A 57,671-nucleotide genomic window follows, 5' to 3' on the forward strand; every position below is an offset into this window, starting at 1 on the left:
CGACACCGGAGGCGCTCTCTCGAGGGGTGGTGCGGACCCTGCTGCGCGTAGGGGCACCGGTCTCGGCGGCACGCGTGGCTTCTGGCTGCGGTTCGCTCGCGGCCTCTTGCGCGCGATCACGCCGCTCCGGCGCGCGTCCGGCGCGTGACGTCTCCTCCGCGCTGCTGGGCGAGCTCGATGACGGGGCCATAGTCTTGACAGGTGGGCAAGAGAAGAGTACTGCGTGAATTGCCTCGTTACGAGGTGTCCCCCCACTACCTGTGCAGACCGCGCACGCGGACGGGGCTTGTCTTTGCGTCCCCCGTCCGCCGTCGTGTGCGCCAATCGCACATCTCTCCCGTACGCCCTCCCGTGGCCGCCCCATTTCGGCCACCATGCAGGCGTCTCTCCTCCTCTCCCCCCGCCAGTGGTCCTCCCGACACTCATCCGCGAAATCGAGAAGCGTGGCCGCGCACAGGGTTTGTCGATCTCCCAGATCGCGGCCACGCTCGGCGTGGACCGGACTCGCTTCGTCCACATCCGTAACGGCACGGGCCGTCTCAGCCTCGACTCCGTCCACGAGGTCGCGGCCCGCTACCTGACGGACCCGGAGATGAGCCGCCTCCTCCTCGGATACCTTGCATTCGATATCCCGAACCGAGGTCCTTCCGTACCGAAGGCGACCCTCGACGACGCCGACCGGAACATGGTCTCCGCCCTCGTGCAGCGCCTCCCGTCGCTCCTCGTGTCGGGCGGCGGCTTCCTCCTCCAGGACGGCGACGCGGCTCGGCTCGCCCGCGTAGCGGCGGCCATCGAGGACGCTGTCCGCTCACACGGCGTCGGTGTGCTGCGCGAACGGGCGAGCGCCGGCCTCAGCCTCGACCGCCGCCACGCCCTGCTTGCCGCGCCACTGCTGATCGTCGACCTCTCCTCGCCGCTGCGAGAACCGGTCCGCGACGTCCTGACCCGGCGCGCGGAGACCGCTCGCTTCACGATCGCTATCTGGCGCCCCCAAGGCAGCGACCCGCCGAGTCCGCCGCTCGACCGCTTCCGCCCGCTCCTTCTCAACTCGCCCTCACTTGCGAATCACTGACCGCCTCACGCTCGTCCTCCCGACGCGCGAGCCCCCACTCGGGCTCTCACTTCTCGGAGTCGATCTGGGGGCGTTCTTCGTTTCGGCCCGGGAAATCGGTCCCGACCCTGCCCTCGCGCTGCTCGCGGCGCGAGCGCTCACGCTCCGGCATCGGGGCGCCGTGTCGTTTCACGACCTCGGCTGGGTGCTCGGCATGCGCCAGCGCGGTGTTCTCCACGCACTTCGACGGCTCTCTGCTGCCGGTGCCATCGTCTGGCACGAAGAGGCCGGCCGTGGCGTCGTGGCCGTCGAGGTCGTCGGTGAAATCCCCGGCGTCCGCCCCCTCTTCGGCCCCGAGGACACCCCCTCCGTTCTCGACCCATGCACTCCCCACCCACTGGTTCGTGCAAGTGCTCCCGCTCGTCGGCAGACGAGCGTTCCTCGCCTACCTCTACCTCCGGAGCCGCGAGCGGCGAGACGGCCTCACACCGCCCCTCCTCGTCTCCGCCCTCGTGCGTGCCTGCCGGCTGCGCTGGCAGTGGCAAGGACACCGCGTTCTCCGGCACCTCAAACGTCAGCATCTCGTCATTCCCGTCGCAGGCCAGCGATATGCCGTCCTCGACCCCCGACCGCCGACCTCGCTCCAGCGTCGATTCCTGAGGCTTCTCGAGGTCGGGGCGCTTCCGCCGACCCGGGCCGAGAGAGCCGCCCTTCTCGCCGCCGCCATCGTCCTCCCGCTCCTCCTCGCCTCTACCCTCGCCCTGCTGTGAGTACCGAGATGCCGCTCACGCTGACGTTCCGGACCCGCCAGAGCCGTTACTGGACCGCGATGGCCGACTTCTACCGTGCCAAGGACAGGTTTCTTCACGAGATGTTGCGTCGGGAAGGCGAGGGACGGCGATTCGGGGAGTACATCGCCGCGGACGGGTCGCGGATTGCGTGCCGACTCACGGGGACCGACCTCCGCCAGCACGCCCTCGCCCTCGGGGCTACGGGAAGCGGCAAGTCGTCTCTCCTCGAAGCCATGGCGAGAGCCCTCCTCTCCCGCGCGAACGCCTTCGCCGTCATCGACCCGCACGGGGATCTCGCGGACCGCGTCGAGCGCTGGGCGCGGATCTCCGGTCAGCTTCGCGTCGTCTCCCTCGACTTCACCCGGCCGGAGAGCCTGCCGTCGTGGAACCCGCTCCTCCCGATGGCCGGCGTAGACCCCGGACGCCAGGTGGACCTCCTCGTGTCGGTGCTGCGGCGCCTCTACAGCGCCGAGCGCGCCTCGTCCTGGGCGTGGGGCGTGAAGGTCGAGGAGATCGTCCGCATGGCGCTTCGCGGGTCCATCGAGAGCGAAGTTCCGGTGACGCTCGCCGACCTGGAGCGCTTCCTGCTCGACCCGCGCTACCGAAAGGAGGCCCTCGCGACGGCTGGCCCGGAGGCCACGAACTACTTCCTGCACCGGTTCGGCCCCCAGGAGCAGATGTACGTCTCGGCGGTCGTTAACAAGCTCTCCCCGTTCCTCGGTTCGGCCGCCGTGCGGCGATTCCTCGGGGGCGGGGGCGAGCCCGTGGACCTCCTCGACCTTCCGGACCGGCCCGTGGCCCTGATCGTGAACCTCGCCCGCGGAGCCCTCGGCGCCGCCGCCGACGTCCTCGGCCGACTCCTCCTGAACACGCTGCTCCTCTCAGCCCTCCGGCGCACCGGCTCGGTCCCCGAGACCCGGCGGCACTTCGCGCTCCTCGTCGACGAGGCGCATGCCTTCGCAGGGACCGAAGGCGGCCTCGAGGACCTCCTCGTGACCGGGCGGAAGTTCCACTTCGCGCTGACTCTCGCCTCTCAGGGCCTTTCGCTCTTCCCTGCGCACCTTCGACCGCTGCTCCTCGGGAATACGGCCCGGCAGTTCTACTTCCGGCTCCCCTACGCAGAGGCGCGCCTCCTCGGACCGGACATCCTCGAGCCGCTCGGGAACGTCGGGCGGGAAGCGGTCCGCCCGTACGACGACCTCTCGGACCCCCTACTCGATCCCCGTGAAGAGCTCACGGCTCGAATGCGTGAGCTCACGGACCTCCCGCGGGGGGCGTGCTACTGGGCGCTGCGCGGCCGGCGGTTCAAGGCCCGACGGATCCGGGTGGACCGGCCGGAGACTCCGCCGGCCCGGTTGACCGAAGAGGCGGAGGTCCGAATGGCTCTCGGTGAGATCGAGTACGGCCAGAACGCACACCTGTCGTGATGCCAGATGTCACCCCGCCAAGTCCGACCGGTCCCGACCGAACCCTCGATGCCAACCGCGCCGCTCTTGCCCAGCTGATGCAGAGTGCCGGCGGAGCGATTCCTATCCCGCGACACGTCAGAGACGCGTTTCCGCTCTGGAACTCGAAGGCCCTTCTAGAGTTGCTCTCGGGGGCGAAGCCGCTCTGGTTCCCGTCTCGTGAGCACTTCCTCGAGCGGGTGAAGCTGGCTCTTGAGGAAAGCAAAGGGGTCCTCGGGCAGTCCGCGAAGACCCAGTCCTGGCTCCGCTGCACCTTCAACTCCCTCGAGACCTTCCTGACTCGGGAGGACCGATGGGATGCCTTCCTGCGAGGAGACCTCCCCGCCCAAGTCGCGTGCCTCGAAGGCTGGGTCGCGGCGCTGCGCCTACGGGGCCTCTCACACACGACCGTCCACACATACTGGAGGGCGCTCGCGTCTGGCTTGAACCGAATGGCCGACCGCGACGGGACTCTCAGCCCAGCGCGGTTCGCCGAGCGGCCAGCGCCCGGCCTCGTCCGCCCGAGGGCGCTTCCCCGCGTGGCGATCGAGCAGATATTCCAGTTCCTGCGAAACCAACAGTGGCACTCTGCCTTCGGCCGCGCCCGGAACCTCGCGCTCGTGGGATTGATGGCGTTGGCAGGGCTGCGACGCGGCGAGGTGCTCTCCCTCGGTGTCGGCGACGTAAATCTCGAATCGTCGTCGCTTCGGATCCGCCGCGGCAAGGGGAGACACGGGGGCCGCGACCGCACGGCATACATGACGCCACAGCTCGTCCGGCTCCTGGCTGACTACCTGGAGGAACGCAAGCGCTCCCATCGGGCCCACCCAGAGCTATTCAGCTCCCTCGTGGGTGACCGCCGCATCGGCGAGGTGACGGTCCGTCGGCTTTTCCGACAGATCGAACGCGGGACGAAGATCCACGTGACTCCCCACATGCTGCGTCACTCGTACGCCACGATGCTCCGCCAATCAGGTGTGAGCGATCGAATCGCGATGGACCTCCTCGGCCACCGTTCACTCGCGGTCCTCCAGCGCTACTCAGCGGTCTTCGACGGGGAGTGCGCCGCGGAGGCGGCGCGCCTCACCCTCGACGTCCCACTCGGCTGAGCGCGTCGAGCGACAGGCGCTCCACACCGCGACGCTTGTCCTCATCCCAGACCCGGAAGTAGACCTCAGTCGTCCGGATGCTCGCGTGGCCCGCGAGGTTCTGGACCACGTGGATCGGCACGCCCGCTTTCAGCAGCAGCGTCACGAACGAGTGGCGGAGGCGATGGAGCCCGAAGGCGATTCCGGACGCGCGACGGACCCGCTTCACGATCCGCATGAGCGCCGCTTCCGACATGGCGCTCCCGCCGCGGGGCGAGGCCCAGAAGCCCGGCGCCGTGACCCGCGCGATCGCCCGCTCCCGGACGAAGCGCTCGAGGACATCCCGCAGTTCGGGTGCCACGAAAACCAGCCGGTCCTTCCCGTCGCCGCGGCCCTTGCCGCCCCGGACCTGAATCGTCCCCTGATCGAGGTCCACGTCCGTGTACAGGAGGCGCAGCAGCTCGCCCTTTCGAAGACCCCCGTACATCGCTGTCGCCAAGACCGCGACCGCTCGCCGCCGCTCGAACGGCGAGTCCCACGGGAAGTTGTCGGCCGCGATCAGTATCCGTCGACACTCCTCCGGGCTCAGGGCCTTCGGCGTCGTCTCGCCCGTGACTGGCTGGCGCATCCCCCGAAACGGATTCATGACGCCGTCCCGCCGTTCGAGGTCGACGAAGAAGGGCCGGAGCGCTCGCCAGTAGTGATTCGTCGTCATCGCTGAAACACCGCGGCGGTTGTTCCATGCGACGAACCCCTCGATGTCGAAGAACTTGATGCTGACCGCCGGCGGCAGCTGCCGTCTCCCCTCGGCGAGGAAGCGGCGGAACATGACGAACGCGCCGCGGTAGCCGCGCAGCGTGTCGCGGCTCTTGCGCTCGACATGACGGCTGTAGTCGAGGAAGTCCTCGAAGCGCCGATCGAGCTCACGGAACGACCAGCTGGGCGGATCGCAAGCAGAAGCCATCTCTTCGGGATTCTGGTTCGGCGTCCCGACCCGCTGCGTGCGGGCGGAAGGTCGCGCGGAGAAGGAGGAGACGGACGGTCGGAGGGGTCGAGAGGAAAACATGGGATGGGGAGGGAGCTTCTGGCCTCCCGGAGCCATCGGTACGACCCGCTGCCTTGACCTTCTGCGACGTGCCAGGCGGAAGGTCACAGCGGCGTTTCAGCCTCTCCCTTGAGAGAGGCCGATTACCGCTTCCAGAAGCCGACTGGCGGGGATGGCGGGGTTCGAACCCGTGACCTTCCGCGTGACAGTCGGCGCGACCTCGCCGAACTGTCGATTCCCGCGTCCAGACGCGGAGATTCGGCTCTGGACGCGGCGCTGTGACCTGCTGTCGCGAGACGGGCAGAAGGTCAGGCAGGAGCGTCCGATGTTCCGAAAGAACAGTGCGCCTCCAGTCAAGCACGGAGGGGCGCTCACCTCAAGGGCCTGTCGCACCGCTCAGCGCCCGGGGCCCCGATGAGCGAGTGACACCGCGGCCTCCTGCCGTCTTCGGTTGTCTGCCTGCCAGCTCGCCGCCCGAGTCCGAGTGGACCGCCCAGACGCGCCAATCTTGGAGACGGTGAACCAACAGCCCGTGACCATGCCGTCTCGTCGCTCAGCGACGGCAGCACTTCAGCTACTACCGTCGGCCGCGGAACTGGTCAGCGATCCACTCCGTCGTGAGGGTCGTAGAGCGGAAGAACATCGTCGCGAGATCGAGGAGGGCCGAGAGCGGAACGCCCTCAACCCGCAGCAGGTGAGTGCGGAACGACGCGTTCTCGACCGTTCCATTTCGCAGGTGCATCGCCATCCGGGCGGTGCGCGCGTCCCCCTCGTAGACGTTCATCGCGAGATCGAGGTGGTTCACTGCGGCACCGTCGAAGTCGGTCCCCGGGAGCGCATCCGTGTCGAGGTGGATGCATCGCCCGAGGAGATGATCCGCCGTCTCGGTCAGCTCCTCCACCATCATGGAGAGGTTGCTCCGCTTTGTAGCGCTCGACTCCAGCCGCCGGACACCGCGCACTCGATACTCCCAGAACCTCGTGATGTCGCCCGGGAGAGCATCCTCGAGTTCGTAGACTCCACCGTCCGTTTCGCCCGCGTAGAGCCCGAGCGTGCGCCACCACTTCGGATTCGCCGGGATGACGACCTGCTCCCAGAGTCGCTGGGATGGGCGGGACTCGAACCATGCGTGCGGATCGAGACGGATAAAGATGGGGGCTGCCGGGAATGTGGCACAGACCCAGGCGAGGATGTCCGGTGAGAGGAAGGCGTCAAGACGGGCGTACCCCTTCCCACAGGCGATCACCTCTGAACCGTCGACTTGCCGCAATGGCGGTCGAAGCGCGATGAGTTCGGAATCCTCGTCGCCCGCCACCCGTTTCCGCCGAGCGTCCCAGGCTCCCGACTCCCTGACGAATACAGCCTGGGCGCGCTCGTAGCGCGCGAATCGGCTCCGCAGTTCCTTCTGGGTGATCAGGCCTTCGAGCTCAAGGCAGGCGGTGATGCCGGCGAGCCGCCGCGGATCTGGCAGATCCCTTAGGAACCCCGTCGGGAGATACGGAGACGCCCTCTGCTCATCCGCAATCGTCATCAGAGCGGCACGGAGGTCCACGAGACGGCCGAAGCGGGTCGCTTCTTTCGAGGCGAGCGCTTCGAGGGCATCGATCGCGCTGGCGCCATCCCGGGCGCACGACTCCGCCACGCGCTCGAGTTCACTGAAGAACTCGTCACTGTCGTCCACTCTCACCCCTCCAGCGAAGTCGACGGACTGCACCCTGACTGCCCCGCGCTCATCCTTGGTCGAGTCCGGTCGCGAGGATCTCCGACCGCCCCAGCCAGTAGCACGCGAGCGGGGCCGGGATCTTTACCGCCATCGCCTCGACGTTCTTGGTCGGAAGGCGCACGAGCCCGAAGTCGTCGGAATCGCGCGTGATGACGTACCCCTCCGTGACCTTGCGCTCGTCACAGAAGGCGGTGAGTCCCGCGAGCTTTCGCAGAGTGACGTCGGCGCGGTGCTTCACCTCGAACGGGACGAGCCGGCCGTTCACGTCGGCGATGATGTCGACCTCCTGCCCCTTCGGACCTCCCCGCCAGTACGAGAAACCGATGCTCTGGGCGTAGTACCGCGTGTAGACGTGTTTGAAGAACGCCGTCTCGACCGCGAGGCCGAGAGCAGCCGCGTCTTCGAGGAGCGCCTTGCCGCGCAGGAGAACGCTTGGAGCGATCGCCGGATCGGCGAGGTAGATCTTCTGCTTCCCGCGGAGGATCTCCTTGCCGTAGCCGAACGGCCGCAAGCGATAGATGAGATGGGTGTGCTCGAGGAGCTCGATGAAGTTGTTCGCGGTCGGCTTCTTGACCTCGAGGCTCCGGCAGAGTTCCTGGACGTCGAGGAGCCCCCCGTCGTGGAGGCAGAGGTAGAGAAACGTCTGCTCCAGCTCGAGGATGCGGCGCACGCCGTAGAGGGCCGTCATGTCGCGCTTGAGCACCTTGTCGACGATGTCCTCGCGGAGGAGCTTCTGCGCGAGCGAGATGCTTTCGATCTGCGCGATCTGCGGGAATCCTCCCCGAATCAGGTAGTCCTGGAAGGGTCCGACGAGATCTACGGCGAGCGCACCGACCCGCGTGAACTGCGCGGGGGTCCAGGAGAAGAGCTCACGCAGCGAGGGCACATCCGGCAGCTTCGGAGTCGGGAGCCTCTTGATCTGGAGGAACTCGTAGAACGAAAGGGGCGCGAGCCGGACGGTGTGCCACCGTCCGGGACCGGATTCCTGCCCTTCCACGATGAGCGGAGTCGCCGAGCCGGTCACGGCGATGCGGCGCTTCGGTTCGAACTTCACCTGGTGCTTGATCCACGTCTGCCAGTCCTTGGCGTACTGGATCTCGTCGAGGAGGACGTACTCGACGTCGCGCGCCGAGGGCTCGTACTCCTTCCATAGCCGCATGAGCCCGTCGAGCCCGATCAGCTTCAGGAGCGGGTGGTCGAACGTCGCGTAGAGGATGCTGGTGGCCGGGACCCCCTTCGCGAGCAGTTCTTCTATCGCCTGGAGAAGGATCGTGGTCTTGCCGACCTGGCGGGCGCCGCTCAGGAGGAGCGCCCTCGGAGCGGGAGGCGCCGAAAGCCACGTCTCCACTTCGCGGAAGGCGGCGCGCCGCCAGCGAGGCAGCTCCGGCACGCGGTTGCCGTCCCACCACGGGTTGAACTGCCGGAGGACGGCGATGAGCTCGGCGCGAGGGGCGATCATTCTCGAAATCTACCAAGAGTGTCATCGTTAAGTCAAGTATACTTACCTTATCGGCTACATATAAGCCGGTTCCACGAAATCACAAGCGGTTCCAGAACCCCGGTTCTTCAGTGGCTGAACTCGGCCTCTTCGAGGGATCTGGTCTAATCCGGGCGTTTTGCGGCGGAGGCAGCTCGAACAACCATGGGCGACGGCCCGGTCGCCCCACAGCAGCGTGTGACTGAACTGCTCCGGCGGTGGAGCACCGGTGACGAGACCGCCTTCGAGGAGGCGGTCTCGCTGGTCTACGAGGATCTCTACCGCATCGCCCGACGAAAGATGGCCAACGAGCGCCCCGGGCACACCCTCCAGCCGACCGCCCTCGTGAACGAAGCCATCGCCGGGATCATGAGCTGGAACGGCTACACCTACGCCGACCGCGCCCACTTGATCCGGGCGGCTTGTTTCGCGATGCGGAGAGTTCTCATCGACTACGCCAGGAAGCGGGCCCAGGCGGTGCAGGCGGAGGTCTCTCTCGCCGAGGGCGATGTCGAGATCCCCGGGGAGACCGGAGCCTCCGTCGTATCCGCCATCGCTCTGAGCCAGGCGCTCGACCGCCTCGCCGCCGAGGACGCGAAGACCGCAGAGGTCGCGACCCTCCGCCTCTTCGCTGACCTCACTCTCCAGCAGGTCGCCGAGGTGACCGGGACCACGGTCCCGACCGTCCACAGGAAATGGGTGTACGCCAAGGCGTTCCTTCGAAAGGAGCTCTCCTCGTGACCGACGCTCGCCTCGTGAGGAAGCAGGAGCTACTGGCTTCGCTGGCCCTCGCGCCGACCGAGGACCGACCCCGACTCCTTGCCGAGAACTGCGGTGACGATCCGGGTCTTCGGGCCGAAGTAGAGGCCCTTCTCCCCTACCTCGGAGCCCCGACGCCATCCCCGGCAGGAGACCTCGAGGCTGCCCTCGAGGAGAAACTCGCCGAGAGGTTCGTGGGAAAGGCCTTCGGGCCCTACACCGTCCAGCGGCTCCTCGGCAGAGGCGGGTTCTCCCGCGTGTTCCTGGCGACCCGGTCGTTCGAGGGGCAGGAGCGGACGTACGCGATAAAGGTGCCTCTCGGGGGCTCCTTCGCCGAGGAGGTAGCGCGCTACCGCCTCGAGATCGCCGTCCTGAGCCAGCTCCGTCACCCGAACATCGCGGGCCTGGTCGACGTGGTTCCTGGCCCGGACGACCGGCCGCTCCTCGTCATGGACTACGTGGACGGGGCCCGGCCGATCACGCTCGCCGCCGCCGAGACGAGCCTTCCGGTCCGACAAAGGATCGAGCTCTTCCTGAAGGTCCTCTCGGCGCTCAGCGCCGCGCACGAGCGCGGCGTCATCCACTGCGACCTCTCGGCTGGGAACGTCGTGCTGAGGGCGGACGGCGAGCCGGTCATCATCGACTTCGGCATCGCGAAGGTCTCGTGGGAGCGCTCCGGCACCGTCACGGTCGGCCCCCGGCCGCTCACGTACGAGTACGCGAGCCCCGAGCAGTACCGCGGAGAGCCCCTCACCGTCCGCACCGACATCTACTCCGCAGGCGTCCTTCTCTACGAACTCCTCGCTGGTGCCCTGCCCTACGACGTCGATCGGAAGGACACCGAGGCGTGCCGGCGGGCGGTCTGTGACGCGCCGGCCGAACGTGCGAGCCAGCGAGCGCTTCGGACTTCGGGACCCGCCCCCAGGGCCGGCCCGGTCCGTCGCGAAACAACTCCGCGGGGACCTCGACGCGATTCTGGGCAAGGCGCTCGAGAAAGACCCCGCCCGTCGATACGAGTCCGCGAATTCCTTTGCAGAAGACCTCCGGGCCCATCTGGAGCTCCGCCCCGTCGTGGCGAAGGCGCCGGGCGGCTTCGAGCGGTCCTGGCGCTGGGCGAGGCGCCACCCGGCGATCTCGGCGACGGCGGCTCTCGCGGTCATCCTCTCCGTCGGCTTCGGCACCTTCCACGTCGTCCGCCTCGAACGGGAGCAGGCGCGCGCACGGAAGATCGCGGCGGCGTTCCGCGACGTCCTGCGGGGATTCGACCCGGCGGCCGTCGCGAAGAACCCGGTGACCGTGCGAGACCTGCTGGACCAGGCCGCCGCGAAGGCGGAAGACCAGCTGAAGGACGAACCGCTCGTCCGCGGGGCGGTCCTCGAGACGCTCGGGACGACGTACTCGTCGCTCGGGGACCTCGATCGAGCCGAGAAGCTCCTCCGGGAAGCGGTCAAACTTCGGAAGGGCGGGTCGCTCGCCGAGCGGGCGGAGAGCCTCATCGCACTGGGTGCGACCCTCCAGCGGCGTGGGCAGCTCAAGGAAGCGGAGCCGGTTCTCCGGGAGGCTCTGACGCTGCGGATCAAGGACCGAGGGGAGTTCGACAAGGCGGTGGCCGAGTGCATGACGACGCTCGCCATCGTCCTGAAGGACCAGGGGAACGCGGGGAGGCGATCTCGCTCATCGAGCGCTCGCTCGCGATCGAAGATAAGGTCGCCCCGGGGAGCGACGCGGTGCTCGAGTCACGTAACGAGCTCGCGAACATCCTCATCGAATCGACGAGCGACTACCAGAAGGCCATCGCTCTCCACGCCCAGAACCTCGTCGACCTGAGGAAGTACTACGGAGAGAGCCATCCGTACGTCGCGCTGGCTCTGAACAACATCGCCCGGGCCGAAACGGACTCTGGCCGCTACGCGGACGCGGACCGACACTTCCAGGAGGCGCTCGCGCTCCAGCGGAAGATCTACGGCGGACCGCACCCCGAGACGGCGCTCACGCTGCACAACTACGGCTTCCTCCGCCTGGACGAGGGAAGACTCGAGGAGGCCGAGGCGCTGACGCGCGAGGCGCTCGAGATGCGCCGGAGCGTCCTGCCGAAAGGGCACTCGGACCTCGCGGTGAGCCTCAACAATCTCGGCCTCATCGTGAAGCGCCGCGGGCACCTCGACGAGGCCGAAGCGTGCTATCGCGAGTCGCTCGAGATCACACGGGCGGCGGACGGCGAGGACAGCCTGGAGATTCCCGTCACTCTCATGAACCTCGGCGGGATCTACCGCGACAAAGGCGAGTTCGCGAAGGCGGAACCTCTCCTCGAGGACGCCCTCGCCCGGGACAGGAAGTTCTTCCTCTCCCCGAACGTGGCCCTCGTGCGCGACATGACCTCACTGGCCCAGACGAAGACAGGGCTCAAGAAGTACTCCGAGGCGGAGGCGCTCCTGAAGGAGGCGACCGCCGCCCTCGGGAAGACCGGCGTCCCGCCAGACCACCGGGCGTACGCGGACGTGCAGGACGTCTACGCCGCGGTGCTTCTCAAGACCGGTCGCGTGGACGAAGCCCGGTCGGTCATCGAGACGGCGCTCCGGACCTTCGCGGCCACGCCCGCCATCCGCGCCGGGTTCGAGAAGCTCCATGCCTCCCTCCCGAGCCAATAGCGAGTATTTCGTCCGTCTCGCGAGAAAAACGACTCCATTTCCGCGCTCTACGGGGTAGCGGGCTGCGGACGTCCCGAGACATCCGCAGACGCGAGAAGGAGAGCGCCATGGAACTGACCACTGCGGCCGGACAGTCCGGCTCCCGCCCCACGCGTCTGCTGACCGCCACCTGCGAGGATGCATGGTTCCGCTGCCCGTCGTGCCGAACGGACCTCCTGCGCCTGCCGTGGGTCCTGGACCTGCCCGGGACGACGGAGACCGTCACGATCGACGTCTGGCCGGCCGGCGTCCGCGCCCCCTACGAGCTGCCGGTCGTGCCCCGGCTCGGGGTCCGGCAGATCGCGGCGATCCTCGGGCGGACGATCCGTTCCACGTACGCCCTCACCCAGGACTTCGACGACGCCGGACTCCGCCTCCCGGGCCGGGACCTCTTCGTCCGGACGGTCCCCTTCTTCGAGTGGCTTCACAGCCACCCGCGGCTGCGGTCCCGGGCGGAGACGCTGGCCGACCGAGACCAGAGGCGAGAGGCCAACGGCGGGATCCTGCGCCCCGGACCGCGTTCGAATCGGCGCCAGCTCACCGGGGATCGAGGAGTCGCACTCGCTCACTGACGCCACCGGTAAGCCGGACCCGTAGAAACCACCCACCGAGCGTCGGCCTCGTCGCGGCTGCTGGACTGCCGGCAGACCGCGACGACGTCGCCGAGTCGTTCATAAGGCTGACCCCGGCATTCTGTTCAGCGTCATCTACGCCACGGGGAAGTAGTCGAGATCAACGATCCGCCACCATCGCGATCGATATGAGCCTCATCGCCCAAGACCAGTTCCCCGGTTCCGCGAACGCCTCGACGAGGCGCGCGACACCGCCATCGGCATCCTCGGCCGGACGGCGGACGACGTGAAGCCCATCGAGACGAGCGGGTCCACGATCGGCCGCGTGACCCGGATCGACGCGATCCAGATGCAGGGGATGGCGCAGATGAGCCGGGCGCAGCGCCACCCAGGCCCCGAGGCCCGTCGCCCCGGCGGCCACGACGAGCCCGCCCGAGCCGGCACCGATCACGACGATGTTGTACTTCTCCACTTCCCGCTCCTCCGCCCACTTGGATGCCAGTCCGGTCGTCGTCGTTTCGTCCGGCCGTGGTCTCGGACAAGCCGAGGGTCCTGACTTCAGGGCCGAAGCCCCTCGCCGGCCTCCTCCTGGGTCCGCCCGTCGCGGATGTGGTAGATGCGCTCGAAGGTCGGGATGATCTTCTCGTCGTGGGTGACGACGATGATCGCGGTCTGGTACTGCCCGGCCATCTTCTCGAGGATCCGGATGACGGCGAGCGCCCGCTCGCTGTCGAGCGGGGCCGTCGGCTCGTCGGCCAGGATCACCGGCGGCCGGTTCACGAGGGCCCGGGCGATGGAGACGCGCTGCTGCTCGCCGCCGGAGAGCTGCGCCGGCATCGCGCGCGAACGGTGGTCGACGTCGAGCGCCGCGAGGACCTCGTGGGCCCGCTCGCGCGCCTCGCGGTCCGGGACGCCGGCGAGCATCGGGAGGAGCGCGACGTTGTCGGTCGCGTCGAGGAACGGGATGAGGTAAGGCGCCTGGAAAACAAAGCCGATCTTGTCGCGCCGGAGGGCGCGCAGGTCCCGGATCTTCCAGCCGTCGTCGTAGATGACCTCGTCGCCGAGCGTCATGCGGCCGCCCGAGGGCTCGATCACCGCACCGAGGCACTTGAGCAGGGTGCTCTTGCCGGAGCCCGAGGGGCCGATGAGGCCCACGACCTCGCCGGGGGCGACCTGGAGGTCGACGCCCCTGAGGGCGTCGACGGCCGTCTCCCCCGCGCCGTAGCGCTTGCGCAGCCCCTCGATGCGGATGCCCGTCGCCCGCGCGTCAGCCACCGATCGCCTCCGCCGGGTCGACCCGGAGCGCGGCGCGGATCGCGAGGGCGCTCGAGAGGACGCAGATCACGACGACCGCGACGAAGCCTCGCGCCGCGTCGCCCGGCACGAGCAGGACGTACTTCGGGAACGCCGGGGCCCAGAACGTGGCTGCGATCTTTCCGACCACGAAGCCGAGTACCCCGAGCGCGAGCGCCTGCTGGAGGATCATGCCGGCGATCGTCCGGTTCCGCGTCCCGAGGAGCTTGAGGACCGCGATCTCGCGGATCTTCCCGAGCGTCAGGGTGTAGATGATGAAAGCGACGATGGCCGCGCTGACGATTGCGAGGATGACGAGGAACATCCCGATCTGCCGGGCGGACGTGGCGATGAGCTTGCCGATCAGGATCTCCTCCATCTCGGCCCGGGTGTAGACCTCCAGCCGCTTCCAGCGCCGGATCGCGGCGGCGACCTCCTCGGGGCTCTCGCCCGGGCGGACCTGCACGAGGACGGCGTTCACCGAGGAGTTCGTGTTCTGCGACGCGATGACCGCTTCGAGGAGGCCGGGGACCGAGGGCCGGTTGAAGGCCGGGTTCGCGGCCGTGCGCCGGCGCTGCTGCACGATGGCGTCGTTGTCCTTGAGGAACTGCGCCTCCTGGGCGTCCTTGAGCGGGATGAAGACCATCGGGTCGCCGCCCGAGGAGACCATCCGCCGCGTCAGCCCGACGACGAGGTAGTCATTGCGGCGGATCCGGATCCGGTCGCCGAGCGCAAGCCCCGAGGCGGCGTCGGCGACGGCCTCGTAGTGGCTGCGCGTGATCTGCCGCCCGGCGATCAGGTAGCCCGGCTGGCCCGGCTCGCCCGGACCTCCCGGCACGATGCCGACGACCATGGCGCGGACGTCGCGGTCGCCGTGGCCCACCTGCATCGTCAGGTAGGTGACGTTCGCCGCGCGGGCGACGCCGGGCATGCCGAGGATCCCGCGGTAGAGGTCGTCGGGCAGGCTCGAGGGCTCGGCGTAGGGGCCGAGCGTGTCCTGCTGGACGACCCAGAGGTCGGCGCGGCTGTTGTCGAGGAGCACCTTGGCGTCGTCCACCATCCCGCGGTAGACGCCGGCCATCGTCAGCGTCACGCCGATGAGCAGCCCGAGCCCGACGCCCGTGAAGACGAACTTGCCCCAGGCGTGCCGGATGTCGCGCCCGGCGAGGCTGATCACCGCGCCGCTCCGGGAGCCGGTCGACGACCTTGATGCGGGTCCCCGCGTCGATCGCCCGGCGGCTGTGGACGACGACCCGGGCGCCCGCCTCGAGCCCTTCGAGGACCTGCACCCGCCCGTCGAGGTCGGTCGCGCCCAGCTTCACCGGCGCGAAACGGAGGTCCCCTCCCTCGACGACCCACACCCCGGCCTTGTCGCCGACGCGCTGGATGCTGGCGTTCGGCACCACCGGGGTCGCGGGGAGGGGCGGGAGCGCGACGGTGACCTCGGCCAGCTCTCCGACGGAGGGGGGCGGATCGGGGAGGGAGTCGAAGACGACTTTCACGAGCGTCTCCTCGGTCACGGCGTCGGCGACCGGCTCGAGACGCAGGACCGTCCCGGTCTGCTCCTGGGCGCTCCTCGAGCGCAGGACGATCCGGGCCGGCAGCCCGGCGCGCAGGCCGGAGGCGAGGAGATGCTCGACGCGGGCGTTGATCCAGAGACTGCCGGGTTCGATGACCTCCACGACCGCCTGGCCCGCGACGACCGTCGTCCCCGGGTCGACGCCCCGCGCCACGACGAGGCCGGCGACCGGGGCGACGAGCCGCAGCTGGGAGCGCTGCCTCTTCAGTCCGTCGCGCTCGGCCCGCGCGCGGGTCAGCTCCTCGCGTGTGGCTTCGAGGTGCGCGGCGGCCGCCGCGCTGCCGGCGGCGGACATCCGGCTGTCCTGGCGCCTCGCCTCGGTCGCCTCCCGGCTGACGACGAGCTCCGTCGCCAGCTGCTCGTAGCGCCGCTCCTGGGCCTCGGCGAAGGCGCGGTGCGCGGCGGCTTCCCTCACCTGCGCCTCGGCGACCCGGGCCTCGGCCTCGGCGCGCCGGATCGCCGCGTCCTGCGCCGCGAGGCGCTGGTCGAGGTCGACGGGATCCATCTCGCCGAGCACCTGGCCGGCCGCGACCCGGTCGCCCACCTCCACGTCGACGCGAAGGACGCGCCCCGGGACGGTCGGGCCGATCCGGTAGGTGTAGCGGGCCTCGACCGTTCCGATCCCGAAGAGCGCCGGCGCGATGGCCCGGCTCTCGACCTCGGTGACGGTGACCGGGACCGGCGCGAGGGGGCCGGACCGGAGCGCGACCCAGACGAAGAGGACGAGGAGCGTCCCCAGGACGGCGACGAGGGCCGCCGTGCGGCGGCTGAAGGGAAGCGGGCTCATCGTGACCTCCGGATTCCGCGGCGATAGAGGGCGAAGGCGGCCGGGGCCCCGGAGCGGATTCGCCCCGGGTCTCCCGCGAGGAGCGACTGGATGACGAGGCCCTGGATCGTGCCGACGAGCTGGGTGACCGCGGCGGCCGTGTCCACCTCCGCAGCGATCTCTCCCCGGGCCTTGCCGGCCTCGACCAGGGCGGTCAGCCGTTCGCCGTATTGCGCCATCAGGGCCCTGGCCTTCCGCTTGGCGGCCGTGTCCTCGCCACGCTGCAGCTCGCCGAACAGCATCCGCGGCACGCCGGGGTGGAGGACGACGAACTCGACGTGCGCCGCGAACGCGGCCTCGAGGGCGGCGAGCGGCGAGGCGACGCCTCGCGTCGCCTCGTCGACGCGCGCCAGGAGCTGCTCGGCGACCCACCCGATGACGTCCTCCCAGATCTCGTCCTTGGTCCTGTAGTGGCGGAACAGCGCTCCCTGCGTGAGATTCATCCGGCTCGCGATCGCCGCCGTCGTCAGCTCGCTCGGGTTCTGCTCTGCGGCGAGCTCGACGACCGCCCGGACGGTGACGGCCCGGCGCTGGTCGGCAGGAAGGTGTCGGGTCGTGGGGGTTCTTGTCTTCTTCATAAAGCTAGTAATCAATTACTAGCATGACCCCACGGGAGCCCTCTGTCAAGGACTCTCTCCCGGAGGTGTCGCCCCCCGGTCGACCGGTCTCCGCCTATGACACCCGTCATATCCCTCTCCCGAACGCGGACGTAGCGTCCGAGCGGAGACCATTCGAAAACGGAGAGGAGAGAACGCCATGAAATCGTTCCGGGCCGTCGCCCTCTGCTTCGCTGCCGCCCTCCTGGCAGCAGCCACCGGGGTCTCGGCCGCCGAGACGAAGCCGCCCAGCGACTGCGTCACCTGCCACGTGAAGACGGGAATCACCGGGAGCGCCCTGCGCGACTTCTCCATGTCGAAGCACGCCGCGCAGGGGATGTCGTGCGACGACTGCCACCTGAAGGGCGACGTCACGAAGAAGACGAGCGCCTGCGAGAAGCCCGGCGTCGTCACGTCCGTCTCGGCGAGGGTCTGCGCCGAGTGCCACGGCGAGCAGGTCGCCCAGTTCGAGAAGGGCAAGCACGCGAAGGCCTGGCTCGCCCTCACGGCCATGCCGACGACGAAGGACCAGCCGAAGGCGATGATGGACGGGATGAAGGGGTGCGGCGGCTGCCACCGCATCGGCTCCGACGGCGGCAAGTGCGATTCCTGCCACACCCGCCACACCTTCTCCGCCGCCGAGGCGCGCCGCCCCGAGGCCTGCGCCACCTGCCACATGGGCTTCGACCACCCGCAGTGGGAGATGTACTCGACCTCCAAGCACGGCATCCTCGTCACGCAGAACGCCTCGAAGTGGGACTGGGAGAAGGGGCTCGGCGACTGGTTCAAGGACCCTGCGAAGGCCGATGCCACGACGCCTCGCGCGCCGACCTGCGCCTTCTGCCACATGCCTTCCGGCGACCACGGCGTGAGGACCGCGTGGGGCTTCCTCGCGCTGCGCCTCCCGGAGGACGACAAGGAGTGGATGGCCGACCGCGTCGAGATCCTCAAGGCGCTCGGCGTCCTCGACAAGGACGGCAAGCCGACGGCGCGCCTCGACGTCGTGAAGGCCGGCGACCTCGCCCGCCTCTCGAAGGAGGACTGGGACAAGGAGCGGGGCCGGATGGAGGCGCAGTGCACGAAGTGCCACGCCCCCGCCACGGTCAAGGCCGAGCTCGGGAAGGCCGACGAGATCGTCCGCGCCGGCGACCGGCTGATGGCCGAGGCGATCCGCGAGGTCTCCGGCCTCTATCGCGACGGCATCCTCGCCGAGCCGAAGGACCGCCCCTTCCACGTCGACCTCCTCCGCTTCTACGAGGTCGAGCACCCCATCGAGCAGAAGCTCTACGTCATGCTCATGGAGCACCGGATGCGGAACTTCCAGGGGGCGTTCCACATGAATCCCGACTACCAGCACTGGTACGGCTGGGCCGAGATGAAGCGCGACCTCGCCGAGATCAAGGCCGAGGCGAAGGCCCTCCGCGCCGAGCACGGAAAGAAGGCGGCGGCCGGCCCGAAGCCGGCTCCCGCCACGGCGAAGAAGGCGGGCTGACCTGCCGGGCCGCGGGACCGCGCTTCCCCACCGAACCCCTCGAGGGGCCGCCCGCCGGGCGGCCCCTTTTTTGCGGGCCGGCCGCGCCCGTCATGACGCGTACCGGTGCAGAGCGCCTCAGCAGCGCGTCGGCGACCCCTCCCGCTGGTAGAACCAGCCGTTGACGGCGAGGGCGCCCAGGGCGACGACGGCCATCGCCGTGTAGGCCCAGGCGGGGCTCCCGAACCGCTCGATGCACCAGCCGAGGAAGAGGGGCGGGAAGAAGCCGCCGAAGGCGCCGACGCACGAGACGATCCCGATGACGGCCCCCGCCTCGCGCGGGTTGACGGTCGGGATGATCTTGAAGACCGAGCCGTTCCCGAAGCCGGAGGCGGCGCAGATGACGAGGATCGTCGCGAAGAAGCCGTCGAACGACTCGGGACGCAGGAACCGCGTCAGGCTGAAGCCGCCGACCGCCATGACGCCGATCGCGATCGCCGTCATCCTCCCCGCGCCGAAGCGGTCCGCGGCCCACCCGCCGGCGGGGCGCATCAGCGTCGCGATGAGCGGGGCGAAGGGGGCGTAGAGGAGCGGGTTCGGGGCGCCGCCGGGGGCGTCGGCGAAGACCGACTGGATGATGAGGGGGAGCGAGGCGCCCATCGCCACGAAGCAGCCGAAGGTGAGGAAGTAGAGCGCCGAGATCGTCCAGGTGTGGAGGTCGCGCGCGACGCCGAGCTGGGAGGCGATCGTCTTCGGCTTCATCGGGAAGTCGCGGGTCCCGAACCAGACCGCCGCCGTGCAGAGGAGGATGACCGGGATCCAGACGAAGGCGGCGTTCTGGAGCCAGACGTCCTGCGTCCCGCCCGCCTTCAGCCTCAGGGAAAGCGACCCGCCGCCGAGGGCGCCGAAGAGGCCGGCGGCGATCACGACCGGGACGAGGAACTGCGCGACGGTGACGCCGAGGTTCCCGAGGCCGTTGATCCCGAGGGCCGAACCCTGCTTCGACTTCGGGAACCAGAGCGTGACGACGGCCATGGAGGTCGCGAAGTTCGCCCCGGCGATGCCGGTGACGGCCGACCAGAAGAGGAGGACGCCGAACGGCGTCGACGGGTCCTGCACGGCGATCCCCGTGCCGATGCAGGGGACGAGGAGGAGGAGCGTCACGGCCGCGAGCGTCCGCCGGCTCCCGAAACGGGAGACGAAGACACCGTAGGGGATCCGGAGGATGGAGCCGAGGATGACGGGCGTGGCAGTGAGCCAGAAGCGCTGCCCCGGCGAGATCCGGAAGCCGGCGTCGGGGAGCTTGATGGCGATCGCCGACCACATGAACCAGACGGCGAAGGCCAGCGTGAGGGAGACCGCGCTGATCGCGAGCGTCCGCCAGGCGAGCGCCGCGTCGGGGAAACTCTCCGCCGCGGGGCGCACCGCGACCGCGCGGATCGGCCGCGGCAGGTAGCGGAGGGACGCGGCCCCGGCGAGGAAGAGGACGAGCGAAGCCATGAAGGCGGGCCAGACGATCGAGCGGTCCCCACCGAGCGCGGTGTTGAGGCCGGCGGTCAGGAGCCAGACCTGCAGCGAGACGATGAGGACGAGGAGGAGGATGACCCCGAGGAGGACGGTGTTCGTCTTCGTCGGGTGCGACTGCTCCTGGGCGCGGCGGAAGTCGGTCATGCGCCCTCCGTCTCCCGGCGCGACCGGCGGGACGAGCCACACCTCGTCGCCGCGGACCTCCACGGGGAAGGAGCGGAGGGGCCTCGGCGGGGGCCCCTGGAGGACGGCCCCGCTCAGCGGGTCGAACGCCCCGTTGTGGCAGGGGCACTCGATCTTCCTCGAGCCGGGGTCGAAGAAGACAGCGCAGGAGAGGTGGGTGCACTTCTGCTCGAACGCGCGGAAGAGCCCTTCCTCGAGGCGGATCAGGATCCCCGGCTGGTTCAGCCCCGGGATCGTGAACGACGTCATCCCGCCGACGGGGATCTCGGAGAGGGCCGCGAGGCGGACCGGCCCGGGGATCGCCGCGGGGGGAAAGAGGGCGTCCTTGGCCGCGACCCAGCCGCTCCCCACGGCGAGGCCGCCGGAGGCCAGGACGAGGAACTTTGCGAACTCGCGCCGCGAGACGTGCTGAGCCTCGACGCGCTCGAGGGGGAAGTCGACCTCCCACGCCGGGCGGGCGGGAAGGTTCTCGGGGCGGTCGGTCATCGCGCGTCCCCTCCGTCGACGACGAGCTCGGTCGAGCCCTTCGGCATCATCACGTTCACGCGCGTCCTCACGCGCTGCAGGCCGAAGCGGAACTCGTTCACGGGCGAGCTGTTCGGCCGCATCCCGGCCATCCGCTCGCGCGTCCCGTAGAAGAGGGCGCCGCTCGGGCAGACCGTCGCGCACATGGGCCTTCGCCCCGCGCTCGTCCGGTCGTAGCAGAGGTTGCACTTCATCATCAGCTTCATCGCCTCGACCTTCTTCGGGACGCCGAAGGGGCAGGCGAGGACGCAGTTGCTGCAGGCGATGCAGCGGGCGGCGTTCGCCGAGTGGACGACGCCGAGCTCGTCCCTCGCGATCGCGTCGGCGGGGCAGACGCGCGCGCAGGTCGGCTCCTCGCAGTGCATGCAGACCTGGACGGCGGTCTGCGGGCTCTCGGCCCGGTCGACGTAGTCGACGTGGATCATCGCGAGCTGTCCGTTCGTCTCGCACTCGGCACAGGCCATCTCGCAGGCGTGGCACCCGATGCAGCGCTGCGGGTCGAGGAAGAACTCCTCGTGGCCCCGGTAGGCGGTCGTCGTCATCGCGCCTCCCGCCTCAGACGCTCGCGAACGCCTTCGCCTCGGCGGCGGAGGGCGCCTTGCGGCCCGTCGGCACGAGCCGGCAGGCGCTCACCTTGAACTCGGGGATCTTCGAGACGGGGTCGAGGTTCCCCGAGGTGAGGAGGTTCGCCGACTTCCGGCCGGGCCAGTGGTACGGAACGAAGACGGTGTCCTCGCGGATCGTCGTGACGAGCTGGGCCGGGAACTCGGCGGCGCCGCGCCGCGTCTCGACCCTCACGAGGTCGCGGTCGGTGATCCCGAGAGTCTTCGCGAGCGACGGGTGGATCTCGAGGAGCGGCTCGGGGTACTGCTCGACGAGCTTGCCGATGCGACGGGTCTGCGTCCCCGAGAGGTACTGCGAGACGACCCGGCCCGTCGTCAGGATGACGGGGTAGTCGGAGTCGGTCACCTCGCCCGGGTCGCGGTAGCGGACGGCGTTGAAGTGCGCCCTTGCCGTCCGGCGTCGCGAACTTGCGGTCCTCCCAGAGGCGGGGCGTCCCGGGGTGGTCGATGGACGGGCAGGGCCAGAAGACGCCGAGGTTCGCCTCGATCTTCTCGTAGGTGATGCCGAAGTAGTCGGCCGTCCCCCCCTTCGAGGCGGCGCGCAGCTCGTCGAAGATCCGCTGCGCCGTGAAGAGCGACCCCTCGCGCGTCCCGGCGAGGGGCGCCGGGGCGGCGAAGTCGAAGAGCTCGCCCTTCCCGAGGCGGCGGGCGAGGTCGAGGAAGATGTCCGTGTCGCGCCAGGCGCCGTCCGGCGGGTCGATCGCGGCCCGGATGCGCGTGACGCGCCCCTCGGCGGTCGTGACCGTCCCCTCCTCCTCCTCGTGGAGCGACCCGGCGAGGACGACGTCGGCGTGGCGGGCCGTCTCGGAGAGGAAGAAGTCGATCACGGCGAAGTACTCGAGCTTCTCGAGGGCCTCGCGGACGAAGTTCGCGTTCGGGAGCGACACGAGCGGGTTGAAGCAGATCGAGAGGAGCCCCTTGATCTCGCCCCGGTGGATCGCCTCGACGATCTCGTAGGCCGAGAGCCCCTTCCCCGGGATCTCCGGCTCCGGCACGCCCCAGACGCCGGCGATCCACTCCCGGTGCTTCGGGTTCTCGATGTCGCGGTTGCCGGGGAGCTGGTCGCACTTGTGGCCGTGCTCGCGCCCCCCCTGGCCGTTCCCCTGCCCGGTGATCGTCCCGTAGCCGCAGAAGGGCTTGCCGATCCGCCCCGTCGCCAGGACGAGGTTGATCGCCGAGACGACGTTCTCGACCCCCTTCGTGTGGTGCTCGATGCCGCGGGCGTGGAGGAGGAAGCTCGTCTTCGCCTTCCCCCACCACTCGGAGGCGGCCTCGATCTTCCGCCGCGGGATGCCGGTCACCTCCTCGGCCCAGGCGAGGTCGTAGCCCTTCACCGCCTCGACGGCCTCCTCGAAGCCGGAGGTGTGGTTCGCGATGAAGTCGTGGTCGAGCTGGTCGCGGTCGACGAGCTGCTTGAGGATCGCCCCGAAGAGGGCCGAGTCGCGGCCGGGGCGGACGGGGAGGTGGAGGTCGGCCGTCCGCGCGAGCGGCGTCATCCGCGGGTCGACGACGATGAGCTTCGCGCCGTTGTCGCGGGCCTGCCAGATCCAGTGGGTGAGCGTCGGGAAGGTCTCGCTGACGTTCGCCCCGGCGACGAGGATCACCTCGGCCTTCGCGAGGTCCTCGTAGGTGTTGCTCGCCCGGTCGAGGCCGAACGCCTTCTTGTTCCCGGCGCCGGCGCTCACCATGCAGAGCCGGCCGTTGTAGTCGAGGTTCCGCGTGCCCAGGGCGAGGCGGGCGAATTTCCCGACGAGGTAGCTCTTCTCGTTCGTCAGCGAGACGCCGGAGAGCATCGCGAAGGCGTCCTTCCCGTGCTTCTCCTGGATCCGCCGGATCTCGGAAACGGTGCGGTCGAGCGCGGCGTCCCACGACACCGGGCGGAACCCCTGCCCCTCGACCCTCTCGAGAGGGGAGAGGAGCCGGTCGGGGTGGTTGTTCTGGAGGTACCGCTGGACCCCCTTCGGGCAGAGGCGCCCCTCGTTGAACGGGAACTCCTCCCACGGGTCGAAGCCGACGATCCGGTTGTCCTTGACGAGGAGCTTGATGCCGCACTGCATCCCGCAGAAGCAGCAGTGGGTCGGGACGACGCGGTCGGGCTCGTCGCGGCCGGGGAAGCCCTCCTTCGGCGGGAAGCCGAGGCGCGGGCCGAACTGGGCGACGAGGGCGTCGGGGGATACGGGAAGGCGTGCCATTTCGTTCCTCTCAGCCGAAGAAGGCGCCCGATTCGTTGCGGGCGGCGAGGTGGGCCTTCGCGAGCGCGGCCCGCTTGCCCTGTGGGGAGAGGTCGAGGTGCGAGCCGCCCCCGGTGAGGCGGTAGTCGTAGCCGAGCTCCGACGTCACCTGCTTCAGGTCCTCGACGTGCATCCGGGAGGCGAACGCCTCGCCCGTGTGCGGGCAGACGGCCTGCTCGCCGCCGTCCCCTCGCGCTGGTAGAGCGCGACGCCGAGCTGCGCCGGGCGCTGGAAGACGTGGAAGAACTTCCCGAACGGGAGCCAGAGGAGGAAGAGGATGACCGTGATCGCGTGGCTGATCGCCATGAAGGCGTGCGCGCGCCCCTGCATCAGCTCGTAGTCCCAGGTCAGGCCGAGCCCGGTGACGGAGATCAGGACGAGGAGGACGAGCGGCATCAGGTCCATCTCGAAGGTCTGCGTCGCGATCTGCCCGGCGTCGGTGATCCGGCGCCTCAGGAACCCGAAGACGCCGAGGAGGACGAGGACCGACGACCAGTTCAGGGCGTGGAAGAGGTTCAGCGCCACGAAGCCGCCGAGCGGGAAGTCGAAGGCGTGGAAGCCGAGGAGGTGCGCCTCGTAGACGTCGATCGTGCCCGCTCTCAGCGTGAAGTGGACCCAGCCGAAGACGAGCGGGATCGTGATCGCGAAGGCCGAGAGGCACCCCCACGCGAGGAGGACGTGCGCGAGGCCCCGCTTCGGGCTCCGCCTCCAGATGAAACGCTGGAGCGCGAGCTCGTCGACGAAGCGGCGGAGGAGCTCGGCGAGGTAGACGGGGAAGCGGCGGGAGAAGAGGAGCCGCCAGCCGGCCCGCCAGTAGAGCCGGGTCGGCGGCCGCTGGAGCCAGACGGCGTAGCGGTAGACGATCCCGAACGCCGCGAAGAGCGTCGCGAAGAGGTAGGCCGCGAGAGCCCCGTCGAAGTTCTGGAGGTTCCGCGAGCCCGCGACGACGGACGCCGCGAGGAGGGCCGAGGCGAGGAGTGCCCAGCCGAGGGCGCGGATATTCAGCGTCGAGAGCATGCCGGGACACTACGTATTCCCGTCTCGAATGAGAAGGGACGAGGGCGCCGCGGCATGACGGCAGTCATGCCGGCGCGGAGAATCGGTATCCGGGCGGCCCCGACGCGGGCGCGGGCCCGCTCACGGGGCGCCCCCCGGCGTCGGAGAGGCCGGCGTGCCGCCAGACCACCGGGCGTACGCGGACGTGCAGGACGTCTACGCCGCGGTGCTTCTCAAGACCGGTCGCCTGGACGAAGCCCGGTCGGTCATCGAGACGGCGCTCCGGACCTTCGCGGCCAAGCCCACCATCCGCGCCGGGTTCGAGAAGCTCCAGGCCTCCCTCCCGAGCCAATAGCGAGTATTTCGTCCGTCTCGCGAGAGAAACGACTCCATTCCCGCGCTCTACGGGGTAGCGGGCTGCGCGGGATCTGAGCGGCACGCGAGAGTTGTCGCCCGACAGTATCGAGCCGACGAACGGACGATCGCCCCGCCTTCACGAGAGCGCCGCCTCCCCCGCTAGCGGAGCGTCCCGGGCGACGCCCCGCCCCCGAAGCCAGAGCCGGTCGAAGGCGAGCGCCATCCCCGCGAGGACGAGGAGCGAGGCCGCGACGGCGTAGAACGGGATCGCGGGCAGCGGACCCGCCGAGGGCGCGACCATCACGAACGCGTCGAGCCACCGCCCGAGGATGACGACGAGCGCCGCGTGGCCGAGAGCCGTCGGCCGCTTCTTGGCGCTCGCGCCGAGCAGCACCACGAACGGCACGAGGAAGCTCACGACGGGGTTGAGCCAGAAGAGCGCCGTCCAGCCGCCCTGGAAGCGAAGCGCGTAGTACGGGGTCTCCTCGGGGATGTTGCTGTACCAGATCAGGAGGTACTGGCAGAACCAGATGTAGGCCCAGAACGTGGCGAAGCCGAACAGGAGCTTGCCAAGGTCGTGGCGCGTCGCGGCCGACAGCGGCTGGGGCAGCCCACCGCGGGCGTCGAGGAAGAGCGCGACCGCGGTGACGGTCGCGATCCCTCCGAGGAAGGTCCCCGCGAAACCGTAGACCGCGAACATCGTGCTGTACCACTCCGGCTCGAGCGACATCACCCAGTCCCAGAAGGCCACGGAGATCGTGGGGCCGAGGACGAGGAGAAAGCCGACCGACGTCCGGGTGAAGCGCCTGGACGCGCCTGCCTCTCCCGATCCGAGGGCGCGCAGCCGGTCCCGCAGGAGGCCGATGACCCCGGCCCAGACGAGCAGGATCAGGAGGGCCCTCGCGAGGAAGAGGGGGCGGTTGAGCCAGACGGCCTTGGCCGCGAGGAGGTGGTTCGACGCCGCCTCGGGCTGCGCCCATGCGTAGAGCGCGGGGATCCCGAAGAGAAGCGTGAGACCGAGGAGAGCCGCGGGGACCGCGAAAGGTCCCGGCGACCGAGGCCGTCACCCCCGTAGACCGGGGCCCACCACCGGGCCCCGGAGACGCCCTGGATCGCGGCGAAGACCGCCGCTCCGAGAGCGAGCATCAGCCCGAAAAGCGCGGCGGTCAGGAGGCCCGCGAACGCCTGCCGCGGATCCAGGACCGCTCCGGCCACGAGGAGCCCGGCGGCGACGACGCCGAGGGCGCCCGCCTCGAGCGGCCGGGTCCGGAGCAGCCGGGAGAGGGTCCGTTCGGTCATGGCGCCACCTCCGGCGGGACCGCCGGGACCCCCTGGAGCTGCCGCACGTACAGCACCGCCTTCCAACGGTCCTCGAGGAGGACCTGGGCGGCGTGGGACGGCATGATCCCCTGGCCCCGGGTGATGACGTGGACGATCTGCCCGTCCGGGAGCCCCTGCGCGTGCGGCGCCAGGAGGCTCGGCGGGTTCGGGAACCGGCCGATGATCGGACCGTCCCCCTCGCCCTTCGGACCGTGACAGACGGTGCAGACCGTGTCGTAGACCTGCTTGCCGCGCGCCAGCGACTCCGGCCCCGCGACGAACGGGTTGCGCAGCTCCACTCCCGCCCGCCGCGCCTCCTCGGGGCCCGGGCCGTACTCGAACGGGAGCCGCTCGACGGGCACGGTCCCCGCGGGCGGGAGGAAGAGAGACGGGACGCTCTCTCTCATCGGGTTCCGGTCGTACGCGTGGACCACGCCCGAATCGACCATCTCAGGAAGGAACGTCATCCCGGGCCGATCCCCCTCGGCGGAGCAGCCGGCCAGGCTGCCGACGGCGGCCAGGACGGCCAGGATCGGCGCGGGCGCGCCGCGGCTCTTCGAGCGGGTCACATCACCCTCCAGCCCTCGACGGTCTCGACCGGCCCCAGCTCCCGAGCCAGCTCGCGGAGACGCGCCGGGCGGAAGCCGGCGTCGCGCTCGACGACGAGGACGACGAACCTGTCGTCGGTGACGCCCGGACCCGGCTGCGACGGCGGCGTCACGGCGATCCGCGGGAAGAGCCGGCGCCGCGCCAGGAACGTCCCCACCGTCGCGAACGCGGCGAACAGGATCGTCAGCTCGAAGCTGACCGGGACCTGGGCCGGCAGCGCGAGCGGCGACTTCCCGCCGATGACGAGCGGCCAGTCGACCGCGTGCGTCCAGAACTGGAAGCCGAAGGCCACGCCCGCACCGAGGAGCCCTCCGGCGAGCGTCGCCAGCCCCAGCCGCGTCTCGGGCAGCCCGAGCGCCTCGTCCATCCCGTGCACCGCGTACGGCGTGTGGACGTCGTCCACCTCGAACCCGTCGGCCCGCAGCGCCCGGACGGCGGCGAGGGCCCGCGAGGGGTCGTCAAAGGCCAGCGTGTGGATTCGCCTGCGGGAGCCCATAGGCGAGGCGACGGCGCTGTCAGCGGACGGCATGGGGGGTCTCCCGTTGCTCTGCGAGCGTCAGCTTCACCTCGTGAAACGCCACGACCGGCGCGAAGCGCACGAAGAGGAGGAAGCAGGTGAAGAAGAGCCCGAAGCTCCCGAGGAGGATCCCCATCTCGACGAGCGTCGGCGTGTAGTAGCTCCACGAGGAGGGGAGGTAGTCGCGGTGGAGCGACGTCACGATGATGTTGAACCGCTCGAACCACATCCCGACGTTCACGAGGCACGCGGCGACGAAGAGGACGAGCGCCGAGCGCCGGGCGCGCGCCCACCAGAAGACCTGGGGCACGAGGACGTTGCAGGCGACCATCGTCCAGTAGGCCCACGCGTAGGGGCCGAACGCCCGGTTCTCGAAGGTGAAGCGCTCGTAGCGGTTGCCGCTGTAGAGGGCGATGCACAGCTCCGTGGCATAGGCGAAACCGACGATCATCCCGGTCGTCAGGAGCACCCTGGCCATCTTCTCGAAGTGGCTCGCCGTGATGTAGCGCTCGAGGCCGAGCACCTTCCGCGTGACGAGGAGGAGCGTGATCACCATCGCGAAGCCGCTGAAGACGGCGCCCGCGACGAAGTACGGCGGGAAGATCGTGGTGTGCCAGCCCGGGATGACGCTCGTGGCGAAGTCGAAGGAGACGATCGTGTGGACCGACACGACGAGCGGCGTGGCGAGCCCTGCGAGGAGGACGCAGGCCTTCTCGTAGCGCTGCCAGGTCCGCGTCCCCCCGTCCCAGCCGAGGGCCAGGAAGGCGTAGATCCGGCGCCTCCAGCCGGTGCTCCGGTCCCGCATCGTCGCGAGGTCGGGGATGAGGCCGACGTACCAGAAGAGGAGCGAGACGGTGAAGTACGTCGAGATCGCGAAGACGTCCCAGAGGAGCGGCGAGCGGAAGTTCACCGAGATCGGCCCGCGCGTGTTGGGGTACGGGAAGACCCAGAAGGCGAGCCAGGGACGGCCCATGTGGATGAGCGGGAAGATCGCCGCGCAGAGGACCGCGAAGATCGTCATCCCCTCGGCCGCGCGGGCGATCGAGGTGCGCCAGCGCTGCCGGAAGAGGAGGAGGATCGCGGAGATGAGGGTCCCGGCGTGCCCGATCCCGACCCAGAAGACGAAGTTGGTGATGTCGTAGCCCCAGCCCACGGTCCGGTTGAGACCCCAGACCCCGATGCCTCTCGACATGGTGTAGCCGATCAGGACCACCCCCAGCGTGAGGACCGAGGCCGCCGTCAGGAAGGCGCCCCACCAGGCGGGTCCCGGACGGCGCTCCATCGGGCTCGCGATCTCGTTCGTCACCTGCGAGAAGGTGGGGTTGCCGAGGATGAGCTCCTCGACGCGCTCGGCGCCGGCGCTCATGCGGTCTCCTTCCCCGCCGCCGCGCCCTCTTTCGTCCTCACCTTCGCCAGGTAGGTGACGGCGGGCCGCACGCCGAGCTCCGCCAGCACCTGGAAGGCGCGGGGGCTCTTCTTCATCGCCGCCACCTCGCCGCGCGGGTCGGTGGCGTCCCCGAACGTGATCGCCTTCGCGGGGCAGCTCTCCTGGCAGGCCGTCTTCCCGCCGAGACCGCGCCAGTCCTCGTGGCCGTCCCGCCGGGCCGCGATCCGGGTCGCCTGGATCCGCTGCACGCAGAACGTGCACTTCTCCATCACGCCCCGCGAGCGCACGACGACGTTCGGGTTCAGGACGAGCTTCTCCACCGGCGCGGCGGCGGGGTAATCGAACCAGTTGAAGCGCCGCACCTTGTACGGGCAGTTGTTCGCGCAGTAGCGGGTCCCGACGCACCGGTTGTAGACCTGCTGGTTCAGCCCGTCCTCGCTGTGGACTGTGGCCGCCACCGGGCAGACGGTCTCGCAGGGCGCGTTCTCGCACTGCGAGCAGAGCATCGGCTCGAAGAGGACGTCCGGGCTCTCGGCGTCTCCCACGAAGTAACGGTCGATCCGCAGCCAGTACATGTCCCGGTGCCGGCGCATCTCGTCCGGGCCGACGACCGGCAGGTTGTTCTCGGCCTGGCACGCGACGACGCACCCGCTGCACCCGGTGCAGGCGTCGAGGTCGATCACCATCTCCCACTTCGGAACGGTGGGCGGCCGGCCGGGCCAGAGGCTCTCGGCCTTGTGGTGCTCGTCGCTCTCGATCGCCTCGTCGAACCGGGAGAGCTGATAGACGATCGGCCGCCCCTCCGTCGTCCCGTGAGGCTGCATGAGCGGCAGGTCTTCGTGCCCGGCGGCCTTCGTTGCCGTCGCGGCGAGCCCCTGCGTTCGGAGGCGCCCCTCGAGCCGCGCGAGGCGATAGCCGTTCCGCCCGGCGACCCCGCCGTCGCCGTCCTTGCGGCCGAAGCCGACCGGGACGCCCAGGACCCTCGGGTCCTGCCCGGGGAGGATCCGCGCCGGGAGCGTGACCGAGCGTCCCGCCACCTCCACCCTCACGTGGTCGCCGTCCGCCACGCCGAGCGCCTCGGCACGCGACGGAGCGAGGCGCACGCAACCGGTCCAGGAGACGCGTGTGAGCGGGTCGGGCAGCTCGCGGAGCCACGGCACGTGCGCGCTCCGCCCGGCGCCGAGGCCGACCTGCGCCACGAGCTCCACCTCGAGCGCGGGGACCTCCGTCTTCGTCGCGACGGCCGAGGCGGCCGCGACGGCCGCGGCAAGCGCCGTCACGCTGCGCGCCAGCCCCTCGGAATCTGGCACCTGGGGCGGGAGCGGCGGCAAGGCGGCCGAGAGCTCCTCGGACCTGCCGTTCTGGAGGGCGCGGGTGAAGAGGCCGGAGAACGCGGCCCCCGCTCCGGCGCGCGTCTCCCAGCCCGCTCTCATCCGCTCCCGGTAGTCCGGACTCTCCTCGCCCGACCAGCGCAGGATGCTCTCCATCGGGTGCCGCGTCCCGTAGAGCGGGCGCAGCGTGGGCTGCGCGAAGGTCACGAGGCCCGCGCGCGGCTCGAAGTCGCCCCACCGCTCCAGGGCGTGGTGGGCGGCCGCGACCGCGCCGCAGGCCGCCGCGGTGGCGGTCGGTCGGTCGGTGATCGCCACCGACAGCGGGAGGCCGGCGAGCGCCGTCGCGAGAGCCTCGCCCCCCGGGAGCTCGTCCACCGGGTCGAGGTCGAGGACGAACACGGCGCCGGCGGCCGCCGACTCGACGTCCCCGAGGAACGCCGCGAGGTCCCGGTCGAGCCCCCGCCGGACGAGCGACGGCCGGACGACGTCGAGCGTCTTCCCTTCGTTCCCGAGAAGCCGGTTCGTGATCGCCACGGCGAGCTGCTCGGAGAGATCGTCGGAGGCGCTGACGACGAGGGAGCGCCCGCAGCAGGCCACCAGCTCGGCGACCAGCGCGGCAGCCCGTGCCGGCGTGGGTGGGTCCGGGACGGAGCCCAGTGCGGCCGCGACGTCGCCTGCGCCGGTCTTCCGGGCCACTCCGGCCGCAATGAAGAGGGCGAGAGCGCGCCGCTCGGCCGCCGTGGAGCTCCACCTCTCGTCCGCGGCCGCGCCGGTCAGCGAGAGCGAGCCCTCGATCTGCACGAGGCGGGGGGCTCCTCGGCGTCCGCTCTCCCGCCGCCGGGCCGCCCACGCCTGCGTGTGCGCGACGGGCTCCGGGCCGGTGGCCAGCGGATCTCCTCCCAGGGAGACGACGAGGTCGGCCTGAGCGAGGTCCAGCGCCGGAGCGAGCGGGCGGCCGGTCAGGAGCCCGTGGGCCTCGAGCAGCGCCGAGGAGGAGGCCGGGCCCGGGTCGTGCTCGACGAGGGTCCCGCCATACGGGGCGAGGAACCGCGCGACGGTCTCCCGGGCCGTCGGTCCCGACAGCGTGGGTGCGAGGACGAAGACCTTCTTCCCCGCCTCGCGCACCTCCCCGAGCCTCGCGAGAACGTGGGCGTCCAGCTCGGCGAAGGTGACCGGCCTGCCCCCGAGGGTCGGTCCCTGCAGGCGTCCCGCGTCGTACAGGGCGCGCACGTCGGCCTGCCCGATCGCGCAGAGGCCCCCCTTCGAGAGCGGGTGATCGGGGTGCCCCTCGAGCTTCACGGGACGCCCGTCGAGGGCCGACACCATGAGACCGCACGCGGCCGGGCACGCCGTGCAGGTCGAGGCGTAGTGAACCGGGACGCCCGGCGTGATCTCGTCCGGCGGCACGAGGTACGGCAGCGCGTGGCGCACCGGGGAGCGCTGGCAGGCCGTCAGCGTCACCGCCGCGCCGATGCCGAGCCCCCTGAGGAACTCCCGCCGGCTCGCGGGCGGAAGGGGCGGCTCGTCCCGCTCGTCCCTCTCGGGAGACGGGACCTCGGAGAGCGGGCCAAGAGGCTCGATCCACGGGGTCGGGTGCTTCCTTCGTCGGCTCATCGGAACGCCTTCCCCTGATCAGCGCATCCGCCATCTCAGTGATGGCAGACCGCGCAGTCGGTCAACCGGTTGGCCCGGGTCATCGGCGCGGTTCCGGGCGGAAAGGCCTCCTCCCGGGGCACGTTGAGCGCCGCGACCGCCGCCCTCTCGGCGGCTTTCGGCCAGCTGCGACGATGGCAGTCGAGGCACCAGCCCATGGTGAGGGCGCTCTCCTGGGTCACCCGGCCCATCGTCTCCACCGCTCCGTGGCAGGTCTGGCAGGCGACGCCCTTCGTCACGTGGATCGAGTGGTCGAAGAAGACGAAATCCGGAAGGCGGTGGACGCGGACCCACTCGATCGCCCGCCCCTCGGAGAGCGCCTTCTTCACCTTGACCACCTCCGGGTGGTCCTTCTGCACCTGTGCGTGGCAGTTCATGCAGATCGCCGCGGGCGGGATCCCCGCGTTGCGGCCACGCTCGGCCCCGTAGTGGCAGTACTGGCAGGGGATCTTCAGGGCGCCGGCGTGGACCGCGTGGGAGTAGACGACGGGCTGGTTCGGGGAGTAGCCGCGGTTCGTCGGCTCGCACGCGGCGAGGACGAGAACGAGGAGCCCCGCCGCCAGCGCGCGCCGCGCCGCTCGCCCGGGAGCGCTAGGCGGCCGCATGGGCGCTCGTCCTTCCGGAGCGGGAGAGGTGCCTCAGGAGCCCGACGAACGTCGCGCTCCAGGCGACGAGCGCCACGAACAGGAAGACGCGCGGCAGGAAGAGGAGGAAGGGCAGCTCCAGGACCTGAGCCAGCCGGAGCGTGCTCACGCTGTACATGCCGAGCGGGAAGACCGCTCCCCAGTAGAGCGGGTCGTAGGTCATCTCGAACCTCCGGTAGACGTGCCTCCAGACGGCGAGGATCACGAGCATCGGGATCCACCACGTGGCGGTCGCCCAGAACAGCGCGGTGAAGCCGAGTAGGAAGGGCCGCATCTGCCCGAGGAGGGCCGACCGGGGCACGTTGGCGATCAGGGTCGTCCCCGCGAGCGCGGAGATCGCCATCGCTCCCATGTTGACCCAGTAGGGGGGCATCAGGTCGGACGGCGCGAAGCGGAAGAACGTGTACCGGTAGAAGATGAGCGAGATCATCCAGATGTAGAGCATTCCGCCGCAGAGCCAGAAGACGAGGCTGAAGAAGAGGAGGGTGTCGTGCGGCCCGGGGAGGCGGCTCGCCACGAGCCCTCCCAGGTTCGAGATCGACTCCGTGGCCACGACGGCCACGAGCCAGCCGCCGCTGATCCCGTCCGCCAGGGTCGGCTTCACGTCCTTCACGGTGTAGGCGGCGAAGACCCCGTACGTCAGCACGACCCAGAGGACGACCGCCAGGAGGAGCAGCGCGACGGCCCCCGTGAGCTCCTCGCGCACGAGGACGCACTGGACGCCGAGGACGCTCGACCCCGCGACCATCGTGAAGAAGCCCACCCCGCGCTGGTGGTCGACGAGGTCCTCGAGGACGCGTCTCGGATAGCGCGCGACCCGCGCGACCGTGAGTGCCCAGAGGACGACGTAGGTCACGACGTTGACCGCGAGAAGGACGTCCGCCAGGAGGCCGAGGCCCAGCAGCTTGCACGCCACCGACACGATGCCGGTGGCCATCACCATGCCGAAGTAGGCCGGGTGGAGCCGCTCCAGGCTGGTCATGCGTCCCCCGGCTCCCGCCGGCGCAGCCGCTTCGCCAGGCCTTCCATCTCCCGGGCGAGCTGCTCGACCTCTTTCGCGATGGCGGGCTGCTCCATCTCGCGCGAGAACCGCGGGAGGCTGTCGGACATCATCCCCGTCACGACCCGGTGCATCCAAACGAGGCACGTGACCGACAGGCCGAAGAGGAGGATCCAGCAGGTCGTCCAGATGCCCGAGGCCCCCACGAGGGTGCCGAAGACGATCGGGAAGACGAAGCCCCCCAGGCCGCCGATCACCCCCACCAGCCCCCCCACGACGCCGACGTCCGCCGGGAAGTAGGTCGGGATGTACTTGTAGACGGCGGCCATCCCGATCCCCATGAACATCGCGAGCAGGAGAGCCAGCCCGGTGAAGATGTTCCGGTTGGCCTGGAAGTAGACGTGCGTGACGCCGCGGGCCAGGAGCTGCTTCCTGACGACGGCCTCCCCGGGCTTCACCGCCGGCTCGTGCCAGGAGTTCCAGGCCGGCCAGACCATGACGTCGCGGTCGTCGACGGTCCGATCCGGACGCACCGCGAGCGGGTACGTCCTGCCGGCCACGACGATGCCTCGAGGGGTGACCTCGTCCACGCGACCGGCCGACACGGCCATGATCCCCTCGCCGGGCGCGAAGACGTCCATGCGCGGCACGGCGAGCAGGACGCAGCAGGTACAGCAGCCGCCGAGCACCCAGTACATGACCCGCCGGGCCCCGTAGCGGTCCGAGAGCCAGCCGCCGACGGCGCGGAAGAGGCCCGACGGGAGGCTGAAGGCCGCGGCGAGGACGCCGGCCGCCGACACCGAGACCGAATAGGCGTTCACGTAGTAGGGGATCAGCCACTGCGCGAGCGCGACGAACCCGCCGAAGACGAGGAGGTAGTAGAGCCCGAAACGCCACACCCGCATCACCTTCAGCGGCTCGAGCCGCTGGGCGAGGCTCTTCGAGGCCGACGGCAGGCCCTCGCGGGTGTACGTGAAGAGCCAGAAGACGACGGCCGTCACGAGGAGGGCCGCGGCGAAGATCCGGGGGAGCGCCCGCCAGCTCTCCACGTGCGCCCCCTTCCCCGTCAAGGCCTGCAGCACGAACGGAGCCGTCATGCTCGTCAGGGCGGCGCCGACGTTCCCCATCCCGAAGATGCCGAGCGCCGTCCCCTGCTGCTCCTTCGGGAACCACGTGGCCGTGTACGCGACGCCGACCGCGAAGGAGCTCCCCGCGATGCCGAAGCCGAGACCGCCGGCGGCGAAGCTCCAGAAGCCGTTCGCGAAGCTCGTGAGGAACGCGGCCACGGCCGAGACGAGCAGCACGGCCGTGAAGACGACGCGCCCCCCGAAGCGGTCGGTCAGGATTCCGGCGGGGAGCCGCAGGAGGGACCCCGTCAGGACGGGGAGCCCGATCAGCCATCCCATCTCCGCCTTGTCGAAGGCGAAGGCCTTGTTGTCGACGAGGAACGTGACGAGGACGCCGTTCATCATCCAGACGGCGAAGCAGACGGTGAACGCCAGCGTGTTCATCGTCAGAACCGTCCAGGCCTTCGCGCGCCCGCTCATCCGTCTCTCTTCGGCCCCGGCGCTCTCAGCGCTTCGCGGCGCCCCGCGGCCGGTTCCAGACCACGAGCTGGTTCGGGCGCCAGAGGTACGGCACGGGGGCGACCAGGGCGTGGACGAGCCGCGTGAAGCTGAAGACCCCCAGGAGGACCCAGGCGCCCACGACGTGTATCTGCGCCGGGAGCTTCAGGTCGACCATCAGCTGGATCTCGGGCTGGAACCGGACGAGGGACCAGAGGTACGGGACGACGGTCTGCGTGTACCACGCGCTCCCCCACCGCAACGTGATCGCGACCCAGAGACCGGTGCCGATCTCGAACAGGAGGAGGACGTAGACGAGGATGTCGGCCGCCGACGTCACCACCCGCAGGCGGGGCGCCGCCGCGCGCCGCACGATGAGCGCCCCGAGGCCGAAGAGCGTCAGGAGCGCGGCCGCGAGCGCCGTGGACTCGAGGAGGAAGAGCCGGATCGGCACGCCGTTCCAGAGCGTCATCCCTCGAGGGAAGAGGAACCCCACGAGGTGGCCGAAGAAGAGCGTCAGTATCCCGAAATGGAACGGGACCGACCCCCAGAAGAGCTCCTTCGTCTCGAGGAACTGCGACGAGAGGCTGCTGAACGTGAACGGGTCCCGCCGGTACCTCTGGATCGACACCAGCAGGAAGAGGACGACCGAGACGTAAGGGAGCGCGGCGAAGAGCAGGACGTTAAGCAAGGGCGTCAGCCTCCAGGTCGACGTCGTCGACCCTCTCGGGCGGGGGAAGCGGTTCGCCGCCGCCGAGCGGCGCGAGGAAGGAGGGCAGCGCCCGCAGGACGTCGGCCCACGGGCTGTCGGTGTCCTTCAGGGCCTCCGTCATGCGCGTGAGCCCCGGGAGGAGGAGCGCGTCGACGAGCGTCTCCCGGTCCTCATCTGGCGGCAGCGCGGCCAGGAGCCTGAGGACGGCCGGCAGGTAGTCGGACAGCTCGCCGTCGCCGAGCGCCACGCCCGCCTTCCGCATCTCGGCCACGAGCCCCGAGAGGAGGGCGCCCCGCTGGTACGACTCGCCGAAGAGGTGATACCCGAGGTGGAGCGTGCAGACCGGCGACAGGTCGAAGAGCCCCGAGTAGCGCTCCTCGGCCCCGCCCGGCGCCGCCGACGACAGCCAGCCCGACAGCCTCGAGGAGCGCCGCGGACATCTCCGGCGCGACGTCCTCCGCCAGCCCGGCCCCCTCGAGGGCGCCGCGCGCGGACGAGCCGTTCGGGTAGTCGAGCGCGGCCGCGACCTGCCCGAGCGCGCAGGAGACGAGGGCCGGGTCGACCTCGGCGAGCCTCACGAGCCTCTCTCCGGCTTCTTGCGGAAGCCCATCCCCGCGAAGCCTTTCACCGCGAGCGGCTCGTCGAGCATCTCGATCGCCTGCTCGCGGTGCATCGGCGGGATCACGAACCGGTCGTCCGCCGGGGCGATCGACGTCAGGTAGTAGATCGCCTCGGCCTCTTCCACCGTGGTGTCCGCCTCGGCGAGGAGCCTCGTGGCGTCCTCGAGCGTCGACGTCGCCCACGGTCACCGCGCGGCGGTAGGTCCTCACCGCGAGCTGTTTGCGGAGCGCGTACCGCACGACGCCCTCGTTCCCGGCGCCGAAGAGGCTCGCCATGTACTGGAGCGGCAGGCGGTACTTGTCGATCGCGCCGAGGAACCCGACCGTCGTGTCCCGGGGACCCTTCTCGTCCCCCGAGCCGCCGGCGATCGTCGTGTCGTAGCCCTGCTCGCCGTTCGCGGCCATCACGGGGAGGAGCGGCGGGACGTAGAACAGCATGGGGAGCGTCCGGTGCTCGGCGTGAAGCGGCAGCGCCAGTCCCCACTCGACGACCCACTTGTAGACGGGCGACTTCTGAGCCGAGGCGATCACGTCGTCGGTGATGCCGGCCCGCTTCGCGGCCGCGATCACCTCCGGGTCCTTCGGGTCGAGGATCATCTTGCGCTGCGCCGTGACGAGGTCCTTCTCGTCGGCCGCCAGCGTCTCCTCGATCTTCTCGGCGTCGTAGAGGACGATCCCGAAGTAGCGGATCCGCCCGACGCACGAGTGGAAGCACGCGGGCGCCTGCCCGGTCTCGAGGCGCGGGTAGCAGAGGATGCACTTCTCGCTCTTGCCCGTGCCCCAGTTGAAGTAGACCTTCTTGTACGGGCACGCGGTGACGCAGAACCGCCAGGCGCGGCAGCGCTCCTGGCTGAGGAGGACGATCCCGTCCTCGCCCCGCTTGTAGAGCGCGCCCGACGGGCAGGCCGCCACACAGGTCGGGTTGACGCAGTGGTTGCAGATCCTCGGGAGATAGAAGAAGACGAGCTTCTGCAGCTCGAAGAGCACGCTGCGCTCCTCGGCCGAGACGTGGGCCAGGTTCGGGTCGTTCACCGCGTAGACCGGCGAGCCCCCGAGGTCGTCGTCCCAGTTCGGCCCGGCCTCGATCTCCATCTCCTTGCCCGTAATCATCGAGATCGGCCTGGCGATCGGCTGGTCCGCACCCTCCTTCGCGTCGAAGAGGTCCTTGTAGGTGTAGGTGAAGGGCTCGTAATAGTCGTCGATCGTGGGGAGATTCGGGTTGTGGAACACCGTCATGGCGCCCCGCACCTTCCCGACGGCGCGCACCTTCAGCTCGTCCCCGTCCTTCTCCCAGCCCCCCTTGTACTTCTCCTGGTCCTCCCAGGCCGTCGGGTAGCCCGTCCCCGGCTTCGTCTCGACGTTGTTCCACCACATGTACTCGGCGCCCTTGCGGTCCGTCCAGATGTTCTTGCAGGCGATCGAGCAGGTGTGGCAGCCGATGCACTTGTCGAGGTGGAAGACCATCGAGACCTGTGCGCGTACATCCATCGTCCTGCTCCTACAGCTCGACCTTGGACAGCTTCCGGACTCGGACCGAGGTGTCGCGGTTCACACCCGTGGGGCCCCAGTAGTTGAAGTGGTAGGTGAACTGCCCGTAGCCGCCCACCATGAGGACGGGCTTCAGCCGGATGCGCGTCAGGCTGTTGTGCCCCCCCGCCCGGCGTCCGCCGCGCAGCGGCGACTTCGGCACCCCGATCGTCCGCTCGGGCGCGTGGTACTGGATGCAGATGCCGGCCGGAATGCGGGCGGAGACCACCGCCCGCGTGCAGACCACGCCGTGGTCGTTGTGGATCTCGACCCAGTCGTTGTCGACGATCCCGATCTTCTCGGCGTCCCGGTCGCTCACCCAGAGCGGCTCGATGCCGCGCGACAGCGTCAGCATCCGGTGGTTCTCGGAGTAGGTCGAGTGGATGTGCCACTTGCCGTGCGGCGTCAGGTAGTTCAGGAGGAGCCCGTCGTCGATGCTCTCCCTCAGGTCGCCGTACTCGGCCGGGCGCGGCACCGGCTTGTAGACGGGCAGGTTCTCGCCGAAGTCCAGGTACCCCTGGTGGTCGAGGTAGAGGTGCTGCCGTCCGGTGAGCGTCCGCCACGGCAGGAGCTTCTCGACCTGCGTCGTGAAGGCCGAGTAGGCGCGCCCGTTCTCGACGAGCCCGGACCAGCACGGGCTGTTCAGGATGCGGCGCGGCTGCGCCTGCAGCTCCTTGTACGTCGTCCGCGCCGCCCGCGCCCCTTCGGCGAGGTCGACCAGCTTCAGGCCCGTCCTCTTCTCGAGGTACCTGTAGCCGTCCCAGGCGATCTCGCCGTTCGTCTCGGGGGCCAGGTGGAGGATCGCGTCCGCCGCCTGCTCCGCTTCCCGGATCGACGGCAGGACCCGGCCGTCCACCGTCTCGGTGACCCGCGTTTTCACCAGCTCGTCGAACTGGTCGGCCACGTTCAGCTTCACGCCGTGGGCGCCGATGCCGTCCCTCATGGCCGGGCCGAGCGCGACGAAGCGCTGGTGGAGCCTCCGGTAGTCCCGGGTGACGATCTTCATCGGCGACATCGTCCTGCCGGGGACCGGCTCGCACTCCCCCTTCGCCCAGTCCTTCACGTCGAGCTGCGAGATCTCGGCGTTCGTGTCGTGCTGGAGCGAGGTCATCACGAGGTCCTCGACCGGCTCCGGGAAATGCCGGATCGAGAGCTCGGACGTCCGGCCCGCGATGGCGCGGAACATGTCCCAGTCCGAGCGCGACTCCCACGCCGGCGGCACCGCCGCCGAGAGCGGGTGGATGAACGAGTGCATGTCGGTGGAGTTGAGGTCGGCCTTCTCGTACCAGGTCGCGGCCGGCAGGACGATGTCGGAGTAGAGCGCCGAGGTGTCCATCCGGAAGTTGATGTCGACGACGAGGTCGAGCTTCCCCTCGGGCGCGTCGCGCCACGTCACGTCGTCCACCTTCCCCTCGGCCTTCTCGGTGGCGATGAGGTTCGTGTGCGTGCCGAGGTAGTGCTTGAGGAAGTACTCGTGCCCCTTCGCGCTCGCCATCAGCGCGTTGCCGCGCCAGATGAACCAGACGCGCGGCCAGTTCTCCGGGGCGTCCGGGTCCTCGACGGCGAACTTCAGGTCGCCCTTCTTCAGGCGGTCGACGGTGTGCGCGACGACCTCGGCCTCCGTTTTGGCCCCCTGGGCGCGCGCCTTCTTCACCACCTCGATCGAGCTCTCGTTCCACTGCGGAAAGAACGGGAGCCAGCCGTTCTTCACGGCCTTCACCTGGAGGTCGGCGGTGTGGCCCTTGGCGATGGTGGTCGGGGACGGCTCGTCGGGGACCGGCTGGTACTCGGTGAACTCCGCCTCGTAGCGCCACTGGTCGCAGTGCATGTAGTGCCACGAGGGTGCGTTCTGAAGGCGGGGCGGGCTCGCCCAGTCCCGCGCGAAGGCGATGTAGGACCACGGCGCGACCGGCGCCAGCTTCTCCTGCCCCACGTAGTGGTTCAGGCCGCCGCCGTTCTTTCCGACGCAGCCGGTCAGGATCAGCGCCACGATACCCGCCCGGTACATCAGGTTGTTGTGGTACCAGTGGTTGATCCCGGCCCCGATGATGATCGAGCACTTCCCGCCCGTTCGCTCCGCCGTGCTCGCCCACTCGCGCGCGAAGCTGACGACGGTCTTCCGGTCGATCCCGGTCAGCTTCTCCTGCCAGGCGGGCGTGTACGTGAGGTCGGCGTCGTCGTAGTCCCGGGGGTATTCGCCCGCCAGCCCGCGGCTGACCCCGTACCGGGCCATCAGGAGGTCGAAGATCGTCGCGACCCGGACCTTCTTTCCGTCCTTCGTCGCGAGCGTGACGGACGGGACGCCGCGAAGGACGACGTTCTCGGACTCGTACTGCTCGAACTCGACCTGGAGGACCTCGCCTTTCCGGTCGAGGAGCGAGAGCGCCGGGTCGATCGGCTCACCCGTCCTGGCGTCCTCCAGCTTCAGGTTCCACTTCCCGTCGGCCTCGCCCCAGCGGTGCCCGACCGCTCCGCCCGGCATCTTCGGAAGGCCGGTCTTCGTGTCGAGGACGAGGAACTTCCACTCCCCGTTCTCCTCGGCGGAGTACTCCGCGACCTGGCCGGCGTGGACGAGCCGCCCCGCCCGGTAGCCCCGGGCCGTCGGCGTCAGCTCCACGAGGAACGGACAGTCGCTGTACTGCTTCAGGTACGACTGGAACGCCGGGGTCGGGCGGTCGGCGTGGAACTCCTTCAGGATGACGTGGCTCACGGCCATCCAGAACGCGCCGTCCTGCCCCGCGTGGAGCGGGATCCACTGGTCGGCGTACTTGGAGACCTGCGAGAAGTCGGGCGACAGGACCACGAGCTTCGTCCCGTTGTGGCGCGCCTCGGGGAGGAAATGGCAGTCCGGGGTCCGCGTCATGTTCGGGTTGGACCCCATGACGGCGATCATCTTGGAGTTGAACCAGTCCGCGCTCTCGGCCACGTCGGTCTGCTCGCCCCAGATCTCGGGCGAGGCCGGGGGCAGGTCGCAGTACCAGTCGTAGAAGGAGAGGTTCACGCCGCCGAAGAGCTGGAGGAAGCGGGACCCCGCCGCGTAGGAGAGCTGGGACATCGCGGGGATCGGGGAGAAGCCGACGACGCGGTCGGGACCGTACTTCTTCGCGGTGTAGACGTTCGCCGCCGCGATGATCTCCATGCACTCGTCGAGCCCGGCGCGCCGGAAGCCCCCCTTGCCGCGCGCCCGCTGGTAGCGGCTCCGCTTTTCCGGGTCGGACTGGAGGGATGCCCACGCGTCGACCGGATCCTGGTGCTTCTTCTTCGCCTCGGCCCAGAGGTCGAGGAGCGCGCCGCGGACGTAGGGGTACTTCACCCGGATGGGCGAGTAGAGGTACCAGGAGTAGGAGATCCCGCGCTGGCAGCCCCGCGGCTCGTACGGAGGGAGCGAGCGGTCGAGGAGGGGATAGTCGAGGGCCTGCATCTCCCAGGTGACGATCCCTTCCTTGACGTAGATGTTCCACGAGCAGCCGCCCGTGCAGTTCACCCCGTGCGTGGAGCGCACGACCTTGTCGTGCTGCCAGCGGTTCCGGTAGAACTCCTCCCAGGAACGGGTCTTCGGGCTGACGAGGTCCTTGATCCACTTCACGAGAGATGCTCCTTCCCGTTCTCGCGACGCCGCGTGAGGGGCTGCCGCACGCCGCGGAGCCGGCGTCCCCAGGCGACGTTCAGGGCGACGAGGACGGCGAGCGACCCGATACCGCCCGCCAGGGACACGCTCCACGAGTCGTCCCGGGCCGGCTCCCCGCCCAGGTTCGCCTCGTAGAGGAACGCCCGGAGCGCGAAGGCCTCGCTCGCCTCGAGCGGATGGACCGCGTAGACCTTGTTCATGAGCGGGAACGCGGGGCTCTTGAGGGCGGTGTCGAGACCCTCGTCTCCCAGGCGCGCGAAGACGTTCGTGAGGTCCTTCGCGAGGCGTCCCCCGCCGAGAAGGCCCTTCGACCCCCTCACCGTGTGACACGAGACGCACGGAGCGCCCCCGGCCTTCATCGGGGCGAGCCCCAGGAAGAGCTCGCGGCCGACCGCCCTGTCGCGCGGCGTGGCGGTCGTCGCGGCGACGAACCGGCCCGCGAGGTTGCACGGCTCCGTCGAGCAGCGGATCACGAGGTCCACGAGCATCCGGGACTCCGCGTCGGAGAGGCCGAGGTCGGGCATCCTGACGCCCTTGAACTCGGCGAGCAGGTTCCGCGCGTCGGGGTCGCTGTCGAGGAGGGCGCTCGGCGTCTTCACGAAGAGCTCGAGCCAGGCCCGGCTCCGCCGCTTGGCGACGTCCTTCAGGTCGGGCCCGACGCGGACCCCCTTGCCCACGGTGTGGCACGAGCCGCACTTCCTGGCGAAGAGGTCCTCGGCCGGAGACTGCTCCTGCGCCTGAGGTGGTGCCGCGGGCGCCGCAGCCGTCGCGGTGGTCGCGGCGGGGACGGTCGACGGCGCGGCGGGCGCCGCAGCCGAGGTCGGGGCCTGGGCCGACAGGGGGGCGGAGAGGAGAAGAGGGGGCAGGATCCAGAGGAGAGCTGGTCGCACTCGTTTCCCTTCCTCGTGAGCCGGCTTGAGCGCCGCGTCGACGTCGAAGGAAGGGCAAGGGGCGTACCACCGCGGAAACCAGCTCGGAACGGCACCGGCCGTCTCCGGGCCTCTCACTTCTGAGAGAAAGCCGGTTCCCGGCTCGTCAGGATTGAGAGCCGCGCCTCCGGCTCAGGAGCGGTTCCGGCCCGTCTCGCCCCCCTTGAGCCCGAACCGCTCGAGCCGGCGGTAGAGCGTCGCCGGCGAGATGCCGAGGTCCTCGGCGGCCTTCTCGCGGTTCCCTCCCGACAGGCGCAGCGCCATCGCGATGTAGCCCCGCTCGAACCGATCGATCGCCTGCGTCAGGTCGAGGTCCGGCCCCCCGGCGCTCCGGACGTCGGACGGAATCTGCTCGACGTCGATTCGGCCGTCGTCGGCGAGGATCAGGGCGCGGTCGAGCACGTTCGCGAGCTCGCGCACGTTCCCCCGCCAGAGGTACTGGCAAAGCGCCCGCATCGCGCCGGCCGTCACGATCGGGACGGGGATGCCGCTCCGTTGCGCGTTGCGCTGGAGCAGCCGCTGAACGAGTCCCGGCACGTCCTCGCGCCTTTCCCGGAGCGGCGGGACGTGAATCTCGAGCACGGCGAGGCGGTAGTAGAGGTCTTCCCGGAACTCGTGCGTCTCGACGAGGTCCGCGAGGCGGCGATGGGTCGCGACGATGAGGCGGGCTTCGAACGGCGCGGTGCGGTCGCTCCCGAGCGGCTGCACTTCCCGCGCCTCGAGCGCGCGCAGGAGCTTGGCCTGCGCCGCCAGGGACAGCTCGCCGATCTCGTCGAGGAAGACCGTTCCGCGTCCCGCGGCCCGCAGGAGCCCCTCCCGCCGGCGTTCGGCCCCGGTGAAAGCTCCGCGCTCGTGCCCGAAGAGCTCGCTCTCGACCAGCGTGTCCGGCAGAGCCGCGAGATTGACGGCGAGGAACGGCTCGTCGCGCCCGGCGCCGAGCTGGTGGATCGACCGCGAGACGACCTCCTTGCCGGTACCGGTCTCCCCGCTCACGAGGACCGTCGCCCGCGAGCCGGCGGCGCGGCGGACCCAGCCCAGGACCTCCTGCATCGCGGCCGACACGGCGACGATCTCGGTCTCCGAGTCCCGCTCGTTCAGCATCCGGCGCAGGCGCCCGTTCTCCCGCACGAGCTCTCCGTGGGCCAGGAGGTTCGCCACCTTGCGCGCCACCTCCTCGAGGATGAGCGGCTTCAGGAGGTAGTCGTGCGCGCCGAGCCGGAGCGCCTCGACGGCCGACTCGACGGACGCGAAGGCCGTCGTCAGCAGGACGCCCATCTCCTCGTCCAGCTCCCGGGCCCGCCGGACCACGGTGAGCCCGTCCACGCCGGGAAGACGAAGGTCGGTGACGAGGAGGCCGAAGCTCTCGACCGCCAGGCGCTCGAGGGCCTCCTCCCCCGTCGCGACCCCGACGACGTGATGCCCCCGGCGCGAGAGGTACTGCACGAGGGCGTCGCGCTGGGCCCGCTCGTCCTCCACGATCAGGAGGCGTCCCGTGGGCTCGTTCACGCGGCTCGTCCGGTGTCGGCCGTGGCCCGCTCCACGACTGCCGCGGGCAGCGACACGACGGCCGTGGTGCCGTGCCCCAACGTGCTGTGCAGCTCGATGTGGCCTCCGGACTCCTGAAGGATGTCGCGAGAGATGCTGAGGCCCAGGCCCGTCCCCTGACCGGATCCCTTCGTGGTGAAGAGCGGCTCGAAACACCGCCCGAGGACCGTCCGGTCCATGCCGGAGCCCGTGTCGTGGACGCGGAGCGCCACGTCGCCGCCCGACGGCGTCACCTCGAGCCGAAGCGTTCCGCCGTCGGGCATGGCGTCGACCGCGTTCAGGAGGAGGTTCAGCACGACCTGCATCAGGTGGTCTTCCACCATCTTCACAGGCGGCGTCTCGGGGTCGAAGCTCGTCTCGACCGTCACGTTCCGGGCCCGGCGGTCGTGCCTCAGGAGGCGCAGCGCGTCCTCCGTCACGGCCTGCACCGAGACGAGCGTCGCCTCGTCGCGGCGGCGCCGGGCGAAGTCGACGAGCTCCCGGAGGATCCGGCCCAGGCGGCCCACCTCCTGCCGGACCGTCGCCATGACGGCGGCCGGCTCGTCGTCGAGGCGGGTCCCGTCCAGGAGCTGAAGCTGCGCCTCGATCGACGCGAGCGGGTTGCCGAGGTCGTGCGCGACCCCGGCGGCCAGGAGCCCGAACGCCGCCATCTTCTCCTGGTGAACGAGGCGCGCCTGGAGCTTCTTCTGCTCGGTGACGATCCGCTCGACGAGGAGGACGTGCCGGCGACCGTCGGGCAGGTCGAGCGGGTGGCTCTCCACCGCCAGGACCTCGCCGGTCCGCGGGTCGGTGTGCGGACGCGCGCAGGCCTTCGCCGTGCCGTCGGCGAACGTCGCGGCCGCGGGGCACTCGTCGCACCTCGTCGCGCACGCGGCCAGGGCGTCGTGGCAGAGGCGCCCCGCCAGGCCCGGCCCGTGTACGGCCTCGGCGGCGCGGTTGGCTCGCACGACGCGGTAGGCCGGATCGAGGACGACGAGAGCGGAGGGCGTGGCGTCCACGATGAAACCGAGGAGCGCCCGGATGTCGCGAGCTTCCGTCGCGCGCCGCGCTGCCTCCTCACGCAGGAGCCGGGCCCTCGCCTTGTGCTGGCGATAGCCCAGGAGCCCCACGACCGACGCCGTCACGAGGCCGGCGGAGATACCCCGCGCGTAGTGCAGAAGCCGCCGTGAGGCTTCGCTCCGAACGAACGACTGCTCGAGCCCCTCGAACACGAGGAAGAGGAGGAGCACGGTCGCAGCCGCCGCGCCAGCGGATCCCAGGAGGTCCCGCACCCACGAGGAGGAGGGCGGAGCGATCTGCGGGCCGGCGCCGGTGGAAGCGTTCATCCGCCCACCGCCCACATGGGCGTCGCGCACGGGAGAACGGCCTCGCTCGCACTCTCGAACGGATGCCGCTCGGCCTTGCCGCGCAGGGCTTCGCGGACGATTCTCGCGAGCTCCTCGTCCGAGAGCCCCCGGCGAATCGGGCCGAGGAGGTCCGCCTCGCCGCCGCCGAGGAGGCAGAGACGGAGCGCTCCCCGGGCCGTGACGCGAAGCCGGTTGCAGTCGCTGCAGAACTTCACGGAGAACGGAGAGATGAGACCGATCCGCCCCTGGAAGCCTCGAACCGAGACCATGCGCGCCGGTCCTGCGTCGATCTCCTTCGGGGTTTCCTCCAGCGTGAACTGCTCGGCGAGCCGGCGTTCGATCTCGGCCGCCGAGAGGTGTTTCTCGGGGCGCGCCGAGACTCCGGGCATCGGCATGTACTCGATGAAGCGGACGTCGACGGGCAGATCTCGCGCGAGGAGAGCCAGGGGAACGACCTGGTCTTCGTTCTGGCCGGCCAGGATCACCGCGTTGATCTTGACGCGAGAGAACCCGGCCGCCAGGGCCGCGTCGATCCCGGACCTGACGGCGTCGAGCCGGTCCCTCCCGGTCATCGCGCGGAACGACTCGCGGGTAGTGGCGTCGAGGCTCACGTTCACCTGCGAGAGGCCCGCCTCGGCGAGGGGCCTGGCCAGACGCGGCAGCAGGACTCCGTTCGTCGTGAGCGCCAGGAGCGGTGGCCGGGGCTCGAGCGCCGCGAGCGCGTGGACGATCGCGACGAGCCCGGCGTGGAGGGTAGGTTCGCCCCCGGTGAGCCGGACCTTCCTCACGCCGAGCGATACGAAGAGCGTTGCCAGGCGGACGATCTCCCCGACCTCCATCGCAGGCGGCAGCGCGGCGACCCCCGCGTCCTCTCCGGGCCTGCAGTACGTGCAGCGGAGGTTGCAGCTCTCGAGTATCGAGAGCCTGAGGTAGGTGATCCGGCGGCCGATCGGATCGGTCAGGCCGGCCGGCTCGAACGGCACGAGCCGCTCGGCCCGGCTTTCGCCCGGACGCGCACAGCCCGTCGATCGAGAGGGCGGAGCGCCGCCGCTTTCCATGGCGGCATATTACGCACCTGCACCCCGGCCTTTCATGATCGCCGTCATCCCTCGGCAGGAACGGGGAAAGCGTCCCTCGCGGCGATCTGTCCCGAAAAGTCATTGACAGCTGGCTCGCGACGACCTATAACTAACTAGTTGGTTAGACACACTGGTTAGCAGAGGAACGAAGGAGCCCGGATGAAAGAGAACATGACCACGGCTCGAGTCCCGGCGATGGCCTCCTTTTGCGGCCCCGAGACGAGCGACTCGTGTCGGAAGGTCCTTCACGCGGCAGCAGCTGTCTTCGCTGAGGAAGGCTTCGCCGGAGCCCGGGTCGACACCATCGCCGAGAGAGCCGGGGTCAACAAGGCGATGGTCTACTACCACGTCGGCGACAAAGCCTGCCTCTACGAGGCCGTCCTCTCCGAGACCCTGGACTGCGCCAGGGAGGCCCTGGACACCGCGCTCGCGAAGCTGGGCTCGCCCGAGGAGCGGTTCCGCGCCTTCGTCTCGACCGTGGCCCGGGTGGCCCGGGAGCACCCGCACCTCCCCACCCTCATCCTGCGGGAGTTTGCCGGTGGTGGCAGCAACCTGCCCGACTCGGTCCTTCGGCGCATCGGCAGCATTCTTCGCATCGTCCGGCAGGTGCTGGAGGAAGGGCACGCCGAGGGCAGCTTCCGTGTCGCGAACCCGACCATCACCCACCTCGCCGTCGCCGGCAGCGTGTTGTTCCTGTCGGCGAGCCGGCCGATCATGAAAAGGCTCGCGGCGCTGGATGCCGTGCGGCCGTCGGCTGACCTCGGCAGTGACGTCGCCGGCCCGCTCGCCGACCTTCTGCTGCGCGGCCTTCTCGCTGTTCCTACGGGTTCGACGGCCGGAATAGAGAGCCGCACCGCAACCCGCCCCCGAGCTGCGGGCCGGCGGCGCACGGCCCCGGCTTCCCGCCAGTCCTGAGGAGGACCCAATGAAGAAACGTCTGATCGTGATTCCGATCGTCGTCGCGGTGGCCGCGGCCGCTCTCTACTTCGGGCTGAGGTCACGTCCCGCCGCGCCCTCGAACGTCTTGAAGATCTCGGGGAACATCGAGGTCACGAGCGTCGAGCTGAGCTTCAACATCGCCGGAGAGACGACGACACGGCTCGTCTCGGAAGGGATGCCCATCGAAGCAGGCCAGGTCGTGGCGACCCTCGACACCGCAGAGCTCGAGTACGAGCTGGAGCTCCGACGGGCCGAGCTGGGCGCGGCCCAGGCTCGCCTCGCGGAGCTGACGGCTGGCTACCGCGTCGAGGATATCGGCCAGGCCCGGGCGGCCCTCGAGCGCGCCCGGGCCGAGGCGACCAGGGCTGAGGCCGAGCTGAGGCGTCAGAAAGAGCTCCGGGACCAGGATGTCATCTCGAGCCGTGAATACGAGGTGGCCGAGGCGGCCTATCGCTCGACACAGGCGCAGGTCCAGGAGGTCTCCCAGAAGCTCGCACTCCTGACGAACGGCCCACGCAAGGAGCAGATCGCAGAGGCTCGCGAGCGGGTCCGCCAGGTCGAGGCCGCGAACGACGTGGCCCGGAACCGGCTCGGATACGCCACGATCGCGTCTCCCCTGACAGGGGTGGTTCTGACGGATCACATAGAGCCGGGAGAGCGCGTGGCGCCCGGGACCCCCGTTGTGACCGTGGCCGATCTGAGCAACGTCTGGCTGCGCGGATTCATCGACGAGGCCGACCTCGGACGCGTCAAGCTCGGCCAGCACGTCCGCATCGAGACGGACGGGAGCGCCGGCACCGTCTATGCCGGGCGTGTCTCGTTCATCGCCCAGGAGGCGGAGTTCACACCGAAGAGCGTCCAGACGGCCAGGGAACGCGTGAAGCTCGTCTACCGGCTCAAGGTCGACATCGAGAACCCACGCCACGAGCTGAAACCCGGTATGCCGGCCGACGCCTGGGTGGAGCTGTCCGGGGCGTAGCCGATGGACGCCATCGAGGTCGACGGGCTCACGAAGAGCTTCGGCACGATCGAAGCCGTCAAGGGCCTGAGCCTGCGGATCGGGGCCGGGGAGATCTACGGTCTCGTGGGGCCCGATGGCGCCGGCAAGACGACCACGATTCGCCTCCTGACCGGCAGCATGGACCCCACGAGCGGAGACGCCTTCGTCGGTGGGCACCACACGGTGAGGGAGGCCGAGAGGATCAAGGAGGAGATCGGCTACATGGCCCAGCGGTTCGGGCTCTACCCGGATCTGACCGTGGCCGAGAACATCCACTTCTACGCCGACATCTACGGCGTCCCCCGGCGGGGCCGGGAGGAGCGGATCGAAGAGCTCCTCTCTTTCTCGAACATGAAGCCGTTCAAGAAACGTCTCGCCGGGAACCTCTCGGGAGGCATGAAGCAGAAGCTCGGCCTCGTCTGCGCGCTGATCCACACGCCGAAGGTCCTCTTCCTCGACGAGCCGACCAACGGCGTCGACCCCGTCTCGCGCCGGGACTTCTGGAGAATCCTCAATGAGCTTCAGAAGGACGGCGTCACGATCCTCGTTTCCACGGCATACCTCGACGAGGCCGAGCGCTGCACGCGCGTGGGCCTTCTCCACCAGGGCCATCTCATTGCCGAGGGAACTCCGGACGAGCTGAAGGGGCTTCTTCAGGGCGTCATTCTCGAGGTGACCGCCGAGCAGCCGAGAGCGGCGGCGGCCTCGCTGCGAAAGGCTGGAGTGTCGCCGTCGGTGGGCCTCTTCGGCGACCGCATACACGTGGTGGCGCAAGACCCTCGCCAGGCGACAGCCGCCATCGAGGCGGCGCTCGCGGGCGACAATCTCGTGCTCCGCGGGATCCGCCAGAAGCCGCCCTCCCTCGAAGACGTCTTCATCTCCGTTCTCGGTCAGAGAGCAGCGGGAGCCGCCGATGCCACCGCGTGACGACCTCCCGGCCGTGACCTTGAGGAACCTGACGAAGCGTTTCGGCGACTTCGTGGCCGTGAGCGGCATCAGCCTGGACGTCGCTCGGGGGGAGATCTTCGGCTTCCTGGGCCCCAACGGCGCCGGGAAGTCGACCACGATCCGGATGCTCTGCGGCCTCCTCAGTCCCTCGGAAGGGACCGGAACCGTAGCGGGCTTCGACGTCCTGACCCAGACCGAGGGGATCAAGGCCAACATCGGCTACATGAGCCAGAAGTTCTCGCTCTACGAGGACCTCACCGTGGAGGAGAACATCGACTTCTACGCCGGTATCTACGGGATCCCTCGCGTGAAGCGGGCCGAGCGCAAGGCCTGGGTAATCCAGATGGCCGGCCTCGAGGAGCAACGAGGGATGCGGTGCGGCACCCTGTCGGGCGGCGTCAAGCAACGCCTGGCGCTCGGATGCGCGGTCCTCCACGAACCCCCGGTCCTTTTCCTCGACGAGCCCACCTCGGGCGTGGACCCGATCAGCCGGCGTGCCTTCTGGGACCTGATCTACGACATGTCGTCCCGCGGGGTGACGGTCTTCGTGACGACCCACTACATGGAGGAAGCGGAGTACTGCGATCGGCTGGGTCTCGTGTACGCCGGCCGGCTGATCGCGCTGGGCACGCCGTCGGAGCTGAAGGGGAAGGTCTCGGCGGCGGCGCCGGCCGAGCGAGTCACACTCGAAGACGTCTTCGTGACGCTCATCGAGGAGGAGAGCGCAAAGTCCGCCACGCAGGAGGTGGCGCGATGAATCCGAGGCGCCTCCTCGCCGTTTCCCGCAAGGAGCTGATCCACATCCTTCGGGACCCCCGAAGCCTCGGGATGGGAATCGCGATCCCGCTCCTTCTCCTCGTCCTCTTCGGGTACGCGCTGTCGCTCGACGTCGACGAAGTACCCCTCCTCGTCTGGGACCAGAGCCACACGCCGCAGAGCCGCGAGATCGTCAGCCGCTTTACGGGCTCGCGCTACTTTTCCGTGAAGGGGCAGCCCAGCAGCTACCACGACATCGAAAGAGCGCTCGACACAGGCGACGCCCTGATGGGTCTCGTGATTCCCAGCGGACTCGGCAGACCCGAAGCGGGTCGTCCCACGTCCCTACAGCTCCTCGTGGACGGTAGCGACGCCAGCACCGCGGCCATCGCCATCGGTTACGCCGAGGGGGTGGTCCGAGGGTACGGGCTCGACACGTCCATCGAAGCCCTCCGGCGGGCCGGCACCCGGGCCGCCGTGCGGCCGCTCGACGTCAGGTCGCGTGTGCTCTTCAACGAGGACCTCGAGTCGCGCAACTACATCATCCCGGGTCTGATCGCCGTCATCATGATGGTCATCGCCGCCCTCCTCACCTCGCTCACGGTGGCCAAGGAGTGGGAGAGCGGGACGATGGAGCAGCTCGTCTCCACGCCGCTCAAGGGGCCGGAGCTGATTCTCGGCAAGCTCCTCCCGTACGTGGGGATCGGGATGCTCGACGTGCTCCTGTCGGTCCTGATGGGGCAGTTCGTCTTTCACGTCCCGCTCCGGGGGAGCGTGCCCCTCCTCTTCGGGATGGCGGCGATCTTCCTGGTGGGCGCTCTCTCGCTGGGCATGCTGATCAGCATCGTCACGAAGAGCCAGCTTCTCGCGAGCCAGCTGGCGATGGTCGCGACGTTCCTCCCGGCGTTCCTGCTGTCGGGCTTCATGTACGACATCGACAACATGCCTCGCGCCGTCCAGCTGATCACGCTGGCCGTGCCGGCGCGCTACTTCGTCGCGCTCCTGAAGGGAATCTACCTGAAGGGCGTCGGCCCTGGACGTCCTCGCCTTCGAGGCGGGTCTGCTCGCGATCTTCGCGGCGGCCATGCTGGTCCTGGCCATCTTCAAGTTCAAGAAGAAGCTGGTGTGACGCCGATGCTCGAACGAATCAAGAGAATGCTGATCAAGGAGTTCATCCAGATCCTACGGGATCCACGGATGAAGGGAGTCCTCGTCCTGATGCCGATCGTCCAGGCGATGGTCTTCGGCTACGCGGTGTCGACCGACGTCAGCAACGTCCGGACGGCGCTCTTCGATCTCGACAGCACCGTCGAGAGCCGCGAGCTCGTGGCCCGGTTCGTCGACTCGGGTTGGTTCCGGATCGTCGAACGCGTGGACACGGATGCGCGGGCGCAAGACCTGCTCGACAGGGGCAGGTGCGTGCCGTCATCCGGATGAATGCCGGGTTCGGCGAGGCGGTGAAAGGGCGAGGGGCGCAGCTCCAGGTTCTCGTCGACGGGACGAACTCGAACACCGCAGGACTCGTCCTGAACTACGCTGGCGCCGTTACGGGACGATACAACGAGGACGTGGTGGCCCAGCGCCTCGCCAGGTCGCCCGGCGCGAAGCCCGTGGCCCTGGCCGTCGTGCTCGAGTCCCGCGCCCTGGTTCAACGAGAACCTGGAGAGCCGCCACTTCTACGTTCCCGGGGTCATCGCGCTGATCGTGCTGCTCGTCACGCTGATGCTCTCGAGCATGGCCGTCGTGCGTGAAGGAAATCGGCACCATCGAGCAGATCATGGTGACGCCGATTCGCCAGGTGGAGTTCATTCTCGGCAAGACGATCCCGTTCGCTCTCATCGCGTACCTCGACGTGCTCCTCATCACCGGCATCGCCGTCTTCTGGTTCGACGTCCCGATTCGCGGCAGCCTGCCGCTCCTCTTCGTGGCCACGACGCTCTTTCTGATGAGCACGATCGGGATCGGCCTGCTGATCTCCACCGTGAGCCGGACGGCAGCAGGCGATGATGAGCGCCTTCTTCTTCTACTTCCCGGCCGTTCTGCTGTCCGGTTTCATGTTCCCCATCGCCAACATGCCGACGGTCGTTCAATGGCTGACTTTCGCGAATCCTCCGGTATTTCCTCGTGATCATTCGCGGCATCTTCCTCAAGGGTGTGGGCCTTCCGGTGCTCTGGGAGCAGATGGCCGCCCCTGGCCGTCCTCGGCGTCGCGATGCTGGGCCTGGCCTCCTGAAGTTCAAGAAGACGCTCGCGTGAGGGCAAACACGATGCACACTCGATTAACAGGCTGCTGAAGAGATGCCACTTTTCGGGGGAATCGCCGTCGAAGAGGATCAAGAGGACGCCGCGACGGCGACGATTCGCTCGTGTTCAGGTCCCGATCGCCCGCCTTCGCCGCCCGATCCGCTCGGGAGGCGCCTCGGGTGGGACCGTTCCTCAGGGGGTGGCGGGCTCCAGACGCGCCATGCGTATGAGGTTGTAGGCGGTCATCGTGGAGAGGAAGTCGGCCGTAACCCGGCGAATCCCTCGGAATCGGGTCTTCGCCTTCCCGGCCGTGGCCTTCATCCAGCCGAAGATCTCCTCGACCCTCTTTCGTCGGACCTGACTGACTGTGTATCCCGAATGCCGCGTTGTCCGGCCATCGATCGCGCTCCGGCGGCCGCTGGTGTTCTGCGTGACGTGCGGCGTGACGTTGCGTTGCCGAAGCTCTTCGACGAAGTCGTGGGTGTCGTACCCCTTGTCGGCTCCGAGAGTGATCCGCCGTTTGCCGCGGACGGCCTCGACCAGCTCCAGGGCCGCGACCCGCTCTCCATATCCATCGGCCTCCGTAACGGTCGCTCCCACGCAGAGGCCATGTCGGTTCTCCATGAGCGCGTGCCCGAGGAAGGCCATCTGAGCGACCTGGCCGTTTCCGCGCCGATACAGCTTGGCGTCGGGGTCGGTCGTCGAAGCGTGGGTATCGTTCTTCCGTTCCTCTCCCTTGAAGTCGACTTCGGCGTTTCGCCCGCCGGAGGCCGGGGGCTTTCCTCCGCCCTGCCGCGACCGGAAGCTCTTCAGGGAGGCGTTGGCCTCGATCATCGTGCCGTCGACCGTGAAGTGATCGTCCGAAAGGAGCCGGCGACGCCGGGCTTCCTCCACGACCTCCGAGAAGAAGTCGAGATAGACGTCAGCCGTCAGAAGCCTCTCGCGGTTCTTCGAGAACGTCGTCGCGTCGAAAGCCGTGCCGACGCCGGGCAGATCCAGGAACCAGCGGAACAGGAAGTCGTACTGGAGCCTTTCGCAGAAGAGACGCTCGCTGCGGACGCTGTAGAGGGCGATCAGGATCTGCGCCTTGAGAAGCACCTCAGGTGGAACGGACTTGCGACCCCGTTCCGAGTACAGCTCGCTGAGCCTCGGCCCAAGCCGTCGGAGGGCCTCGTCGGCGACCGCTTTCACGTTTCGGATCGGGTGATCCCGGGGCACCAACTCCTCCGGGGTCACCGTAACGATCAGGTCGGGCTGCTTCTCGATGTCTCCGCGCACGTCCGCAAGGTGCGGCGCAGTAGCCGTTCTGTCAACGGTTCGGAGCTGATCTTTTCAGCACCCTGTTAACTCCCCCGTTGCTCGCTCTCCTCCTCCGCTCGGCCGGCGCGTTCGTCCTGTTTTCGGCGACCGCGTTCCCGATGACGGCTCAGCCGGCGGCGAGCCTCCCGCTCGATCTCGAAGCTTGCGAGAAGATCGCCATCGAGAAGAGCCCGCTTCTTCGGGCGGCCGAGGAAGGCACAGCCGTCGCGACGGCGGCGGTGGGCATCTCTCGGGCACCGTTCTACCCGGAGGTCGGCTTCGACGCCCGCTACCGCCGGTTCGAGACCCACGCCTTCCTGCCTGAGGGCCTGAGCGCGCCGGCGACGACCGTGGGCCCGACCAACGATTGGATGACCGGCCTGAAGGCGAGCTACGTCCTTTTCGACAGCGGCCTGAGACGAGCCGAGCTCGACGCGGCGACGCTGGGCAGGGCCGCCACGGTGGAGGATGCCCGGCGCGCCCTCCAGGATGTCGTCCTGGGAGTGCGACAGGCCTACTACTACCTCCTTGCGAACCAGGCGGCCGGGGTCGCAGCCGCCACCCGCGTCACGCGGAGACGAGATCACTTGAGGACCGCTTCGGCACGCAAGGCCGCAGGTGCTGTGCCCCAGGCGGACGTCCTGAGAGCGCAGGTCGAGGTGGCCGATGCCGAGCTCGCCCTCGTGAGGGCCGAGAGCAACGTACGGATTGCGAAGGGCAACCTGAACGTGGCCATGGGGCTCGCCGTCGATCGCCCCGTGGAGATCGCGGAGGACACTGCGTTGCGGGGGGACGGAACTGCCCGATGACGGCAGCGTTGGTGCGTGCCCGGGAGCAGCGCCCCGAGGTGCAAGCGCTTCAGCTGACGGTCGCAGCCGCGAAGAAGGGGATCACCGCTGCAAAGGCCGGCTTCGGGCCTCGGGTGAGAGCGGACGGGGCCTTTGGCTGGCGCGACGACAGCTTCGTGCCGGCCGACAAGGACTGGTCGGCCGGGCTGGCCGTCCAGATTCCGGTCTTCACCGGCTTCGCGTCGAAACACAAGAGGCGGAAGGCCGCGAGCGAGGCGGCTCTGAAGGAAGCCGAGCTCGCGCAGCTCCAGGCCCGGATCGACCAGGAGGTCTGGACGGCCCACGCGAGGCTTCTCGAGGCCCGGCAGGCGGTGGTCCAGACCGACGTGCTCGAGGACGAGGCGACCGAGACGCTCCGATTCGTCAGGGCCCGGTACGAAGCGGGAGCCAGCAGCATCACGGACCTGCTCGACGCCGAGGCGGCATTGACCCAGGCGGAGTCCGGTCACGTCCAGGCGGTTCTCGGCGTGCAGCTGGCAGGTGTCCGCCTGAAATGGGCGGAAGGGGCGTTCTGATTCAACGGCTGCATTGACAGACAGAGGTACGAGCCCAATCTTGCCGGAGACGCCACCCCGAGAGGGTGGCTCGAACAGAGAAGCAAAGGAGATAGCTGAGATGAGAATCCTGAAAACGTCCTTCGTCGTCACCGCCGTCCTGGGAGCGATCCTGGCGGCCCGTCCGGTTCTGGCCCACTGCGACACGGCCGACGGACCCGTCGTCGCCGCCGCGAAGGTCGCGCTCGAGAAAGGGGATATCACCCCCGTCCTCAAGTGGGTCAAGCCCGCGGCGGAATCCGAGATCAGGGCGGCTTTCACACGGGCGCTCGCGGTCCGCCAAAAGGGCCCCGACGCCCAGGCGCTCGCGGACCAGTTCTTCTTCGAGAACCTCGTGAGGATCCACCGGGCGGAGAAGGCGCGCCCTACACCGGCATCCTGCCCGCCGGGACGCCCGTCGAGCTGGCCATCGCCCTGGCCGACCAGGCGCTCGACAGCGGCAACGCCGACAAGCTGGTGAAGGCCATCACGCACCACGTCGAGGAGGGGATCCGCGAGCGGTTCGCGCGGGCGGCCGCCACGAAGAAGCAGGCCGATGCGAGCGTGGCCGCCGGCCGCGAGTTCGTGGAGGCGTACGTGGAGCTCACGCACTACGTCGAGCGCCTGCACCTGAACGCCACCACGTCGGCCTCCGCCCACGCCGGGCGCCCGCGGCCAAGCACGGGCACTGAGAGACGGACGAAGGAGAGACGATGGAGATCACGCCCGACACGCTGGTCGCCGACATCGCGGCTCACCACCCCCGCAGCATCGAGGTCTTCGAGCGTCACGGGATCGACTTCTGCTGCGGAGGGCACCGCCCGCTCGGCGAGGCCTGCCGCGAGCACGGCGCCGCGGTGGAAGCCGTGGCGGCCGAAATCGCGGCCGCCGCCGCACGCGAGGTACCGGAGGATCGCGTCTTCACCGACGCCCCGCTCGGGGCCCTGCTCGATCACATCGTCTCGCGCTACCACCTGGCGCTGCGGGAGGACCTTCCCCGTCTCGGGCGGATGGCCGACAAGGTGGCCGAGGTCCACGGTGAGCGGCACGCCGAGCTGAACGACCTCGCAGCCGTTTACCGGGAGCTGCGGTCAGAGTTGGAGCCCCACCTCGCGGTGGAAGAGGACCCTCGGGTCGTCAGCCTGAATGCTCGCGCGGGGGCTCGTCGAGCGTCCGCGGCGGGAACCCCCTGACCGTGGCCGGCCGCTGGGAGGACGCCGGGGTCGTCCGGGGCTTCTCGACGGCCGCCGCCAACGAAGTTCTCCTGGATTACGTCCGGGGCGAGCTCGCCCGCCGGCCGGGGCTGAGCGTCCTCGACGTGGGCTGCGGGGCCGCCCGCAACGCAGCGCCCATGGCGGCCGCGGGAGCCGCGGTGATCGGGCGCATCGGGTGACCCTCGTCCGTGCGCCCATGGACGCTCTGCCGCTGAACGACGCGAGCATCGACCTCGTGGTCGCGCACGGCGTCTGGAACCTCGCGCGATCCGGGGCGGAGCTCCGCCGCGCGATCGCAGAGGCAGCCCGCGTCGCCCGGCCGGGTGCGGGTCTGTTCGTCTTCACCTTCTCCCGCGACACGCTCCCCCACGACGCCCGGCCCGTCCCGGGCGAGTCGTTCGTGTTCACCCAGTTCGCGGGTGAGCCCCAGTGCTTCCTGACCGAGGCGGAGCTGAGGGCGGAGCTCCTTCGCGCCGGATTCGAGAAGGACCCACCGGGGCCGCTCACCGAGTACAACCGCCCTGTCGCCGGTCGCACGATCACGCAGGGCGGCCCGGTGATCTTCGAAGGGACCTTTCGCGCCGTCCGAAAGTCCTGAAAGCGGAGCCGGACGAGTCGAAGGACCTCTCGGAGAAGCCTCTCTCTCCCTGGTGGCGCTGCGCCGTCATCCTGGCTTTTCCCCTGCGGTCGGGGATCCACCGGCGCTCGGCGCCCGCAGCCGGCGCAGCGCGGCAACTGCCCAGACCGCGCCGCCGGCAAAGGCGAGCAGGCCACCGGCCGCCATCACGCCGAGACCGAGTCCCTGCCCCACGTGGTCGATCTGCTGCTCGACGCCGTAGGCTTTCCGGCCCAGACCATAGCTGCCCGCGAGCATGAGGCCTGTTGAGAAGACGAATTGGCCCACGCCGTAGAGAACGGCCACGAGGCGCAGCGCCCGAGAGGAATCGGCCGCGCCCGGCACCGTACCGGGCAGCAGCAGGGTGAGCGCCATGTACGCGAGCGTTACCGCACCGATACAGGCGTGGTAGTGGCCCGGAATGCGCAGGTCGGAACCTCGGATCAGCGCCCCGTAGACAAAGCCGACCAGCATCAGCGCGACGCTCGCCGAAAGCGGCCAGAGCGCTGCCCGCGACGGCGAGTCCGGGCGGATCTCCCGGACCCTGAAGTGCGGTGCGAGGACGAGCGCGAGAAAGAGCAGGACCGCGGGAAAGAGCGCCCACTGCATCACCAGCACGAATCCAGAACGGTGGAACCGCCACATCGGCCCCCGCGCCAGGAGGTCGAGGATCGGGAGGAGCGGGATCGCGAGCGAGAGAGAGATCCACGACAGACGGTCGACGATCCGCCGCCCCGATCCCCAGGCAGCGAGCAGCGCCCACGCGACCAGGACGAAGGCGACGTTCGCGAGCTGGAGCACGTGGCCGGGACCCCACATCAGGATCTCGAATCGGGTCATGTCGTCCAGACCGTCGGGGAGGCGCACGATTCCCGCTCCCAGCGCGGCCACCGCCAGCAGGACGTAGATCGCCCCCAGGCGGACCAGGCCGCCCGTCGCGGCGAGCGTTACCGCGACCACGGGAGCAAACCCGGCTGGTCCTCCGACGCCCGCCGGCAGGACGGACCGTCGGGTGCC

At 69.6% G+C, this 57,671-nt stretch carries 48 protein-coding genes and 6 pseudogenes (2 of these 54 cut by a window edge); 22 read left to right on the forward strand and 32 right to left on the reverse strand.

Going from position 1 to position 57,671, the window contains the following annotated elements:
* Together IPN03_03235 and IPN03_03240 are read left to right on the forward strand one after the other, a co-directional pair.
* Positions 1-148: the 3' portion of a hypothetical protein gene (locus tag IPN03_03235; protein MBK9372756.1), read on the forward strand. Its footprint begins 95 nt before the window's first position; 148 of the gene's 243 nt are visible here — the last part of the coding sequence; its start codon lies beyond the left edge, outside the window; its stop codon occupies positions 146-148.
* A 312-nt stretch (positions 149-460) separates the two neighbouring features.
* Positions 461-1,072, forward strand: a complete 612-nt coding sequence (locus IPN03_03240) for a hypothetical protein (GenBank protein ID MBK9372757.1) — start codon at positions 461-463, stop codon at positions 1,070-1,072.
* Between the two features lie 46 nt (positions 1,073-1,118).
* Here the strand turns inward: IPN03_03240 and IPN03_03245 are convergent, their stop codons facing one another.
* Entirely contained in the window at positions 1,119-1,445 is a 327-nt protein-coding gene (locus IPN03_03245) for a hypothetical protein (protein ID MBK9372758.1), read from the reverse strand.
* 10 nt (positions 1,446-1,455) lie between these two features.
* Here IPN03_03245 and IPN03_03250 point away from each other — a divergent pair, with 10 nt between their 5' ends.
* From IPN03_03250 to IPN03_03260, 3 genes are read left to right on the forward strand one after another with little or no spacing between them, the layout of a single operon-like run.
* Entirely contained in the window at positions 1,456-1,821 is a 366-nt protein-coding gene (locus IPN03_03250) for a hypothetical protein (protein ID MBK9372759.1), read from the forward strand.
* An 8-nt stretch (positions 1,822-1,829) separates the two neighbouring features.
* Positions 1,830-3,269 carry a type IV secretion system DNA-binding domain-containing protein gene (locus IPN03_03255; protein ID MBK9372760.1) on the forward strand — a complete coding sequence of 480 codons (1,440 nt, stop codon included), beginning with the start codon at positions 1,830-1,832 and terminating at the stop codon, positions 3,267-3,269.
* A complete protein-coding gene (locus IPN03_03260) occupies positions 3,269-4,396 on the forward strand; it encodes a site-specific integrase (protein ID MBK9372761.1) in 1,128 nt (375 codons plus the stop codon). The genes IPN03_03255 and IPN03_03260 overlap by 1 nt, the downstream gene beginning before the upstream one ends.
* Here IPN03_03260 and IPN03_03265 read toward each other — a convergent pair.
* The 3 genes from IPN03_03265 to IPN03_03275 all read right to left on the reverse strand — a co-directional run bounded on the left by IPN03_03265 (position 4,371) and on the right by IPN03_03275 (position 8,602).
* Positions 4,371-5,339, reverse strand: a complete 969-nt coding sequence (locus IPN03_03265; protein MBK9372762.1) for a tyrosine-type recombinase/integrase — start codon at positions 5,337-5,339, stop codon at positions 4,371-4,373. The two genes, IPN03_03260 and IPN03_03265, sit on opposite strands and share 26 nt — an antisense overlap.
* Before the next feature lie 658 nt (positions 5,340-5,997).
* Positions 5,998-7,101 carry a hypothetical protein gene (locus IPN03_03270; protein ID MBK9372763.1) on the reverse strand — a complete coding sequence of 368 codons (1,104 nt, stop codon included), beginning with the start codon at positions 7,099-7,101 and terminating at the stop codon, positions 5,998-6,000.
* Between the two features lie 49 nt (positions 7,102-7,150).
* On the reverse strand, positions 7,151-8,602 hold the full coding sequence (locus IPN03_03275) for an ATP-binding protein (GenBank protein ID MBK9372764.1): 1,452 nt from the start codon (positions 8,600-8,602) through the stop codon (positions 7,151-7,153).
* A gap of 183 nt (positions 8,603-8,785) precedes the next feature.
* On the opposite strand from IPN03_03275, the gene IPN03_03280 reads away from it, so the two are divergent.
* The 3 genes from IPN03_03280 to IPN03_03290 all read left to right on the forward strand — a co-directional run bounded on the left by IPN03_03280 (position 8,786) and on the right by IPN03_03290 (position 12,638).
* Complete coding sequence (locus IPN03_03280; protein MBK9372765.1) at positions 8,786-9,361, forward strand: sigma-70 family RNA polymerase sigma factor; 576 nt, start codon at positions 8,786-8,788, stop codon at positions 9,359-9,361.
* Positions 9,358-12,027, forward strand: a complete 2,670-nt coding sequence (locus IPN03_03285) for a tetratricopeptide repeat protein (protein ID MBK9372766.1) — start codon at positions 9,358-9,360, stop codon at positions 12,025-12,027. The genes IPN03_03280 and IPN03_03285 overlap by 4 nt, the downstream gene beginning before the upstream one ends.
* Before the next feature lie 107 nt (positions 12,028-12,134).
* Entirely contained in the window at positions 12,135-12,638 is a 504-nt protein-coding gene (locus tag IPN03_03290) for a hypothetical protein (protein MBK9372767.1), read from the forward strand.
* Between the two features lie 160 nt (positions 12,639-12,798).
* Here IPN03_03290 and IPN03_03295 read toward each other — a convergent pair whose 3' ends face one another.
* The 5 genes and pseudogenes from IPN03_03295 to IPN03_03315 all read right to left on the reverse strand — a co-directional run bounded on the left by IPN03_03295 (position 12,799) and on the right by IPN03_03315 (position 16,914).
* Entirely contained in the window at positions 12,799-13,110 is a 312-nt protein-coding gene (locus IPN03_03295) for a hypothetical protein (GenBank protein MBK9372768.1), read from the reverse strand.
* Positions 13,111-13,196: 86 nt separating this feature from the next.
* Complete coding sequence (locus IPN03_03300) at positions 13,197-13,913, reverse strand: ABC transporter ATP-binding protein (GenBank protein MBK9372769.1); 717 nt, start codon at positions 13,911-13,913, stop codon at positions 13,197-13,199.
* Positions 13,906-15,108 (reverse strand): ABC transporter permease, encoded by a 1,203-nt coding sequence (locus IPN03_03305; GenBank protein ID MBK9372770.1) that lies wholly within the window; start codon positions 15,106-15,108, stop codon positions 13,906-13,908. Before IPN03_03305 ends, IPN03_03300 begins: the two co-directional genes overlap by 8 nt.
* Before the next feature lie 10 nt (positions 15,109-15,118).
* Positions 15,119-16,297 (reverse strand): annotated as a pseudogene (locus IPN03_03310) (efflux RND transporter periplasmic adaptor subunit).
* A complete protein-coding gene (locus IPN03_03315; protein MBK9372771.1) occupies positions 16,294-16,914 on the reverse strand; it encodes a TetR/AcrR family transcriptional regulator in 621 nt (206 codons plus the stop codon). The pseudogene IPN03_03310 and the gene IPN03_03315 overlap by 4 nt, the downstream one beginning before the upstream one ends.
* A gap of 178 nt (positions 16,915-17,092) precedes the next feature.
* On the opposite strand from IPN03_03315, the gene IPN03_03320 reads away from it, so the two are divergent.
* Positions 17,093-18,424, forward strand: coding sequence for a cytochrome C (locus IPN03_03320; protein ID MBK9372772.1), 1,332 nt, complete (start codon positions 17,093-17,095; stop codon positions 18,422-18,424).
* Between the two features lie 117 nt (positions 18,425-18,541).
* On the opposite strand, the gene IPN03_03325 is transcribed toward IPN03_03320, so the two are convergent.
* The 4 genes and pseudogenes from IPN03_03325 to IPN03_03340 form a co-directional block, all read right to left on the reverse strand.
* Positions 18,542-20,599, reverse strand: coding sequence for an MFS transporter (locus IPN03_03325; GenBank protein MBK9372773.1), 2,058 nt, complete (start codon positions 20,597-20,599; stop codon positions 18,542-18,544).
* Entirely contained in the window at positions 20,596-21,180 is a 585-nt protein-coding gene (locus IPN03_03330) for a 4Fe-4S binding protein (protein ID MBK9372774.1), read from the reverse strand. The genes IPN03_03325 and IPN03_03330 overlap by 4 nt, the downstream gene beginning before the upstream one ends.
* 13 nt (positions 21,181-21,193) lie before the next feature.
* Positions 21,194-23,453: pseudogene (locus IPN03_03335) on the reverse strand (molybdopterin oxidoreductase family protein).
* 10 nt (positions 23,454-23,463) lie between these two features.
* Positions 23,464-24,509, reverse strand: a pseudogene (locus IPN03_03340) (MFS transporter).
* A 154-nt stretch (positions 24,510-24,663) separates the two neighbouring features.
* Between IPN03_03340 and IPN03_03345 the strand changes: the two are divergent.
* Positions 24,664-24,843, forward strand: a complete 180-nt coding sequence (locus IPN03_03345) for a hypothetical protein (GenBank protein ID MBK9372775.1) — start codon at positions 24,664-24,666, stop codon at positions 24,841-24,843.
* A gap of 138 nt (positions 24,844-24,981) precedes the next feature.
* Here the strand turns inward: IPN03_03345 and IPN03_03350 are convergent, their stop codons facing one another.
* The 17 genes and pseudogenes from IPN03_03350 to moaA all read right to left on the reverse strand — a co-directional run bounded on the left by IPN03_03350 (position 24,982) and on the right by moaA (position 46,161).
* Complete coding sequence (locus IPN03_03350) at positions 24,982-25,596, reverse strand: hypothetical protein (GenBank protein MBK9372776.1); 615 nt, start codon at positions 25,594-25,596, stop codon at positions 24,982-24,984.
* 137 nt (positions 25,597-25,733) lie between these two features.
* Complete coding sequence (locus IPN03_03355) at positions 25,734-26,144, reverse strand: hypothetical protein (protein ID MBK9372777.1); 411 nt, start codon at positions 26,142-26,144, stop codon at positions 25,734-25,736.
* A complete protein-coding gene (locus IPN03_03360) occupies positions 26,141-26,632 on the reverse strand; it encodes a cytochrome c (protein ID MBK9372778.1) in 492 nt (163 codons plus the stop codon). The genes IPN03_03355 and IPN03_03360 overlap by 4 nt, the downstream gene beginning before the upstream one ends.
* A 98-nt stretch (positions 26,633-26,730) precedes the next feature.
* Complete coding sequence (locus tag IPN03_03365; protein MBK9372779.1) at positions 26,731-27,303, reverse strand: DUF3341 domain-containing protein; 573 nt, start codon at positions 27,301-27,303, stop codon at positions 26,731-26,733.
* Positions 27,290-28,657 (reverse strand): polysulfide reductase NrfD, encoded by a 1,368-nt coding sequence (gene nrfD, locus IPN03_03370; GenBank protein ID MBK9372780.1) that lies wholly within the window; start codon positions 28,655-28,657, stop codon positions 27,290-27,292. The genes IPN03_03365 and nrfD overlap by 14 nt, the downstream gene beginning before the upstream one ends.
* A complete protein-coding gene (locus IPN03_03375) occupies positions 28,654-31,623 on the reverse strand; it encodes a 4Fe-4S dicluster domain-containing protein (protein MBK9372781.1) in 2,970 nt (989 codons plus the stop codon). The genes nrfD and IPN03_03375 overlap by 4 nt, the downstream gene beginning before the upstream one ends.
* A gap of 35 nt (positions 31,624-31,658) precedes the next feature.
* The gene (locus IPN03_03380; GenBank protein MBK9372782.1) at positions 31,659-32,267 is read right to left on the reverse strand and encodes a cytochrome c3 family protein; all 609 of its coding nucleotides are present in this window, start codon (positions 32,265-32,267) and stop codon (positions 31,659-31,661) included.
* Positions 32,254-33,288: a tellurite resistance/C4-dicarboxylate transporter family protein gene (locus IPN03_03385; GenBank protein ID MBK9372783.1), complete on the reverse strand. Its 1,035-nt coding sequence runs from the start codon at positions 33,286-33,288 to the stop codon at positions 32,254-32,256. The genes IPN03_03380 and IPN03_03385 overlap by 14 nt, the downstream gene beginning before the upstream one ends.
* The gene (locus tag IPN03_03390; protein MBK9372784.1) at positions 33,285-34,853 is read right to left on the reverse strand and encodes a NarK/NasA family nitrate transporter; all 1,569 of its coding nucleotides are present in this window, start codon (positions 34,851-34,853) and stop codon (positions 33,285-33,287) included. Before IPN03_03390 ends, IPN03_03385 begins: the two co-directional genes overlap by 4 nt.
* A gap of 25 nt (positions 34,854-34,878) precedes the next feature.
* Positions 34,879-35,562: a respiratory nitrate reductase subunit gamma gene (narI, locus tag IPN03_03395; GenBank protein MBK9372785.1), complete on the reverse strand. Its 684-nt coding sequence runs from the start codon at positions 35,560-35,562 to the stop codon at positions 34,879-34,881.
* Positions 35,555-36,001, reverse strand: coding sequence for a nitrate reductase molybdenum cofactor assembly chaperone (narJ, locus tag IPN03_03400; GenBank protein MBK9372786.1), 447 nt, complete (start codon positions 35,999-36,001; stop codon positions 35,555-35,557). The genes narI and narJ overlap by 8 nt, the downstream gene beginning before the upstream one ends.
* 156 nt (positions 36,002-36,157) lie before the next feature.
* Positions 36,158-37,691 (reverse strand): annotated as a pseudogene (gene narH / locus IPN03_03405) (nitrate reductase subunit beta).
* Positions 37,692-37,701: 10 nt separating this feature from the next.
* Entirely contained in the window at positions 37,702-41,316 is a 3,615-nt protein-coding gene (locus IPN03_03410) for a nitrate reductase subunit alpha (GenBank protein MBK9372787.1), read from the reverse strand.
* The gene (locus IPN03_03415) at positions 41,313-42,248 is read right to left on the reverse strand and encodes a cytochrome c (protein ID MBK9372788.1); all 936 of its coding nucleotides are present in this window, start codon (positions 42,246-42,248) and stop codon (positions 41,313-41,315) included. Before IPN03_03415 ends, IPN03_03410 begins: the two co-directional genes overlap by 4 nt.
* A gap of 171 nt (positions 42,249-42,419) precedes the next feature.
* Positions 42,420-43,793, reverse strand: coding sequence for a sigma-54-dependent Fis family transcriptional regulator (locus IPN03_03420; protein MBK9372789.1), 1,374 nt, complete (start codon positions 43,791-43,793; stop codon positions 42,420-42,422).
* Entirely contained in the window at positions 43,790-45,157 is a 1,368-nt protein-coding gene (locus tag IPN03_03425) for a PAS domain-containing protein (protein MBK9372790.1), read from the reverse strand. Before IPN03_03425 ends, IPN03_03420 begins: the two co-directional genes overlap by 4 nt.
* Positions 45,154-46,161, reverse strand: coding sequence for a GTP 3',8-cyclase MoaA (gene moaA, locus IPN03_03430; GenBank protein ID MBK9372791.1), 1,008 nt, complete (start codon positions 46,159-46,161; stop codon positions 45,154-45,156). The genes IPN03_03425 and moaA overlap by 4 nt, the downstream gene beginning before the upstream one ends.
* A 255-nt stretch (positions 46,162-46,416) precedes the next feature.
* Between moaA and IPN03_03435 the strand changes: the two genes are divergently transcribed.
* The 6 genes and pseudogenes from IPN03_03435 to IPN03_03460 all read left to right on the forward strand — a co-directional run bounded on the left by IPN03_03435 (position 46,417) and on the right by IPN03_03460 (position 52,156).
* Positions 46,417-47,172 (forward strand): TetR/AcrR family transcriptional regulator, encoded by a 756-nt coding sequence (locus tag IPN03_03435; protein ID MBK9372792.1) that lies wholly within the window; start codon positions 46,417-46,419, stop codon positions 47,170-47,172.
* Between the two features lie 10 nt (positions 47,173-47,182).
* Positions 47,183-48,175 carry an efflux RND transporter periplasmic adaptor subunit gene (locus tag IPN03_03440; protein ID MBK9372793.1) on the forward strand — a complete coding sequence of 331 codons (993 nt, stop codon included), beginning with the start codon at positions 47,183-47,185 and terminating at the stop codon, positions 48,173-48,175.
* Between the two features lie 3 nt (positions 48,176-48,178).
* The gene (locus tag IPN03_03445) at positions 48,179-49,123 is read left to right on the forward strand and encodes an ABC transporter ATP-binding protein (protein MBK9372794.1); all 945 of its coding nucleotides are present in this window, start codon (positions 48,179-48,181) and stop codon (positions 49,121-49,123) included.
* On the forward strand, positions 49,110-49,901 hold the full coding sequence (locus IPN03_03450) for an ABC transporter ATP-binding protein (protein ID MBK9372795.1): 792 nt from the start codon (positions 49,110-49,112) through the stop codon (positions 49,899-49,901). The genes IPN03_03445 and IPN03_03450 overlap by 14 nt, the downstream gene beginning before the upstream one ends.
* Positions 49,898-51,029: pseudogene (locus tag IPN03_03455) on the forward strand (ABC transporter permease). Before IPN03_03450 ends, IPN03_03455 begins: the two are co-directional and overlap by 4 nt.
* 5 nt (positions 51,030-51,034) lie before the next feature.
* Positions 51,035-52,156: pseudogene (locus IPN03_03460) on the forward strand (ABC transporter permease).
* Between the two features lie 180 nt (positions 52,157-52,336).
* On the opposite strand, the gene IPN03_03465 reads toward IPN03_03460, so the two are convergent.
* A complete protein-coding gene (locus IPN03_03465; GenBank protein ID MBK9372796.1) occupies positions 52,337-53,422 on the reverse strand; it encodes an IS5 family transposase in 1,086 nt (361 codons plus the stop codon).
* 77 nt (positions 53,423-53,499) lie between these two features.
* On the opposite strand from IPN03_03465, the gene IPN03_03470 reads away from it, so the two are divergent.
* From IPN03_03470 to IPN03_03495, 6 genes are all read left to right on the forward strand, one after another.
* Positions 53,500-54,252 (forward strand): TolC family protein, encoded by a 753-nt coding sequence (locus tag IPN03_03470; GenBank protein MBK9372797.1) that lies wholly within the window; start codon positions 53,500-53,502, stop codon positions 54,250-54,252.
* Complete coding sequence (locus IPN03_03475) at positions 54,249-54,806, forward strand: TolC family protein (GenBank protein MBK9372798.1); 558 nt, start codon at positions 54,249-54,251, stop codon at positions 54,804-54,806. Before IPN03_03470 ends, IPN03_03475 begins: the two co-directional genes overlap by 4 nt.
* Positions 54,807-54,906: 100 nt before the next feature.
* Complete coding sequence (locus tag IPN03_03480; protein MBK9372799.1) at positions 54,907-55,305, forward strand: hypothetical protein; 399 nt, start codon at positions 54,907-54,909, stop codon at positions 55,303-55,305.
* A 232-nt stretch (positions 55,306-55,537) separates the two neighbouring features.
* Positions 55,538-56,017, forward strand: coding sequence for a DUF542 domain-containing protein (locus IPN03_03485; GenBank protein MBK9372800.1), 480 nt, complete (start codon positions 55,538-55,540; stop codon positions 56,015-56,017).
* A 2-nt stretch (positions 56,018-56,019) separates the two neighbouring features.
* On the forward strand, positions 56,020-56,217 hold the full coding sequence (locus tag IPN03_03490) for a hypothetical protein (GenBank protein ID MBK9372801.1): 198 nt from the start codon (positions 56,020-56,022) through the stop codon (positions 56,215-56,217).
* 17 nt (positions 56,218-56,234) lie between these two features.
* The gene (locus IPN03_03495; protein ID MBK9372802.1) at positions 56,235-56,636 is read left to right on the forward strand and encodes a methyltransferase domain-containing protein; all 402 of its coding nucleotides are present in this window, start codon (positions 56,235-56,237) and stop codon (positions 56,634-56,636) included.
* A 66-nt stretch (positions 56,637-56,702) separates the two neighbouring features.
* Here IPN03_03495 and IPN03_03500 read toward each other — a convergent pair whose 3' ends face one another.
* Positions 56,703-57,671, reverse strand: the 3' portion of a protein-coding gene (locus IPN03_03500) for a hypothetical protein (protein MBK9372803.1). It continues 453 nt past the right edge of the window; 969 of the gene's 1,422 nt are visible here — the last part of the coding sequence; its start codon lies off the right edge, out of view; its stop codon occupies positions 56,703-56,705.

The organism is Holophagales bacterium (assembly GCA_016719485.1).
Classification (GTDB): Bacteria; Acidobacteriota; Thermoanaerobaculia; order UBA5066; family UBA5066; genus UBA5066.

What these genes read in the sequence shown, in the direction of transcription:
- IPN03_03375 (MBK9372781.1), bottom strand. Translation starts at nt 31,623, where the DNA reads ATGAGCCGACGAAGGAAGCACCCGACCCCGTGGATCGAGCCTCTTGGC.
- IPN03_03260 (MBK9372761.1), top strand. Translation starts at nt 3,269, where the DNA reads ATGCCAGATGTCACCCCGCCAAGTCCGACCGGTCCCGACCGAACCCTC.
- IPN03_03325 (MBK9372773.1), bottom strand. Translation starts at nt 20,599, where the DNA reads ATGACCGACCGCCCCGAGAACCTTCCCGCCCGCCCGGCGTGGGAGGTC.
- IPN03_03440 (MBK9372793.1), top strand. Translation starts at nt 47,183, where the DNA reads ATGAAGAAACGTCTGATCGTGATTCCGATCGTCGTCGCGGTGGCCGCG.
- IPN03_03435 (MBK9372792.1), top strand. Translation starts at nt 46,417, where the DNA reads ATGAAAGAGAACATGACCACGGCTCGAGTCCCGGCGATGGCCTCCTTT.
- IPN03_03330 (MBK9372774.1), bottom strand. Translation starts at nt 21,180, where the DNA reads ATGACGACGACCGCCTACCGGGGCCACGAGGAGTTCTTCCTCGACCCG.
- IPN03_03355 (MBK9372777.1), bottom strand. Translation starts at nt 26,144, where the DNA reads ATGACCGAACGGACCCTCTCCCGGCTGCTCCGGACCCGGCCGCTCGAG.
- IPN03_03485 (MBK9372800.1), top strand. Translation starts at nt 55,538, where the DNA reads ATGGAGATCACGCCCGACACGCTGGTCGCCGACATCGCGGCTCACCAC.
- IPN03_03450 (MBK9372795.1), top strand. Translation starts at nt 49,110, where the DNA reads ATGCCACCGCGTGACGACCTCCCGGCCGTGACCTTGAGGAACCTGACG.
- IPN03_03290 (MBK9372767.1), top strand. Translation starts at nt 12,135, where the DNA reads ATGGAACTGACCACTGCGGCCGGACAGTCCGGCTCCCGCCCCACGCGT.
- IPN03_03475 (MBK9372798.1), top strand. Translation starts at nt 54,249, where the DNA reads ATGACGGCAGCGTTGGTGCGTGCCCGGGAGCAGCGCCCCGAGGTGCAA.
- IPN03_03280 (MBK9372765.1), top strand. Translation starts at nt 8,786, where the DNA reads ATGGGCGACGGCCCGGTCGCCCCACAGCAGCGTGTGACTGAACTGCTC.
- IPN03_03365 (MBK9372779.1), bottom strand. Translation starts at nt 27,303, where the DNA reads ATGCCGTCCGCTGACAGCGCCGTCGCCTCGCCTATGGGCTCCCGCAGG.
- IPN03_03255 (MBK9372760.1), top strand. Translation starts at nt 1,830, where the DNA reads ATGCCGCTCACGCTGACGTTCCGGACCCGCCAGAGCCGTTACTGGACC.
- IPN03_03360 (MBK9372778.1), bottom strand. Translation starts at nt 26,632, where the DNA reads ATGACGTTCCTTCCTGAGATGGTCGATTCGGGCGTGGTCCACGCGTAC.
- IPN03_03275 (MBK9372764.1), bottom strand. Translation starts at nt 8,602, where the DNA reads ATGATCGCCCCTCGCGCCGAGCTCATCGCCGTCCTCCGGCAGTTCAAC.
- IPN03_03495 (MBK9372802.1), top strand. Translation starts at nt 56,235, where the DNA reads ATGGACGCTCTGCCGCTGAACGACGCGAGCATCGACCTCGTGGTCGCG.
- IPN03_03380 (MBK9372782.1), bottom strand. Translation starts at nt 32,267, where the DNA reads ATGCGGCCGCCTAGCGCTCCCGGGCGAGCGGCGCGGCGCGCGCTGGCG.
- IPN03_03480 (MBK9372799.1), top strand. Translation starts at nt 54,907, where the DNA reads ATGAGAATCCTGAAAACGTCCTTCGTCGTCACCGCCGTCCTGGGAGCG.
- IPN03_03265 (MBK9372762.1), bottom strand. Translation starts at nt 5,339, where the DNA reads ATGGCTTCTGCTTGCGATCCGCCCAGCTGGTCGTTCCGTGAGCTCGAT.
- IPN03_03385 (MBK9372783.1), bottom strand. Translation starts at nt 33,288, where the DNA reads ATGACCAGCCTGGAGCGGCTCCACCCGGCCTACTTCGGCATGGTGATG.
- IPN03_03445 (MBK9372794.1), top strand. Translation starts at nt 48,179, where the DNA reads ATGGACGCCATCGAGGTCGACGGGCTCACGAAGAGCTTCGGCACGATC.
- IPN03_03425 (MBK9372790.1), bottom strand. Translation starts at nt 45,157, where the DNA reads ATGAACGCTTCCACCGGCGCCGGCCCGCAGATCGCTCCGCCCTCCTCC.
- nrfD (MBK9372780.1), bottom strand. Translation starts at nt 28,657, where the DNA reads ATGAGCGCCGGCGCCGAGCGCGTCGAGGAGCTCATCCTCGGCAACCCC.
- IPN03_03320 (MBK9372772.1), top strand. Translation starts at nt 17,093, where the DNA reads ATGAAATCGTTCCGGGCCGTCGCCCTCTGCTTCGCTGCCGCCCTCCTG.
- IPN03_03315 (MBK9372771.1), bottom strand. Translation starts at nt 16,914, where the DNA reads ATGAAGAAGACAAGAACCCCCACGACCCGACACCTTCCTGCCGACCAG.
- IPN03_03390 (MBK9372784.1), bottom strand. Translation starts at nt 34,853, where the DNA reads ATGAGCGGGCGCGCGAAGGCCTGGACGGTTCTGACGATGAACACGCTG.